Below are 56,798 nucleotides of genomic sequence, written 5' to 3' on the forward strand. Positions count from 1 at the left end.
CGCGGCCATGGAGACGCTCGCACTGGTGCTGGTCGCGAGCTTCGCCGCCCTCGTCGTCGGCATCCCGCTGGGCATCCTCAGCGCACGGGTGCCGTCGTTCGGGGCGGTGGTCCGGCCGGTGCTGGACTTCATGCAGACGATGCCGGCGTTCGTCTACCTGATCCCGGCGATCTCGTTCTTCGGGCTCGGGGAGGTGCCGGGCGTCGTCGCGACGATGATCTTCTCGATTCCGCCGGGCGCGCGCCTGACGGAGCTCGGCATCAAGCAGGTCGACAAGGAGATGGTCGAGGCGGCCGAGGCGTTCGGCACGCCGTCGTCGCGGATCCTCACGCGCGTGCAGCTGCCGCTGGCGCTGCCGACCATCATGACCGGCGTCAACCAGGTCATCATGCTGTCGCTGTCCATGGTCGTCATCGCGGGCATGGTCGGCGCAGAGGGCCTCGGCGCCAACGTCTTCGGCGCGATCACGCAGTACAACCTGGGGGCGGGCGCCGAGTCCGGCCTCGCGGTCGTGCTGCTGGCGATCATTCTGGACCGCATGACGGGCGCTCTCGGGCAGCGTCTGGAGCCGGCCGCGCGGCGGCGCGCCGAGCGGGCCGTGCACGGCGGCGTGTCGTCCGTGCTGCGGTACCGCCCGCGTCCGGCGCTGGCCCTGTCCGGCGTGGTGATCTTCGCGCTGCTCGCGGCCACGCTCGGCGTCGTCGGCTCCGGTGGGAGCGGCGGCAAGGGCAAGCCGATCACGATCGGCTACATCCCGTGGGACGAGGACATCGCCGTCACCCAGTTGTGGAAGGCGGAGCTGGAGAAGAAGGGCTACCAGGTCACCCTCAAGCAGGTCGACGCCGGTCCGTTGTTCGCCGGGCTCGGCCAGGGCGACATCGACCTGTTCCTGGACGCCTGGCTGCCCGCCACGCACGCCGACTACTACAACCGGTACAAGGACAAGATCACCGACATCGGGGTCTGGTACAAGAACGCCAGCATGCAGCTGGCCGTCCTGAAGGACGACCCGGCGAACTCCGTCGCCGACCTCAAGGGGCAGAGCTCCCGGTACAAGGGTCGTGTCGTCGGCATCGAGCCGGGCGCCGGCGAGATGAAGATCGTGAAGAACAAGGTGCTGCCCGGGTACGGCCTCGGCGACTACAAGCTCGTCGAGAGCAGCACCGCGGCGATGCTCGCGGAGCTGAACCGCTCGGTCCAGAGCAAGCAGCCGATCGTGGTGACGCTGTGGAAGCCGCACTGGGCGTACACCGGGTTCCCGATCAAGCCGCTGGCCGACCCGCAGAACGCCTTCGGCTCGGCGGAGAAGATCCACGCGCTCGGCCGTCAGGGCTTCGCGAAGGACTTCCCGCAGCTGAACGGCTGGCTGAAGAAGTTCACGATGTCCGACGCCGACCTGTTCCCGCTCGAGGACCTGGTCATGAACAAGTACAAGGACAAGCCCGCCCAGGGCGTCGCCGAGTGGGAGAAGCAGCACCCCGACCTCGTCAAGAAGCTGACGAGCTGATCCGGCCGCAGGGCCCCTTCCGAGGGGCCCTGCACCGGCCGTCTGGGCGGCGGCCACCCGAATGACATCGTGATTCTTTCCACAACGGGTGGCCAACCAGCAGCAAAGTCGATAGTTTCGGACGACGCGTTACCGACCAATCCGGTTTACGTCGATCCCAGTGGTCTTCGTCACATCGGGGTTGGTACGTCAGGGCGGTGTCATCTCAAATCCCCGCTCCCCCGAGATGGCACCGCCTTTATACGTGGCGAGGGCCCGTCACCGACCGGTGACGGGCCCTTCGCGTACGGTCCCTACTCGGCGGCCGCGGGGGCGGGCTCGACCGGCTCGCCCTTCACCGACTTGATCAGCAGCTGGGCGACGTCGACGACCTCGAGCGACTCCTTCGCGTCACCGCTGTTCTTCTTCTCGTTGATGGCGTCGCCGAGCATGACGAGGCAGAACGGGCAGGCCGTGGAGACGGTGTCCGGGTCCGTGCCCAGCGCCTCCTCGACGCGCTCGGTGTTGATGCGCTTACCGATGCGCTCCTCCATCCACATCCGCGCGCCACCGGCACCGCAGCAGAAGCCCCGCTCCTTACAGCGGTGCATCTCCTGGGTCTGGACGCCGGGCACCTGGGCCATGATGTCGCGCGGCTGGGCGTACACCTTGTTGTGCCGGCCGAGGAAGCACGGGTCGTGGTAGGTGATCTTCTCCTCGATCGGCGTGACCGGCGTCAGTTTGCCGGTCTCGACCAGGTGCGACAGCAGCTGCGTGTGGTGCACGACCTCGTACGTGCCGCCGAGCTGCGGGTACTCGTTGGCCAGCGTGTTGAAGCAGTGCGGGCAGGACGCCACGATCTTCTTGACGCCCGCCTCGTTGAGCGTCTCGACGTTCTGCTGGGCGAGCATCTGGAAGACGAACTCCATGCCCAGGCGGCGCGCCGGGTCACCGGAGCAGGCCTCCATCGGGCCGAGCACCGCGAACTTCACGCCCGCGATGTGCAGCAGCTCCGCGATGGCCTTGGTGGTCTTCTTGGCACGGTCTTCCAGCGCACCGGCGCAGCCGACCCAGAAGAGGTACTCGGTGTCCTCGGGCATCTTCTCCTCGACGACCGGGACCTCGAAGTCGAGCTCCCCCACCCAGTCGAGGCGCTTCATCTCGGACATGCCCCAGGGGTTGCCCTTGTTCTCGAGGTTCTTGAGCATCACGCCCGCCTCGGACGGGAAGCTCGACTCGATCATCACCTGGTAGCGGCGCATGTCGACGATGTGGTCGATGTGCTCGATGTCCACCGGGCACTGCTCGACGCAGGCACCGCAGTTGGTGCAGGACCACAGGACGTCCGGGTCGATCACGCCGTTCACGTCCGCCCCGCCGACGAGCGGCAGGCCGGCCTCCTTCAGGACGTCCTCGGGGAGGTTCGCCTGCTCCTCTTCGGAGGCGAAGATGTACGGCGCCTTGGCCAGCGCGTGGTCGCGCAGGTCCATGATGAGGGTCTTCGGCGACAGCGGCTTGCCGGTGTTCCAGGCGGGGCACTGCGACTGGCAGCGGCCGCACTCGGTGCAGGAGGCGAAGTCGAGGTAGCCCTTCCAGGTGAAGTCCTCGATCTTGCCGCGGCCGAAGGTGTCCTCGTCCGGGTCGGCCTCCTCGAAGTCGATCGGCTTGCCGTCGCTCATCATCGGCTGCACCGGCCCCAGGCCGTCCGGGCGGCGCTTGAACAGGACGTTGAGCGGCGCGAGGAAGATGTGCAGGTGCTTGGAGTTCAGCACGATCAGCAGGAAGACCAGCATCACGCCGATGTGCAGGAGCAGGCCGAGCGACTCCAGCACCTCATCGGCGTCGTGGCCCAGATGCTTGAGGCCGTTGCCGACCAGGTGCGACATGAACGCCGCGTTCCCGTACGGGAACTTGCCCGTGGCCACGCCCGCGCCCCGGAACAGGAACATCGTCCAGATCACGTTGAAGATCATGAACAGGACGAGCCAGGCGCCGCCGAGGTGCGAGCCCTTGAACCGGGACTTGCGGTCGAGCTTCTTCGGGGAGTTCTTCACTCGGATGATCGCGAACGCGATCAGGCCGAGCAGCGCGGCGACCGCGATGAAGTCCTGCAGGAAGCCGAGCACGCCCCACTTGCCGACCAGCGGGATGTGGAAGTCCAGCCCGAAGAACAGCGCGCCGTACGCCTCGAGGTAGACGGTGGCGAGGATGAAGAACGCCCACATGACGAAGAAGTGGGCGAGGCCGGGCACGGTCCACTTGAGCAGCTTGCGCTGCCCGAAGACCTCGACGGCCTGAAGCTTGACGTCCTCACCGACGCTCGCCTTGGCGAGCGCGATGCGGTCGGGGGCGGGCTGGCCGTTCGTCGCGAGCCTGTAGAGGAACAGGACCCGCCGAACGGCGAACACCAGCGCGACCACCGTTGCGGCAAGCCCGATGATCAACCTGAGAACCAATGTTCCGTCCTCCTGAGGTACGGCGTTGGCAATCAGCGTACGGCTCGCGACTGACAGCCATCGACATGGGACCCCAGGAGTCTACCGAGCAGTAGCTTTGCTGCCCATCACCGCACTGATCCCCGCGATCCGGACACCGAGCATACGAGCGTCCCGCGCCCTGACCAGGCACGGGACGCCGTACGCGACGGTTACTTGAACGGCAGAGCCGACGGCGGGGACGGCATGCGGTCCGTCCAGCCGGAACTCCGCGTCACCCAGTAATCGATCACGAAGCCGGGCTTGCGGTCCCGGTACTCGCCGCCGGAGGTCAGAAGAACGGTCTGCTCGCTGAGGAGCGCCCCCGTGCCCTTGTCGAAGATGAGCTGCTCCTGGTCGCGGTAGCCATAGTCCTTCCGGACGAAACCCCCGCCGGGCTTGCTGTCCCAGCCCCACGACGGCTGGTCGACGGCGAGGGCGACGCCCTGGCGGCCCAGCGGATCGGTCGCCGTCTCGATGGTGTGCACCCCGGGCTGTACGACCAGCGCGCGCATCAACCCGGCGCGTACCTTCGGCGGAAGCGGTGCGCTCTCGAGCAGTTCCGCCGCCCGGAGGAGCTTGTACGCGTTACTCACCGGAGCCGGTCCCTTCGGCGCCGCGCTCGCCCCCGGGAGCCGCTTCCGTCCGGGCAGGGTCAAGAACCGGTTCGCCAACGTCTGCGGGTCGGTGGGAAGCCGGAGCACCTCCTGCGTCGTCAGCTCCTGGCCGAAGCCCATGAGAAAGAAGCGACCGCCGGACCGCCGCCCTCCCTTGTCCTCTTCCCAGCGGCTCGCGCCGCGCGTGTACGTCATGGGGTGACCGTTCGACTGGACGCGGAAGCTCGTCGGCCTCCCCGCCCGGCGCCAGGCGGCCTCGTCCGCCGGGGTCGCCGGCCGCGCGGGCAGGTCCCGCCCGTACCAGCGGCCGCCGCGGCCCTTGGCGGCCGCGGTCCACTCGAAGCTCTCGCTGTGCGCGCCGATGATGGCGTACCCGTCTTTGAGCAGGTACGACTGCCCGTGGATCTGGTCGGAGTACCAGTAGTCACCCATCGGCTGGCTCTCGGCCTTCTCCGCCGCGGCCAGGAACACGGCCTTTCCGCCCAGCGGCATCGGCGGGGCGGACCGCTTCGGCGCGCCGCCGGTCGTACCCACGGCCAGCGCGACCGCGGTCGCCGCGGCGACCAGGCCGAGGCCGGGCAGGGTCCAGCGCAGTCGTGGCGTGCGGCGCCGACCGGCACCGGTCGCCCGCAGGCGGGCCCGGGCGACCACTCGGGCCTTCGGGGGCGGGGCCTCGGGGAACAGCTCCCGTACGGCCTGCAGTTCATCCATCGGTGGGTCCTTCCTGATCGATCATGGGATCGACTCCACCCAGCGCCCTGCGCAATTTCTTCCGAGCCCTGCTGAACCGCGAAGCGACCGTTCCGTACGGAACGTCCAGCGCCTGCGCCACCTCCTCGTAACCGAGGCCGGCCAGGACGACGAGCAGCAGCACATCACGCTGGTCGGCGGGCAGGTCGGCGACGACCTGCGCGAGGCGACCCTTCATGTGCTCGGCACTCACCCTGGTGACGACCCGGTCCTCGTGGCCGCCGACGGAGCGTTCGCCGCCCAGCCGCACCAGCGCGCGGAACCTCCGCGCCTCCGAGCGCCGGTGCTTGGCGATGAGATTCGTCGCGATGCCGTACAGCCAGGGCCGGGCGCTTCCCCGCGACAGGTCGAACTTCTTCCGCTGCCGGAACGCGGCGTGAAAGGTCTCGGCCGCGATGTCGTCGGCGGCGTCGCCGTTGAGGCGCCGGGCGACGTAACCGTGGATCTCCGCGAAGTACGCATCGAAGATCGCGCCGAACCGCTCCGGGTCATGCCAGGACCGCTCGATCTCCGAAGCGTCGGTCCGGGCGTCCGGCCCGACGTCGGGGGGAGCGGCCATGGGGGGGGCTCCTTCATCTGGTGCCTCATCTATTGGCGTGGATGACGGTCACCCCTTCTCCCCCGCAGCCCCGGATCCCCTTCCCCTCTTACGGATTTCAGCGCCGCGCTCAGCGACACCGTCTTCGGCCCTTCGCCGGAGACGGGCGGCACTCACACCCTGAGCGCGGCGGCGCCGACCCACACGCTCCAGCCGCGGGGCTTCTACCGCCCGGTCGTCAAAAAGCCGACGCGTCGGGGCCGGGGGACTCGTTGGTCCAGCCCACCGACGTGTACACCTTCTCGGCCACCACCGCTCCCGCCGGACGGCGGCCCGTGCCGGTGACGACCTCCTGGACGTCCAGCACGCGGCCCAGGCCGGGGTCGATCACCCAGCGCAGCTCGGTCTTGTCGAGGCCGAGTCCGCTGATCACGACGCCCTCCCCCGTGCGGTCCAGCGTGTCCATGACCTTGCCCGCCGCCCGTACGCCCGGCAGGCCGGCCATCATCCGCAGGACGGCCACGCGGACCTCCGGGTGGATCGGCAGGTCGGTCAGCAGTTGCGGCAGCACGATGTGCCCGTATACGGCCAGGCCGCCCTGGTGCGCGGTCGCGAGCTTCGCGTCGATCTGGCGGCGCAGCACGGCCGGGTCCGTCGACAGGTTGTCCAGCCAGATCGGCGAGACCGCGACGTCCGCGATGCGGTAGTCGGTGGCGGCGGCGAGGTGAGCGTCCTGCTCCGCCGGGCCGGACCCGCCCGCGCAGGTCCGCGCGCTGGTGGAGTACGCCGGCCACGCCCGAGACGGCAGGCCGCCCTGATCCGCCCGCTCCTGCGCGGTGAGGGGGCGGGCGCCGAGGCACTGCCGGTACGCGACGGTCTGCCCCCCGTCGGGTCCGGCGAGCCAGATGCCGTCGCGCACCCGCACCTCGATGGGGACTCCGCCGCCGTTCGTGGTGTTGAGCGTGTACCGGTCGGTCTCGACGACCCGCCAGTACCGCCCGGCGCTCAGGTCCTGATGGTGATCCAGGGCGGTGGCCGCCGCGAGGAGGATGTCCCGGCCGGTGGGCGGACCGTGCCGTCCGGGCTCCTGGGCCGACGATCCGACCGACAGCGCGACCGCGACCATCGCCCCGGTGACGGCCAGGCCGAGTGGGACTCCCACGCCCAGGCGCGACCGACCGCGCCGGTCGCGCGCGCGTTCGTCTCGCGAAGGGACGGAAGGGTCATCCTCGGTGTCACCGACGACCCGCGTCAGGTCCATCAAGCGTCAGGCTCCCTTCCTGCCGGCGCGGCGGCGCCGCTCCGGCCGTACCTCAGGGGAGAGGTCCACGCTACGGAGTCCGTCCGACACTCCGGGTCCGCTGCGGAACCGTCTCTTATTAGTCTCCCGATGGACGCCATCGAGTTCCGGCCACCGAGGGGCATTTCGCACCATCTGAAAAACCCCAGGATGCATGTCCCCGATAGGTACGGATGCGGCTGCCCGCGCGGTTCAACGGTCTTTCGGCGAGATCGAGACGACCACGTCTCGCTCACCACGTCGTCGACATGGAACGACCCGGGGGCGGTCTCCAGCCGCCTCCGGGTCGGTTCGTGTTCCGCTCAGCGCAGGTCCGCCCTGAGCTCAGATCTCAGGCGTGGTGCGGAGCGTCGTTCGTCCAGCCGATGTCGAGGACGACGTTGTACGAATGGACGGTCCCGGACCGCATACCGCGGTCGTGGCCGCCGGCCTTCACCACGATCTTCTGGTCACCGAGGATCTGGTACGTCTTCGGAGCGAGGATGAGCTGGTAGCCGACGAGCGTGCCGGAGCCGTCGCGCATGGGGATGGCCGGAGCGGACAGTCCGATGCCGGGGCGTCCGGTGGCGTCCTTCACCGCACCGAGCGATCGCACACCGGGCAGGTCGGCGAGCAGGCGGAAGGCCTTGGCCCGGTCGGCCGGCGAGACCGCGGTGCGGGTCAGGAAGTCGTACGCGGTCATGAGCTGGGCAGAGGCGCTGCCGCCACTCCGCGCGAGCCGCTGCCGGAACACCTCGAACCCGGACTCGAGCGAGCCGTTCTCGAAGATCTTCAGCTTCTCGCACACCTTGTCGGGCTTACCTGGAGGAGAAGCCGCACACTCCTTCCGCATCTCGGCCAGCGACCGGGCGTTCTCGGCCGGCGTCGTACGGTCGGCGGCCCATGACTCCCCCTTCCGGGTCAGGGTCAGCGGATCTCCGTTCGACGTGACGTTCCAGCGATCCGGTGAGCCGGCCTTCCGCCAGGCCGCCCGGTCCTGGGCGGTGAGCGGGCCGGACGGGAGTCGGCGACCGTAGGTCACATCGTCGTCCTTCTTCGGATCGCGGGGCGTCCACTGGTCGAACTCATCGGCGAGGTAGACCTGATAGCCCCCGGCGCCCTGGCCGCCGACGCGGTACCCCTGACCGCCGACGTCGGCCACGCGCCAGTAGCGGCCCGTCGGCTCCTTCGCTGCGGTCTCCGCGGCGGCGAGCAGGACCTGCCGGGCGGACAGGTCGGCCGGCCGAGCCTGCGGTGTGGACGGGGCACGGGTGCCGTGGCCGACGGTCGCCACGGCGACCGAAGCGGCGGTGCCGACGGCCACGACGCCGAGACCGATCGTGAGACGGCGCTTCGGGCGCGCCGTGCGCCGCTTCTCGAACGGGCTCGTCATGGCATTGTGCAGATCCCGGGCGCGTCGCTCAGCGTCGGGACCGGGATCGAGGTCGGCGGGTCGCGCCTCGCCGAGCATGGCCATCACGTCACGGGTCATCGTGAGGATTCCTTTCCGAGGGTGAGAACGGCCGGCCGGGCGGCCAGCGCGGGAGGGGAGGTCATCGCGCGCTCCAGGCGACGGCGCGCCCGGTGCAGCCGTACGGAGTAGGTCGCGGCCGAGCAGCCGACGACGCTGGCGGCCTCGCGAGGAGTGAGGCCGTGCCAGGCGATGAGGGTGAGGACCTCGCGGTCGTCGTCGGACAGCGCCGCGAGGGCGGCGAGGATCTGGGAGCGCTCGGCGACGTCGTCGGCGACGTCACCGGTCCGCAGGTCACCGGACCAGACCCGGAGTTCGGTGTCGACGGCTTTCCGGCGTACGTCCGCACGGTACTGCTCGCGCAGGATGTTGCGGGCCACGCCGAGCAGCCAGGCCGGCTACTCTTCGGGATCTCGGCGAGCCGGCGCCAGGCGACCAGGAAGGTCTCGCTGGTCACCTCTTCGGCGATCTCGCGTCCGGCCCTGCTGACGACGTAGGCGTAGACCCGGGGTTGGTACGTGTCGTACAGCGCGGTGAACCGTCGCTCCCTGTCGGGGTCGGTCATGTGTCCTCCTTCGACGGCCTGATGACCAAGGTGCTCTGCTCATCGGCTCCCTCGCTTCGGTCGGTCACGGTCGCCTCCTTCGCGTGCGGTGCGCGGTCACCAGGGGAGTGACGGGAACGGCCCGGTTCTTACCGAAGATCCAGAAATTCGCCCCCTGCCCGGGAACACCGCAGGCCCGGTGCCCGTTGTACAAGGCAGCAAAGTTGAGTCGCCCGGACTCAAGTCATTTGACAGTTGCGAAGCCGCTTGGCAGTCTTGCGTCTGCTGGACTCAGCTTCATCGACTTAGCAAGCTCACAGTCGGAGGAACCAACTCATGGCACGTGCGGTCGGTATCGACCTTGGAACGACCAACTCGGTCGTCGCGATCCTGGAGGGTGGCGAGCCCACCGTCATCGCCAACGCGGAGGGGTCGAGGACCACGCCGTCCGTCGTCGCCTTCGCCAAGAACGGCGAAGTCCTGGTCGGCGAGGTCGCCAAGCGCCAGGCGGTGACCAACGTCGATCGCACCATCCGGTCGGTCAAGCGCGAAATGGGCACCGACTGGAAGACCACGATCGACGGCAAGGAGTTCACGCCGCAGCAGATCAGCGCGTTCGTGCTGCAGAAGCTCAAGCGTGACGCGGAGGCCTACCTCGGCGAGAAGATCACCGACGCGGTGATCACCGTTCCGGCCTACTTCTCGGACCACCAGCGGCAGGCCACCAAGGAGGCCGGCCAGATCGCGGGCCTCAACGTCCTGCGGATCATCAACGAGCCGACGTCCGCGGCCCTGGCCTACCACCTGGAGAAGGAGGGCGAGGCCACGATCCTCGTCTTCGACCTCGGTGGCGGCACCTTCGACGTCTCCCTCCTCGAGGTCGGCGACGGCGTGGTCGAGGTCAAGGCGACGAACGGCGACAACCACCTCGGTGGCGACGACTGGGACAGCAAGGTCGTCGACTGGCTGGTCACCAAGTTCAAGAACGCCCACGGCGTCGACCTGTCCAAGGACAAGATGGCGCTGCAGCGGCTCCGTGAGGCCGCTGAGAAGGCCAAGATCGAGCTCTCCAGCTCCTCGGAGACCAGCATCAACCTGCCCTACATCACGGCCTCGGCCGAGGGCCCGCTGCACCTGGACGAGAAGCTCACCCGGGCCGAGTTCCAGAAGATGACGTCCGACCTGCTCGACCGCTGCAAGAACCCGTTCCAGCAGGTCATCAAGGACGCCGGCATCAGCGTGAGCGAGATCAACCACGTTGTTCTCGTCGGCGGCTCCACCCGCATGCCCGCCGTCGCCGAGCTCGTCAAGGAGCTGACCGGCGGCAAGGAGGCCAACAAGGGCGTCAACCCGGACGAGGTCGTCGCGGTCGGCGCGTCCCTGCAGGCCGGCGTGCTCAAGGGTGAGGTCAAGGACGTCCTGCTGCTGGACGTCACGCCGCTGAGCCTGGGCATCGAGACCAAGGGCGGCATCTTCACCAAGATCATCGAGCGGAACACCACCATCCCGACCAAGCGGTCCGAGGTGTTCACCACCGCCGACGACAACCAGCCGTCCGTGGAGATCCAGGTCTACCAGGGCGAGCGCGAGATCGCGTCGTACAACAAGAAGCTCGGCACCTTCCAGCTGACCGGCCTTCCGCCGGCGCCGCGCGGTGTCCCGCAGATCGAGGTCACGTTCGACATCGACGCCAACGGCATCGTGAACGTCGGCGCCAAGGACCTCGGCACCGGCAAGGAGCAGTCGATGACCATCACGGGCGGGTCGGCCCTGCCCAAGGACGACATCGACCGCATGATGCGCGAGGCCGAGCAGTACGCCGAGGACGACCGTCAGCGCCGCGAGGAGACCGAGACCCGCAACAACGCCGACACCCTCGCCTACTCCACGGAGAAGTTCCTCCGGGAGAACGACGAGAAGATCCCGGCCGAGGTCAAGACCGAGGTCCAGACGGCGCTGGACGAGGTCAAGAAGGCCCTCGAGGGCACGGACGTCGACGCGATCCGCAACAGCTCCGAGAAGCTGGCCCAGGTCAGCCAGAAGATGGGCGCCGCGATGTACGCCCAGAACCAGGCGAGCGCCGAGGGCCCGACGGCCGACGCCCAGAGCGGCGAGCAGCCGAAGGACGACGAGGTCGTCGACGCCGAGATCGTGGACGACGACAAGGACACCAAGGGCGGCGCGGCGTGACCGGGTTCGTCCCCCCACACCGTGACGAACTTGTACTCGAGGAGGAAGCGTGACGGAGCGTCGTGACGACGCCGAGGAGCGCCAGGGCCCGGTGATCCGCGACAAGCGGCGCATCGATCCCAAGACCGGTGAGGTGCGGGAGTCGGCGAAGTCGGCTCCCGCGTCCCCCACCGAGAAAGCGCCCTCCGGCGCGGACGGGGAAGAGGTGGCGAAGCTCAAGAAGGAGTTGGCCGAGCGCACGTCCGACCTTCAGCGGCTGCAGGCGGAGTACTCCAACTACCGCAAGCGGGTCGACCGGGACCGTGCGGCCGTGCGCGAGCAGGCCCTGGCATACGTCCTCGGCGAGCTGCTGCCGGTGCTCGACGACATCGGGCGGGCCCGGGAGCACGAAGAGCTGAGCGGGGGTTTCAAGCAGATCGCCGAGTCCCTCGAGGGCATCGTCGGCAAGCTCGGCCTGGAGTCGTTCGGCACGGCCGGCGAGCCGTTCGACCCGAACGTCCACGAGGCCCTGATGCACTCCTACTCCGATGAGGTCGAGGAGCCGACGGCCATTCAGATCCTTCAGTCGGGGTACCGCATCGGCGAGCGGACCCTCCGGCCCGCGCGGGTCGCCGTGGCCGAGCCGACCGAGGACCTCGGTCCGCAGGCCGAGCCGGACGCGGAGGCGAAGGCGGAGAGCACGGCCGACGGTGAGAAGCCGGAGGCCGAGTCCGGTGTCGACGGCGCCGGCGACGACTGAGACGAACACCTATCGGGAAGAGGTAAGGGACGCCGGTGAGCACCAAGGACTTTATCGAGAAGGACTACTACAAGGTCCTCGGTGTTCCGAAGACCGCAACCCAGGACGAGATCAAGAAGTCCTACCGCAAGCTGGCGCGGCAGTACCACCCGGACGCCAACCGCGGCGACGCCGAGTCCGAGGAGAAGTTCAAGGAGATCTCCGAGGCCTACGACGTGCTGTCCGACGAGAAGCGCCGTAAGGAGTACGACGAGGCCCGCAGCCTGTTCGGCGGGGCCCGTCGCCCCGGCGGCGGGGCGCAGGGCGGCTTCGGCTTCGACCTGGGTGACCTGTTCGGCGGCTCGACCGGCGGCACCACCGGCACCGGCGAGCGCATCGGCGACCTGTTCGGCGGGCTGTTCGGCGGTGGTCGCCGGACGACGACCACCCGGCGGCCCCGCCGGGGCGCGGACGTCGAGTCCGAGGTCACGCTGACCTTCAGCGAGGCCTTGGAGGGCAAGACGGTGCCGCTGCGGCTGACCAGCGAGGCGGCGTGTCCCACCTGCCGGGGCACCGGTGCCAAGACCGGCACGGTGCCCCGGGTGTGCCCCCGCTGTGAGGGCACGGGGCAGGAGAGCCGCAACGCCGGCGGGTTCGCCTTCTCCGAGCCCTGCCGCGAGTGCCACGGGCGGGGCCTCGTGGTCGACGACCCGTGCCTCACCTGCCACGGCAGCGGGCGGGCGCAGAGCACCCGGACGATCCAGGCGCGCATCCCGGCCGGGGTGGCCGACGGGCAGCGGATCCGGCTCAAGGCCAAGGGCGCTCCCGGCGAGAGCGGCGGCCCCAGCGGTGACCTCTACGTCGTCGTGCACGTCACGGGGCACAAGGTGTTCGGCCGGTCGGGCGACAACCTGACCGTGATGGTCCCGGTGACCTTCCCTGAGGCGACGCTCGGCGCGGAGATCAAGGCGCCGGTCCTCGGCGGCCAGCCGGTGACCCTGCGGATCCCGGCCGGGCACTCCCAACGGGCGCACCTTCCGGGTCCGCGGCAAGGGAGCGACCCGGCGCGACGGCACCAAGGGCGACCTGCTGGTGACCGTCGAGGTCCAGGTGCCGCAGAAGGTCGACGAGACCACGCGCGAGGCGCTGGAGAAGATCCGCGCGAGCAACAGCGGTGAAGACCTGCGCAGCGAGCTGCTGCGGATGGCGAAGGAGGAGTGATCGTCATGGATCCGTTCGGCGACGACAGTCCGGTCTACGTCATCTCGGTGGCGGCTCAGCTGTCCGGGCTGCACCCGCAGACGCTCCGCACGTACGACCGGCTGGGCCTGGTGTCCCCCGGTCGTACGGCCGGGCGCGGGCGCCGCTACTCCATGCGCGACATCGTCATGCTGCGCGAGATCCAGCGGCTGTCCCAGGAAGAGGGCATCAACCTCGCCGGCATCAAGCACATCCTCGACCGCGAGCGCGAGTCCGACGCACTGCGCACCGAGGTGGCACGCCTCCGCGCGCTGGTCGAGGAGCTGAGCAACGAGCTGGAGTCCACGCGCGCCGTGGCCGCCCGGCTGGCAAAACTGAAGAACGCCCACGGTTCCGACACTGGAGCCGATCTGGTGCCGATCCGGCAGACCAGCGTGGTGCTGTGGCGATCTAGGGGGGAGGAATAAGTGGATTACAAGCTGACCCAGAAGAGCCAAGAGGCCGTCTCGGTCGCGGTACGGCGTGCCGCGACGGAGGGACATCCCCAGGTCGAGCCGGCGCACCTGCTGGTCGCGCTGCTCGGCCAGGCTGACGGCATCGCCGCGCCTCTCCTGGAGGCCGTCGGCGCCGACCCGCAGGCCATCCGGCGCCGCGCCGAGGAGCAGATCGCGGCGCTGCCGAAGGCCGCCGGCTCGACCGTCAACGCGCCGGACACCTCCCGGCTGCTGCTGAAGGTGCTGAACACCGCCGCCAACCGGGCCAAGCAGCTCGAGGACGAGTACGTCTCCACCGAGCACCTGCTCGTCGGCCTGGCCACCGACGGCGGTCCCGTCGCCACCCTCCTCAAGGAGAACGGCGCGACCCCCGACGCGCTGCTCGAGGCGTTCGAGAAGGTCCGCGGCCACGCCCGCGTGACCAGCGAGAACCCCGAAGAGACCTACCAGGCGCTGGAGAAGTACGGCGTCGACCTGACCGCGCAGGCCCGCGACGGCAAGCTCGACCCGGTCATCGGCCGCGACACCGAGATCCGCCGCGTCGTGCAGGTGCTGTCGCGCCGTACGAAGAACAACCCGGTCCTCATCGGCGAGCCCGGCGTCGGCAAGACGGCGGTCGTCGAGGGCCTGGCCCAGCGGATCGTCGCCGGCGACGTGCCGGAGACGCTGAAGAACAAGCGCCTCGTCTCCCTCGACCTGGGCGCGATGGTCGCGGGCGCGAAGTTCCGCGGCGAGTTCGAGGAGCGCCTCAAGGCGGTCCTGAACGAGATCAAGCAGAGCGACGGCCAGGTCGTCACGTTCATCGACGAGCTGCACACCGTCGTCGGGGCGGGCGCGGCCGAGGGCGCCATGGACGCGGGCAACATGCTCAAGCCCATGCTGGCCCGCGGCGAGCTGCGGATGATCGGCGCGACGACGCTCGACGAGTACCGCGAGCGGATCGAGAAGGATCCGGCGCTGGAGCGGCGCTTCCAGCAGGTCCTCGTCGGCGAGCCGACGGTCGAGGACACCATCGCGATCCTGCGCGGCCTCAAGGGCCGGTACGAGGCGCACCACCAGGTGGCGATCTCCGACGCCGCCCTCGTCGCCGCCGCCGCGCTCTCCGACCGGTACATCACCGCCCGGTTCCTGCCCGACAAGGCCATCGACCTGGTCGACGAGGCCGCCTCCCGGCTCCGCATGGAGATCGACTCGCGGCCCGTCGAGATCGACGAGCTGCAGCGTTCCGTGGACCGGCTCAAGATGGAGGAGCTGGCCCTCGAGAAGGAGTCCGACGAGGCGTCCAAGCACCGCCTCGAACGCCTCCGCGCCGAGCTGGCCGACAAGCAGGAGCACCTCAACGCCCTCGTCGGCCGCTGGGAGCAGGAGAAGGCCGGCCTGAACAAGGTCGGTGAGCTCAAGAAGCGCATCGACGACCTGCGCGGCCAGGCCGAACGCGCCCAGCGCGACGGCGACCTGGAGACCTCCGCCCGTCTGATGTACGGCGAGATCCCGGTGCTGGACAAGCAGCTCGCCGAGGCGTCCGAGGCCGCCGAGACCCGCGAGACGATGGTCAAGGAGGAGGTCGGCGCCGACGACGTGGCCGAGGTCGTGTCCTCGTGGACCGGCGTCCCCGTCGGCAGGCTCCTCGAAGGCGAGACCACCAAGCTGCTCCGCATGGAGGACGAGCTCGGCCACCGCCTCATCGGCCAGGCCGACGCCGTACGCGCCGTCTCCGACGCCGTACGCCGGGCGCGGGCGGGCGTCTCCGACCCCGACCGGCCGACCGGGTCGTTCCTGTTCCTCGGCCCGACCGGCGTCGGCAAGACCGAGCTTGCCAAGGCGCTCGCCGACTTCCTGTTCGACGACGAGCGGGCCATGGTCCGCATCGACATGAGCGAGTACGCCGAGAAGCACTCGGTCGCCCGCCTCGTCGGCGCGCCTCCCGGCTACGTCGGGTACGAGGAGGGCGGCCAGCTCACCGAGGCGGTCCGCCGCCGCCCGTACTGCGTCGTCCTGCTGGACGAGGTCGAGAAGGCCCACCCTGAGGTCTTCGACGTCCTCCTACAGGTCCTCGACGACGGACGGCTCACCGACGGCCAGGGCCGTACGGTCGACTTCCGGAACGTCATCTTGATCATGACGTCGAACCTCGGCTCCCAGTTCCTGGTCGACCCGGCCCTGGACAACGGAGCCAAGCGTGATGCCGTCCTGAACACGGTACGGGCGAGCTTCAAGCCCGAGTTCCTCAACCGGCTCGACGACGTCATCATCTTCGACGCCCTGTCGACCGAGGAGCTCACGAAGATCGTCGACCTGCAGATCGACCGCCTGGCCCGCCGCCTCGCCGACCGCCGCCTGACCCTGACGGTCACCGACGCCGCGAGCGAGTGGCTGGCCATGACGGGCTACGACCCGGCGTACGGCGCCCGCCCGCTCCGCCGCCTCGTGCAGAGCGCGATCGGCGACCAGCTGGCGAAGGAACTCCTGGCCGGCGACATCCGCGACGGCGACGAGGTCATCGTCGACCTCGACCTCGGCTCCGACACGTTGACGGTCAAGCCGGCCGTCACCGTCAGCTGACCGCTTCACCTGATCGAGGGGCCCGCGCGCAAGGGGCCTATGGCCCCTGAGGGCGCGACTTTATTACAGGGTCGCGCCCTCGTTATTTCCGAAGACAATCGAGTCCGAGAAGTGGCGGGAACGGATCTGACACAGCGGCTCTCCGCCTGCGAAACCAACCTGGATGACCGCCCCGCAGGCTACGACCCGGCGTACGATGCTCGCCCACTCCGCATCAGCGGGATGCGAAGATCCCGGTGTGCTGGATGCGATCGATGCCGTGGATTGGGCCGCCACACGAGAATCGATACGTCTTCCGCGGCTGCGGTCCCGCTCTGTTGCGCCATAGCGGAACAGATCCACGTCCGGCGTGACATCCTCGCCGCCCAGGGTCATGAGCCCAGGTCACTGCTGGCCGGCGCAGCCGAGCACTGGCGGTTCGAGGTGCACGACGTCGCCGCTGAGCACGAGGACACAGTTGTCTTCGGCGTCCTCGCCGGCAAATTCCCGGACGGTGCTCATCCCGCAGAATTACACGATGCGGGCCGGATCACCCTGCTCCGCGCGGTGACCCTCGAATGCCCTCCGGACGACGGCTCAGACGAGGCATTCCTTCGCTTCGTCGGCGAGCCGGCGCACCACTTCCGCGCACGCACGGTGCTGTACCCCGCGCTCTGCGGTGAACGCGTGCACTGAGCAGCGCGGCGGGATCGTGAGAAACCGGCCTTGATCGGCTTCCGTTCCAAGGTATCGCCAGGTGATCCTGATGCACGACGATCGGAGACCATCATGACCACGCAGACCGATGCGGTGAACGACACGGTGTTCGCGCACCGCATCACGCCCCGCTTCTTTGAAATCGACAGCCAGGGCGTCATGTTTAACATGTGGTATCTGGCTCACGTCGACGAAGCGGTGGACGGCTTCTTCGAGGCCAGGGGCCTGCCGTACGCGGAGTGGCCGCAGATGGGTGTCGATGTGCACGTCGCACACGTCGACCTGGACTGGAAGGCCGCCATCCGCTACCACGACCGGCCGGAGGTCCTGGTCAGCACCGCCCGGGTCGGCGGCAAGAGCTTCACCCTCGACTTCGCCTTCCGGCGCGACGAAGAGACGACCGCGACCGGTTCCATCGTCTACGTAGCGGTCGCCACCGACGGGTCGGGAACCATGCCGCTGCCGCCCCGGCTGGTCGAGGCGCTGGGAGAACTCGCCCCGCTGACGGATCACTGAGACCTGTCGGCACCCGCGACGTCCGGCGCGGTTGACCTTCCACCGGCTGGAGTCCATACGTTGGCGGCGCATACCCGGCCGCCCCCAGACCTGGACGGTGCTCATGACACGCTGCGCCGAGTGCGGGGCACCCGCGCGACCCTACTCGTGCGACGAGCTCTTCAACATCGTCCTCGCGCTGGACCACTCCCGGCGGCCGCCCTGGGGTCCCCTGCACGGCGTCACTGTTTCCTGCTTCCTGCTCCAGCACCCCAGCCGCCTGCCCGCACCAGACCGGGCCCGCCCCTGGGCGATCCTGCACACCTACCTCAGCGAAGGACTCACCGCGGTCACGCCGCTGACCGAACGGTTGCGCCGCGCCAACTCCCACCAGAACCAGAATGCCGCGCTTCCCGACATCGTGACCGACGCGCCGGACCTTGGCCCGACGCCCACGGCCTTCAGCATCACCATCGATGACGTCGCCCAAGACGGCACGTTCCCCGCGGCCGGCTTTCCGGATCGCATCAAGGCATGGGCGATGGCCACCGTTGCCGCCTGGCGCTCTCCGTGAGGATCGTGCCCTCACTCCACGACCGAGATCATCTGGAAAGTGATCTTGTGAGACCGGTCGTCACCTTAGGCTCCTGAGCATGCCCACAGCCCGGTCCGTCATCGTCAGCTCGCCTCCCCGCGGCCAGATCCACGATTTCGACCTCGTCGTCCTCGGTGGTCGGCTGCTTTTCGTCGGCACCCATGACGTCAGCCGGCATGCCTGTACCTGGGATCCGGCAACCGGTCTGTGGACGGAGTACCCGCTCGACAACCCCTGGGGAGACGAGGAAGGGGACTACGACTACACCGAACTCACCGCGCTCGGCGCCGCGGTCGTGGACGGCCGGATCGTGATCGGCGGTGGCGGAGACCACCAGGGCTTCGCCATGTGGGACCTCCAGTCCGGCAAGGTGCGGCTGACCGCGCAGGAGGGCGGCGTGGACTCCACGGCCAGGGCCGACCTCGGGGGACGCTCAATGCTCGTCGTCGGAGGCTCGTCCTTCACGAACGTGCAACTGTGGGACCCGTCGGTCGCCGAACACGACGGCGATGAGGGGCTCGATCGGCCTTCGCCCTATGACCTCCAGATCGAGGTCGAGGAGTTGGCCGCGGGGTCAGGCGCCGGCAGCGCCGTCGCGGCGGGAACGCTGGGGGATCGGCCGGTCGTGGTGGCCGGCGGCCACGACGGTGGGGTGCTCGTGTGGGACATCGACGAGCAATGTGCCCTCGCGGAATTCGATGATCTCGACGAGACACTGACCGACTTCGCCCTGGCGGCCGTGGACGGCCGTACGCGTATCGTGGCGGCGGGCGGGCAGAGCCTGCTGCTGGGCGATCCTGAAACCGGTGAGTGGGACGAGCCGCTCACCCTCCCCGGTGGCGACGTCTCCTGCCTGGACACGGGCTCGGTGATGGGCCGTCCGGTCGCCGTCACCGGCGCCAAGAACGGCACGATCTGCGTCTGGGATCTGGCCGAGCGCCGACTGCTCGGCGAGCCGTTCCGCGAATACGACAGCGCGGCGTTCGGCGTCCGCCTGGCCGAACTCGACGGCCGCCCCGTGGTCATCGCCGCCGCCCACGTCGACTCCGTACGCGTCTGGGAACTCCCTCTCTGAACCGGCAAGACCGCCCACCGCCGCGTGCCCGTCCTGACGGAGGCTCCCGGCCGATACAGCAGCACTCGCGCTGTACAGAACTCCCCGAGATCCGGGAGCTCTTCGAAGCGTCGTAGCGGGTCAGGCGGGGGCGGGGCCGGCTGAGCGGGCGAGGGCGAGGCCGTCGAGGATGCGGTCGAGGCCGTAGGCGAACTCCTGTTCGCGGAGCCGTACGGGGTCCTCGTCCGCCTGTGCGGTGAAGAGCGCGCCGAGGCGCGGGTGTGAGCGGGTGAGACCCTCGAGGGCGGGCTTCAGGCGCTCGGCCCACTCATCCTCGGTCTGGCCGCTGCGGGCGAGCATGGTCAGCCACGCCGCCTCGCTGCTCGTCATCCCGATGACGTAGGCGAAGACGGCGCTCATCGCGCTGTTGGCCTCGGTCAGGGAGAATCCCGCGGCCTCCAGTGTGCCGAGCAGGTCCTCCGACAGGCGCATGAGGTTCGGCCCGTAGTTGGCCATCGCGCCAAGCATGGAGGCGATCCACGGGTGTCGCAGGATCACGGCGCGCAGGCCCTGGGCGCAGGCGGCGGTCGCCTCGCGCCAGCGCTCGGGGTCGCTCATGTCGGGGATCCGCAGCTCGCCGAAGACTTCGTCGACCGCGAGCTCGACCAGTTCGTCCTTGTTGGCGACGTGCCGGTAGAGCGAGGTCGCGCCCGCGCCGAGGCGGGTGCCGAGCTTGCGCATGCTGAGCGCCTCGACGCCTTCCGCGTCGAGCAGCCGTACGGCCTCGGCCACGATCTGCTGCCGGCTCAGCGCCGGCTGCTCGCGCTTCTCTCGGCCGGGACGTGCCCATACCGACGGGATCGGCCTGTCATCGGTGGTCACGGCATCTCCTCCTCGTCGTTGTCACGAGCCTAGCGCACACCGTATGCGTATGCGTACGTCGTTCACCGCTTGCGCACAACGTTCCGCCATGCGTACAGTGTTCGCCAGTTGGCACACACTGTACGCATCGTTCGAAGGGAAGCGCGATGACTCGCCATCCACGCCGCTGGCTCATCCTGGTCGTCCTCTGCCTCAGCACGCTGGTGCTGGTCATCGACAACATGGCCCTCAACGTGGCGATCCCCTCGCTCACCGAGGACCTCGGCGCGAGTGCCCAGGACATCCAGTGGATCCTGGACTCCTACATCCTCGTGTTCGCCGGTCTGCTGCTCACGGCGGGAAGCCTGTCGGACCGGTTCGGCCGACGGCGGATGATGATCATCGGGTTGGCCCTCTTCGGCGGGGCCTCGCTGGCGGCGACGTTCGCCACCGGGCCCGGACTGCTGATCGCGGCTCGGGTGCTCATGGGTGTGGGCGGCGCGCTGGTGATGCCCAGCATGCTGTCCATCCTCATCACCGTGTTCGACGAGGCGGAGCGGCCGAAGGCGATGGCCGCGTGGAGCGCCGTCGCCATGCTCGGCCTCGTGGGCGGCCCGGTCGTCGGCGGCCTGCTCGTCGCCCGGTTCGGCTGGAGCGCGGTCTTCCTGATCAACATTCCGATCGCCGCGCTGGCGATCGTCGCGGCGGTCATCCTCATGCCCGAGTCCAAAGGTCCCTGGCGCAAGCCCGACCCGCTCGGCGCGGTCCTGTCGGTCGTCGGCATGACGGCACTCGTCTGGACGATCATCGAGCTGCCGAGGAACGGATTCGGCCCCGCCACCATCACCGGGACCGCCATCGCCGTCGCCGCGCTCACCGGCTTCGTGATCTGGGAGACCCGCACCTCATCCCCGATGGTCCCGCTCGGCCTCTTCCGCGACCGGAACTTCACCGGCGGCAGCCTCTCCCTCACCCTCGCGGAGATCGCCAACGGCGGCCTGCTGCTCGCGGCCACCCAGTACCTGCAGTTCGTCCTCGGCTACTCGCCCATGAAGACCGGGCTGGCGTTCATCCCGCTGGCGGTCGCCGCGCTCGTGTTCAACACCATTGGCGCGAGCCTGGGTCAGAAGCTCGGGAACCGTGTCATGGCCGCCACCGGGCTGGTCATCACGGCGGCCGGGTTCGGCGTGCTGGCGACGGTCGCACCGGGCGACGGGTTCACGGTGCTGGGCGTCGCGCTCGGCCTGATGGGCATGGGCGGCGGGCTCGCGGTGCCGGCGGCGATCACGGCCCTGATGGGGGCCGTCCCGGCCGAGCACGCCGGGGTCGGCTCCGCGCTGAACGACACGATCCAGCAGGCGGGCGCCGCGCTCGGCGTCGCGATCCTCGGCAGCGTCCTGTCCAGCACCTTCACCGGCGCCATGCCCAAGACGGCCCCCGAGCAGGCCCGGCACTCGATCGGCGAGGCGCTCGCCGTCGCCGCCCGGACCGGGAACACCGGCCTCGCCCACACCGCCCGCGACGCCTTCGCGACCGCGATGTCCACCACGTTCACGGTCGGCGCGGCCGGCGTCCTCGCCGCAGCGGTGCTCGCCCTCCTGGTGCTCCGCGGCCGCAAGCCTGCTCCGGCTCGGCCGGAGCAGGCGGAGGCGGCGCTGACCGCCGCCTGAGACCCTGCCTCCGGTCGGACCCCGCACGTCGCGTGCGGGGTCCGACCGCTATCCGCCGGTGGCGCGGAGGGCGCGGGCCCCGAGTGACCGCAGGTACGCGACGAGTTCGGGGGGCTCGTGCACGGTGAACTCGCAGCCCAGCATCGTGAGCCGCTGGGCCAGCCATTCGAGGGTGTCCGCGTGGGTGCGCAGGCGGCAGCCGTACGCGTCGATCGGCTCGACCTCGCCGAGCCGGGCGGCCGGGACCTCGCCGGCCGGCATCTGGAGGGTGACCAGGGCACGGTACGTCGGGACCAGCGAGTAGAGCCTGCGCGTGACGTAGGCGGCGGCGTCCTCGTCGGGGGGCCGGCGGGGCGTGTTCGGAACGCCGGTCGGGCGTGGTCGCCGGACGCGGTCCATCCGGAAGATCCGCCAGTCGTCCCGGTCGAGGTCGTAGGCGACGAGGTACCAGCGGCGTCCGGCGGCGACCAGACGGTACGGCTCGACCAGGCGGTCGTCCTCGCCCTCATCCCGCGAGTAGGCGAAACGCAGTCCCCGGCTGCTCGCGGCGGCGACGGCGACGGTCGTGAGGTCGTCCGGGTCGATGCTCGGGCCGGCCTCGCCGAGCAGTGCCACCGTGGCGGCGTTCAGCGCGCCCACCCGCTGGCGCAGCCGTGACGGCAAGACCTGCTCCAGCTTCGCCAGGGCCCGCAGGGACGCCTCCTCGATGCCGCCGACCGGATGTCCGGCCGCCGTACGCAGGGCGACCGCGATGGCCACCGCCTCTTCGTCGTCGACGAGCAGCGGCGGCATGGCCGTACCGGCGACCAGGCGGTAGCCGCCCGCCGGGCCCATCGTGGCCTCGACCGGATAGCCGAGGTCGCGCAGCCGCTCGACGTCGCGGCGGACCGTACGGGGGCTGACGTCCAGGCGTTCGGCGAGCTCGCTGCCCGGCCACTCGCGTGGGGTCTGCAGCAGGGAGAGCAGCGTCAGCAGGCGGGCCGAGGTCACAGGCGCGGAGTCTAGGCCAGGATCCGACCTACATGCGGCATAGCGTCGATCACGTCGCCGACACGAACCGGTTTCGGCGACGGACAGGCCGTACGGCCTCCGAGACGTAGGGGACACGATGAGTGAAGAGATCCGGCCGTTCCGCATCGACGTTCCGCAGGCCGAGCTGGACGACCTGCGCGACCGGCTGGCCCGTACCCGCTGGTCCGCGCAACTGCCGGGCGAGGGCTGGAGCCGGGGAGTGCCGGTCGCCTACCTGACGGACCTGGCCGAGTACTGGCGCGACGGCTACGACTGGCGCGCCCACGAGGCGCGGCTGAACGGCTTCCCTCAGTTCACGACCACGATCGACGGTCAGGACGTGCACTTCCTGCACGTACGCTCGCCGCACCCGGACGCGCTCCCGCTGATCCTCACCCACGGCTGGCCGAACTCCTTCGTCGAGTTCGTCGACCTGATCGGCCCGCTGACCGATCCGGGCGCGTACGGCGGTGACCCGGCGCAGGCGTTCCACGTGGTGGTGCCGTCGGTTCCCGGCTTCGGGTTCTCGTCGGCGCCGCGGGAGACGGGCTGCGACGTGACGTGGGTGGCCCGGCTCTGGGCGGAGCTGATGGACCGCCTCGGCTACCAGCGGTACGGCACACAGGGCGGCGACCTCGGCGCGTACGTCGCACCGGCGCTGGCCACGATCGCCCCCGACCGCGTCGTCGGGGTGCACATCGACAGCGGCCTCGGGATCCCCACCGAGGACGACCTTCCGGAGATGACCGAGGACGAGCAGGCCGTCTTCCGGCAGATGGGGGATTGGGCCCGAGGCGTCGACCATCACGCGCTGCTGCGCGCCGCGCCGCAGACCTTCGCCTACGGCTGGAATGACTCACCGGTCGCCCTGCTGGCCTGGATGACGCAGAAGTTCATGGAGTTCGGCTACGGGGTGACCGTGCCCGAGGACGCCATCGACCGGGACCTGCTCCTGACCAATGTGAGCCTGTACTGGTTCACCGGGACCTCGGGGTCCTCCTCCTGGCCGATGTACAACAGCGATCGGTTCGCCTGGCCGAAGGGGCAGTCCGCGGTGCCGACCGGCCTCTACAGCGGCCCGCCCGGCATCCGCCGCCTCGCCGAACGCCAGAACGACATCGTCCACTGGGGCGAGAACCGCCCCGGCAGCCACCACTTCATCGCCATGGAGCTCCCCGAGGTCTTCGCCGAGGACATCCGGGAGTTCTTCGGCAAGCTCCGCTGACGATCCCCGGACGAGGTGGACGCGGTCCGCCTTGGCGCGGTAGTCCGTTACGTCATGACACGACTCATCCTCGGGCCGCTGCTGCGCCACGTCGGTGCGCGTACGGCGACGGTCTGGGTGGAGACCGATCGGCCGTGCGAGGTCCGCGTCCTGGACGCCGCGAGCCGTACGTTCACGGTCCACGGGCACCACTACGCGCTCGTGGACGTCGACGGCCTGGAGCCCGGCTCCGACACCCCGTACGACGTGCTGCTCGACGGTGTGCGGGCGTGGCCGGAGGCCGGGGCGCCGCCCGGCCGCATTCGCACCCGCGCGCCCGGCGGGGCGCGGCGGTTCGCCGTCGGGTCCTGCCGGGTCGCGCCGGCCCCGGAGGCGACGCACGGCGTCGACGCGCTGGCGGTGTGCGCGCGGCGGCTCATGGCGGGCGGCGATCCGCCGGACGAGCTGCTGCTGATCGGCGACCAGGTGTACGCCGACGAGACGACGCCGGAGATGCGGGAGTTCATCGCGGCGCGGCGTGACATCGGCGCGCCGCCGTACGCCGAGATCGCCGACTTCGAGGAGTACGCCCACCTCTACCGGCTGGCCTGGGGGACGGATCCGGCGGTGCGGTGGCTGCTGGCCAGCGTGCCGAGCTCGATGGTCTTCGACGACCACGACATCCGCGACGACTGGAACACCTCCGAGGCGTGGCGGCGGGAGATGCGGGCCCATCCCTGGTGGGAACGGCGGATCACCGCCGGGCTCGGCACGTACTGGGTCTACCAGCACCTCGGGAACCTGTCACCGGCGGAACGCGCCGCCGACCCGGTCTACCAGGCGATGCTCGCGGCCGGCGGGGACGCCGGGAAGGTCGTGGATGAGTTCGCCGAGCGGGCGGACCGGGAACCCGGCGGCTTCCGGTGGAGCTACGTGCATGATCACGGGCGGACGCGGATCGTCGTCGTGGACAGCCGGTGCGGGCGCGTGCTGGAGGAGGGCCGGCGGGCGATGCTCGACGACGCGGAGCTCGCGTGGTTCGGCGAACAGTGCCGCGCCGACGTCGACCATCTCATCGTCGCGACGTCCCTGCCGTTCCTGCTGCCCGCCGCGATCCACCACATGGAGGCGTGGAACGAGGCCGTCACGGGCGGCGCATGGGGACGGCGGGCGGCCGGGTTCGGCGAACGGCTCCGGCAGACCCTCGACCTGGAGCACTGGGCGGCGTTCGACGCGTCGTTCCGGGCGGTCGCGGACATCCTGCTCGAGGTCGCGAACGGGCCGCGCCCGCCGGCGAGCATCACGCTGCTCTCCGGCGACGTTCACTACTCCTACCTCGCGCGAGTGCGCGGGACCCGCACGCCGATCTCCCAGGTCGTCTGCTCGCCGCTGCGCAACCCGCTGACGGGACCCTTCAAGACGGCCAACCAGGTCGCCTGCCGACGGGCCGGTGACCTGCCCGCGCGGGCGCTGGCCCGGCTCGCCGGCGTACGGAGACCGCCGTTCGGGTGGCGGGTCACCGACGGGCCCTGGTTCGACAACGCGCTCGCGACCGTACACGTCGACGGGCGGACGGCGTCGGTACGTTGGGACGCCGCCGCCGAGGACGGGTTCCGCGAGCTCGGCCGTGCGCCACTCTCGTAAATCCCCCGCAAAGACGCGCTAGTGGAACTGCTGGTCCGGGGCGTCGTCGGTCTTCTTCAGCAGATCGTCGAGGAGCGCGTCGTACTCGTCCTCGGGGCGGCCGAGGTCGAGGCGGCAGCGGTAGCGGATCCGCAGCAGGCCCTCGAGAGCGTCCGGATCGGTCGACCGGGCGAGGTCGGCGCCTTCGGTCGACCAGTCGTGCGCGCCGACCAGGTCGCCCTGCTCATGCAGCAGCTCGGCGACGGCACGGAAGATCTCGGGGTCCTTCGGCGCGTCGGCGCGCACCTGGTCGATCAGGGCCCGTGCCTCATCGGCACGGTCCAATTCGAACAGGGCGCCGGCGAGGTAGATGCGCGGGTCGCCGTACGTCTCTCCGCCGTCGTCCAGGGCACCGCGGTATGCCTCGGCCGCCCTGTCATGCTCTCCCGCGTGCTGCCACTGTTCACCGGCACGTAGCAACAGGCTGGCGCGGGAGACGCCGCCTGAGACGGTATCGGCCAACTCGACGAACCGTGTCGCCGCGGCGGCGTGATCACCGGTGCGGAGAGTCTCGAACTCGAGGTCATCGAGGTCGTCTTCGGTCACATGCGTCACCTTCTAGACGCTACCCGGCCTACCTGCTGCGAATCTGGTCATTTCGGATGATCGCCCGGCCAGAAGCCGACCCGGAGACCGACCAGAAGCCGACCGGAGCGCACCGGCCGGTAGAGACGTTACCGCGATCAGCTGCGCCGCGAGCGTTCGAGCGCATCCCAGAATCCGCGTCGCAGTGCGTGTCGTACCTCGTCGTGGAGCAGGAAGTCGATCGGCAGGGACGAACCCTGGAGCAGCCGTGCCTCCAGGTCCGACGGCATCCGCGGCTTGCGCGCCAGCACGGCCTCCAGCCAGAGGGCGGGGGCGTCCCGGGCGACCGACTCGCCGAAGTCCTGCCCTTCCTTGTGCGCCGCCTTCACGGCGTCGGCCAGCGTCGGGGTCGACTGCTGGACCGGGCTCGGCGTGATCTGCTGGGGGCCGGTGTACGGGCCGACGGGCTGCTGAGGGTACTGCGGGCCGGTGGGGTTGCTGCCCGCCTGCGGCCCGGTCGACGACGGAGCCGGCGGCGTCGGCGCCGCGTGCGTCGGCGCCGAACGCAGCGGCGGGGTCGGCGTGCTCGGCTGTCCGCTGCCGGAGGAGCCGACGAGGCCGGACAAGGTGGTGTTCGTCGAGGAGCCGAGCTGCGACGGCGTCACGGTGATCGGCGTGCTCGGCGGTGCGGCGCCGTGCTGGGGCGTCGGCCGCAACGGGGCCAGGGCGCCGCCCGAGCCGTTGGACGCGCCGTTGGCCAGCGGCGCGGCCGAGGTGTCGCCCCCGGCCAGCAGATTGACGTACGGCCGGAGGTGCCCGGAGCCGATCTCGATGAGGTCGTCGCACTCCTGCCGGAGCACCCGGGAGATCGTCCAGTTGCCGTCGACGGCCACGTGCACGACCGTGACGCGGACGCCGAGGTCCTGCGCGTCGGCGATGACCTGGGCGAGATCCTCGTCGCCGCTCACGATGACGGCGTCGGCGACCCCGTCGTTGCGGGCCAGCGTCATGAGATCACGGTGGATCTCGGTGTCGACGCCCTCACGGCGGCCCGGGCGGAGTCGGGAGAGCCGGAGCTTGATGCCCGGCAGGTCGGCCAGCGCGTCGTGCTCCGGCGTGCGGCGGCCCTCGACCGTCGCCTCGAACCAGTAGCAGCGCAGCAGCGGCAGGCCGGTGCGCTCCCGGGCGAGGTTGCCGAGGAGCTGGAGGATGCCTCCGAAGTCCCACGACACCGATTCGCGACGGCGGGTACCGTGCACCGCCATCGCGCCGTCGGCCAGCAGATAGCCGGCATCTACGAACAGCGCACAGCGATCCACGACGACACCGCCCCTTTCTCGGCACGAGACCCTTATCAGTGACCCACGGGTGAGCTTTCGAGCCGGCGAGCGACCTCGGGAACCACAGCGTAGTGAAGTCCGTCGTCGGCGTGGGCCGATCCAGTGATTGGCTGCTCCACGAGATTATGAGGGAAATGCGGCTTTCCGCACCCTGGCGAGATCCCTCCTCCCGCGTGTCACCGTTGACTCGGTCGCTCGCCACTGTATGACGGGGCGCGCCGCGACATGGCTGACTTGGCAAGACGGTCGAGACCGGATGCCCGATGGGCGACGGTACCACCCGCTTCTTACACGAGGAACATCTCGCGCGCCTCCCCCAACGGACACAGTGATCACCCCTCCGGGACAGGCGACCCGGACCCTGCCCCTCCCGACCGACCTCCCGGCTTCCTGGCGTGTCGCGCGGTCAGAGGGCGGCGATCAGGTCGGTAAGGGCGCGCGCCGTCGCGGGCGGGTCGGCGACGGCGGCGAAGTGGCCGGCGTCGACGGCGGTGACGGTCCAGCCGCGCAGGCGCGCCTGCGCGGCAAGCCCGTCGTACGCCGGAGACGTGCGGAGGTAGCCGCAGGGGGCGTCAGGCCAGTCCTGCGGCATCGGCAGCGTCTCGGTGAAGAAGTCCTCCTCGCGCGGCCGGGACGGCACGCCCGCGGGCGGCTCCTCGTCCGGGAACCGGCCCCCGTTCTTCAGCGCCTCGGCGAACTCCGGGCCGAACGCCGTCGCCTGGTCCAGCCGGCTCGAACCCGCCGGCGGCGGAAGCTCGGCGTCCACGAAGACGTAGCCGCCGACGAGGCGGTGCGCGGCGCGCTGGGCCGCGCCGATCGGCGGCAGCAGCGGACCCGCCCCACCGTGGCCGACCAGGACGACGGGCGGCCGCACGCCCGCCTTGGTGATCTCCAGCGCGGCCCGCGCGACATAGCGACCGGCGTACGGCGGCCGGTCGTCGTCGGTGATCTCCGGCACCACGACCTCGTACGCGCCGAGCGCCTCGGGGAGGGATCCCCAGGCGGACGCGGTGGTCAGCGGGCTGTGCAGCAGGACGAGGGTGCCGGGTGTCATGGATAGAGTTTCGCTTATGACGGATCGCGACGATCTCCTGGCCGAGATCAAGGGCAAAGCGGTGGTGCACGGCAGGGTCGTCCTGTCGTCCGGCCAGGAGGCCGACTTCTACGTCGACCTTCGTCGCGTGACCCTCGACGGGCATGCGGCGCCGCTCGTCGGGCGGGTCCTGCTCGATCTCACCGCGGACCTCGACTACGAGGCCGTGGGCGGGCTGACGCTCGGCGCCGATCCGGTCGCCACCGCGATGCTGCACGCCGCCGCCGCGCGCGGCCGGCACCTCGACGCCTTCGTCGTCCGCAAGGCGGGCAAGGCGCACGGGCTGCAGCGGCGGGTCGAAGGGCCCGACGTCACCGGGCGGCGCGTGCTGGCCGTGGAGGACACCTCCACGACCGGCGGCTCCGTGCTGACCGCCGTGGAGGCGCTGCGTGAGGCGGGCGCCGAGGTCGTCGGCGTGGCCACCATCGTCGAGCGCGGAGCGGCGCCCCGCATCGCCGAGACGGGGCTGGACTACCGCTCGGCGTTCACCCTGGCCGACCTCGGGCTCGACTGAGGTCGCCCGGCCGATCCCCGGCCGGCGTCACTGCTTGGCCGGGGCCTTGTAGGTGCGCGGCTGCCCGCGGTGTCCCTTGGGCTGCCGCTGGCCGTTGACGGTGACGCTGACCGTGCTCGCGTCGTCGACCTGCAGGATGACCCGTGTTCCGGTGTATTGGTGGGTCTCGCCCTTGACGAGCGAGCCCTGCCAGATGACGTCGGTGGCTCCGGGGCCCGCGACGAAGATCGGGCACTGGGCCGCGAGGCACTGGACGTCGATCTCGTTGCCGGACTGCACCCTGGGCTCTGAGCTGGTGTGCTTGCCGGACGCCGTCGACGTGGCCGGTCCGCTGGACGACGGCTCGGGCGTGGAGGACGCGGTCTTGGACGCGTCCTTGGTGAGTGCTCCATAGAGCGACACGCCACCGACGATCACGAGACCCAATGCCAACGTGACGGCGAGTACCGCGATGGCGATGCGTGCGAGACCCATAGGGTCTGATCGGTGACGTCCCACAGGGGGAGGTTAGCGATAACCGGGACCGTCAGCGACGGTGACGGCCAGATGGCATCGCCGGCTTCTTGCGTTCATCCGTGTCTCCCGACTTCTTGGGGCCTTTCAGGATCTCCCGGATCACCGGAATCACCGAGATCAGCACGGCGATGGCGACGACGGGGAGGATGTACTTGTCGATCCCCTTGACCCGGTCGCCGAGAAAACGGCCGAGCAGGATGATCGTCTCCGTCCACACCACGCCGCCGATGATGTTGAAGACGAGGAACCGGCCCGCGGACATCTCCAGCATCCCGGCGAGCGGGTTGAGGAAGGTGCGCACGACCGGGGCGAAGCGGGCCAGCACCACGGCCTTGGCCGGGCCGAACTTGTTGAAGTAGTGCTCGGCCTTCTCCACGTGGTCCTGCCGGAACAACCTCGAGTCGGGCCGGTCGAAGAGTTTTCGCCCGTACTTGGCCCCGAGGAAGTGCCCCACCTGGGCCCCCGCGACGGCGCACAGCGGCGCGCCGATCATGAGTGCCGGGAGCGGCAGCGGCGAGATGTGGCTTGCGGAAGCGGCGGTCGTCGTGGTGAAGACGCCCGCGGTGACCAGCAGGGTGTCGCCGGGCAGGAAGAACCCGACGAGCAGGCCGGTCTCAGCGAAGATGACGGCGAGGATCCCGATCAGTCCGAACGTCGCGATGAGGGACTTGGGATCCATGATGTTCACGGCGAGGGCCACGGGCCGAGCGTACCGGTAGGCGTGCCATGGTCCGGGCCGCCGATGTCTTTCGAGATACTGGTGTCGAGACCGCCGGGAGCCACGCCCAAGGAAGGAAGAGCCATGCCGATCGCGACCCCAGAGGTATACGCGGAGATGCTCGATCGGGCAAAGCGTCAGGGCTTCGCCTACCCCGCGATCAACGTCACCTCGAGCCAGACGCTGAACGCCGCGCTGCGCGGGTTCGCCGAGGCCGAGAGCGACGGGATCGTTCAGGTCTCCACCGGCGGCGCGGAGTTCCTCTCCGGCGCCACGGTGAAGGACATGGTGACAGGCGCCGCAGCGCTCGCGGAGTACGCGCGCGTGGTCGCCGAGAAGTACCCGGTGCAGATCGCGCTGCACACCGACCACTGCCCCAAGGACAAGCTCGACGGCTTCATGAAGCCGCTGATCAAGATCTCGCAGGAGCGGGTGGCGCGCGGCGAGGAGCCGCTGTTCCAGTCCCACATGTGGGACGGCTCGGCCGTGCCGCTCGATGAGAACCTCCAGATCGCCGCGGAGCTCATCGAGGAGTGCGCCAAGGCCCGCGTCATCATGGAGATGGAGATCGGCGTCGTCGGCGGCGAAGAGGACGGCGTCGTCGGCGAGATCAACGAGAAGCTCTACACGACGCCCGGCGACGCCCTGGCCACGGTCGACGCCGTGGGCCTCGGCGAGAAGGGCCGCTACCTCCTCGCCGCGACGTTCGGCAACGTGCACGGCGTGTACAAGCCGGGCCACGTGAAGCTGCGGCCGGAGGTCCTCAAGGAGATCCAGGACGTCGTGGGCGAGCGCTACAACAAGGACAAGCCCTTCGAGCTCGTCTTCCACGGCGGCTCCGGCTCCACGCTGGAGGAGATCCGCGAGGCGGTGTCGTACGGCGTCGTGAAGATGAACATCGACACCGACACGCAGTACGCCTTCACGCGGCCGGTCGCCGACCACATGTTCAAGAACTACGACGGCGTTCTGAAGATCGACGGCGAGGTCGGCAACAAGAAGGCCTACGACCCGCGCGCGTACGGCAAGGCCGCCGAGGCGGGCATGGCCGCGCGCATCGTCGAGGCCTGCGAGCACCTGCTCTCGCAGGGCACCAAGATCAAGTAAGGCCCCGACGCAGGACGCGGGGACGGCCGGAGGATGCGGCCGTCCCCGCGTTGCTTGACGCAACCCGGCGACTTACGCTGAACACGTGCTCAACCGCACGTACGACGCCCAGAACTGCTCGATCGCCCGCGCCCTCGAGATCGTCGGCGACCGCTGGACCCTGCTGGTGATCCGGGACGCCTTCGAGGGCGTCCGCAGGTTCGACGACTTCCAGGCGAGCCTGGGCGTGGCGCGCAACGTGCTCACCGACCGGCTGAACCGCCTGTGCGACGAGGGCATCCTCCGCCGGCACCTCTACCAGGAGCGGCCGGAGCGTTACGAGTACCGCCTGACCCGCAAGGGCGTGGGCCTGTGGCCGGTGATCATGTCTCTGCTGATGTGGGGCGATGACCACTACGCCGAGAACGGCGCGCCCATGGTCCTCGTCCACCGCGGCTGCACCGGGCAGCTGACGCCGGCCCTGACCTGTTCGGAGTGCGGGGCGTCGCTGGGCCCGACCGACATCGCCCCCCGGCCCGGCCCCGGCGCCCTGCCGACGGACCGGGTCGCCCAACAGCAGGCCGGCCCGCACCTTGATCATTTTTATTGATCATTTTCCGGCCGAACCGCGAACGATCTTGCTAGCGTCGGCGTCCCAGTAAGTGAACCGACCAATCGCCGGGCGTACTGCGCCCGCCCAATACCCTCCCGGGAAGTTCACCATGCGAGACAAGACTCTTCGCCGTATGCGGACCGCGATCGTCACTGGCGCCGTCGCCGCCGGCTCGCTCGCCGCCGCCGCGCCCGCCATGGCCGCCACCACGGCCGCCACCCCCGCCTGCAAGGGCGCGAACCTCAAGGTCACCCTCGGCCACGTCGACCCGGGCGCGGGCCAGCGGTACGCCAAGCTCAACTTCACGACCAAGAAGACCTGCGTCCTGCGCATCGTCCTGAACAAGAAGTTCACCTCCTTCACCTACGTGATCCCCGGCAAGAAGGGGAAGACGCGCAACGTTCCCGTCCACGCCTACGGGGACAAGAACCTCGGCTACTCCCCCAAGCAGACGGTCGTCCTGAAGCCCGGCAAGGTGGGCCACCTCGTCATTCACTGGAACGTCGTGTCGGCGCGGCAGGCCACCCCGGCGAAGCTCAAGATCGCCATCCCGACCCACAAGGACAGCGCCGCCACCGTGAAGTGGAATCAGCTGGTCGGCGGGGACTTCCGCCTCGGCCTCGGACGCCTGTCCGCCTGACCGAACCGGCAAAGGGGCCGGAGGGGACGTCTCCGTCCGGCCCCTTTTCGTTCACGCCAAGGGTTGCTTCACGCAACTCTCGGATGCTGCAATGGGTTTCGTGACGAAACTGATGGCCCGGGTGGCATCCGGCGTGCCGACGGTCGGCGTACGGCCCTACGACGACGGCGACCGGGACGGTGTCCTGCGGATGCGGCTGTCGCGGCGGAGCCTCTACCACCGGTTCTTCGCCGGCACGCCGCGCATCCCGGCCTTCTACGCCGACACCCTCGACCGCGTCGACCACGAGAACCGCGACGCGGTGATCGCGGTGGCGGGACCCGAGGTCGTGGGGATCGCCGAGTACACGCGAGACACGGCCCTGCCGTGGGTCGCGGACATCGCGGTCGTGGTCGCGGACCCCTGGCAGCGGCAGGGCGTCGCCACGCGGCTGATCGCGGACCTGGCCGGATCGGCCCGGCGGCACGGCGTCACCGAGCTGCGCGCCGACGTGCTCGCGGGCAACCACGGCGCGCGCGCCGCGATCCACAACCTGTGGCCGCGTGCCCTCGCCGCCCGGGGCGACGAGGGCACGGTGATCTACCGACTGCCGATCTAGAGCTAGGAGAGCGCGGCGAACTGCTCGTCGGTCAGGGTGAGGTTCGCGCCGCCCATGTTCTCCTCCAGGTGCGCCACCGAGCCGGTGCCGGGGATCGGCAGGATGACCGGCGAGCGCCGGAGCAGCCACGCCAGCGCGACCTGCGACGGCGTCGCGTCCAGTTCCTTGGCGATCCCGTCGAGGTGGCTGCCGGGCTTCGCGAGGTCTCCCACGGCCAGCGGGAACCACGGGATGAAGCCGATGTTCTCCCGTTCGCAGTAGTCGAGGACGTCCTCGGACTGCCGGTTCGTCAGGTTGTAGAGGTTCTGGACCGTGACGATCGGAACGATCTCCCGGGCCTTCTCGATCTCCTCGACGCTCACCTCGGACAGCCCGATGTGCCGGATCTTCCCCTCGTCCCGCAGGTCGCGCAGCTCCCCGAGCTGGTCGGCGAGCGGCACCTCCGGGTCGATGCGGTGCAGCTGGAACAGGTCGATCCGCTCCAGGCCGAGCCGGCGCAGGCTCATCATCACCTCCTGGCGGAGGTATTTCGGCCGGCCGACCGGATGCCATTCGTTCGGCCCTGTTCGGACCAGCCCGGCCTTCGTGGCGATCGTGACGCCGTCGTACGGGTGCAGCGCCTCGTGGATCAGCTCCTCCGACACGAACGGCCCGTACGAGTCGGCGGTGTCGATGAAGTCCACCCCGAGCTCGACGGCGCGGCGCAGCACGCGGAGGGCCTCGTCGCGGTCGGCCGGCGGGCCCCAGATGCCGGGGCCGGTGATCCGCATGGCGCCGAACCCGAGGCGATTTACGGTCAGGTCCCCACCGATGGTGAACGTGATTTCGGTCATGCGGGCCACGCTACGCGCGGTGAAAACGACGAACTTTCCCGCCCTCCGCAATAGGAGATCGCCGCCGAATTGGGCAGGATGACCCCATGGAGCCACAGAACCTTCTCGGCGGGCCGGCCCCGACCGAGCTGCCGGACAACGAAGAGGCCCGACAGTCCCTGGAAGCCGGCGTCGACCCGTTCGAGGTCGCCGCGCGCTTCCCGGCGTTCCCGGCCGCCTGGGCCGAGCTCGCCGACCGCGCGTTCGGGAAGGGCGATGTGATCGAGAGTTACGCCTACGCCCGTACGGGCTACCACCGTGGCCTCGATATGCTCCGCCGCGCGGGGTGGAAGGGCCACGGCCCGATCCCGTGGGAGCACGCGCCGAACCGCGGATTCCTGCGCGCCCTGCACGCCCTCGGCCGCGCGGCCGCCGCGATCGGCGAGGACGAGGAGGCCGAGCGCTGCCGGACTTTCCTGCGGGACTCCAGCCCAACGGCCGCCGAGGTCCTGGCCACTTGACCGGCTCCTGCCGTTTTCCTCGCGGTCATCCGGCGGGTACTCTCTGATCGCAAGAGCCCCTGTCGCTGCTGCTTGCGCCAGGGGCTTCGTCGATGCCAGGGGAGAGAGCTCCTATGCCGGCCATCGTGCTCGTCGGCGCCCAGTGGGGTGACGAAGGCAAGGGCAAAGCCACCGATATTCTCGGTGGCGACGTCGACTATGTCGTCCGGTACCAGGGCGGCAACAACGCGGGACACACGGTCGTCATCGGCGACCAGTCCTATGCTCTGCATCTGCTTCCGTCAGGGGTGCTCTCCCCGGACGTCGTACCCGTGATCGGCAACGGCGTGGTCATCGACCCCGGCGTGCTGCTGGAGGAGATCGACGGCCTGCGGGCGCGGGGGGTGAGCTGCGACCGGCTGCTGATCTCGGCCAACGCGCACCTGATCATGCCCCACCACAAGGCCCTGGACAAGGTGAGCGAGCGGTACCTCGGCAAGGCGCGGATCGGCACCACCGGCCGCGGCATCGGCCCGGCGTACGGCGACAAGATCGCGCGCATGGGCATCCGCGTGCAGGACCTGCTCGACCCCGGCATCCTGCGGCAGAAGCTCGACCTCGCGCTGCGCGACAAGAACCAGATCCTGGCCAAGGTCTACAACCGGCGCGCCATCGAGATCGACCCGATCATCGACGAGTACATCGCGTACGGCGAGCGGCTGCGCCCGCACATCGCCGACACCGCCCTCGTGATCAACAAGGCGCTCGAGGAGGACAAGCTGGTCCTGCTCGAGGGCGCCCAGGGCACGCTGCTGGACGTCGACCACGGCACGTACCCCTTCGTCACGTCCTCCAGCCCGACCTCCGGCGGGGCGTGCGCGGGCTCCGGCGTCGGCCCGACCCGGATCACCCGGGTGATCGGCATCCTGAAGGCCTACACGACGCGCGTGGGCTCCGGGCCGTTCCCGACCGAGCTGCTCGACGAGACGGGCGACTGGCTGCGCACCACCGGTCACGAGTACGGCGTCACGACGGGCCGCAACCGCCGCTGCGGCTGGTTCGACGCGGTGATCGCCCGGTACGCCACGCGGGTGAACGGCGTCACCGACTACTTCCTGACCAAGCTCGACGTGCTGTCCGGCCTCGAGAAGGTTCCGGTCTGCGTGGCGTACGAGGTCGACGGCGAGCGCTGTGACGAGCTGCCGATGACGCAGACCGGGTTCCACCACGCCAAGCCGATCTACGAGGAGCTCGACGGCTGGCAGGAGGACATCTCCGAGTGCAAGACGTTCGAGGATCTCCCGAAGAAGGCGCAGGACTACGTCCGGGCGCTGGAGGAGATGTCGGGCGCCCAGATCAGCGCGATCGGAGTCGGCCCGGGCCGCGACCAGACGCTCCAGCTGCGCTCCCTGGTCTGATCCATCGAATCGGCGGCCCCGGCATCCCGGGGCCGCCGACTCGTCTGTGACCGAGTGTTCACCTGCATGGTCTTTTTTCGTATCGCGCTGGCACAAGAAGATCACGGGCTGTAGCTTTGCGCTCTACATGAGTTCTGTCCCGTAATGCGGCATTCTCGCCCGAGGTTCAGATGGAGCGATACATGACGGCGGTCGCGTTCGTGTGCCTGACAGCCGGGCTCCTGGTCGCCGTGGTCCTGCTGATCCGGCAGCAGCAGATCACGGCCCGGTTTCGCCGGCGCGCCAACACGCTCGAGGAGACGGCGCGCGTCCGCGACGAGGAGCTGCGCCACCTCGTCACGGTTCGCGTCCCGGCCCTGGTGGAGTCCCTGTACGGCAAGCCGGTCGAGGTGCCCGGCCCACGCAATCCCGGCTTCGCCGGGACGAGCGCCGAACAGGGCATCCGGGCGCTCCTGGGAATCTTCACCGAGCACGCCGAGCGCGCGAAGGACCGCGCCGACCAGTCGGCGAAGGCGACGTTGAAGGCGATGATGCGCGCGGTGCAGAGCCTCGGCAACGAACAGCAGCTGGCCATCTCCGGCATGCAGGACCGGCACGACGACCCGGACGTGCTCGAGGGCCTCATGAAGATCGACCACATGAACGCCCAGCTCGGGCGGCGCGCCCAGGCCACCGCGGTGCTCTGCGGGTCCTGGCCGGGCCAGCAGCGGTCCGCCGCCTCGCTGGTCGACGTCGTCCGCGGGGCGACCTCCCGCATCCGCGACTACCTCCGCGTCCAGATCCCGCCGCAGGTCAACCTGGCCGTCGCCAGCCGCGCCGTCGAGCCGGTCGTCCTGGCCATCGCCGAGCTCCTGGACAACGCCGCCCGGCACTCCCAGCCGAACACCACGGTGGAGGTCAACTTCCGGCAGGCGCACAACGGCGTCGCCATCGTGATCGACGACGCCGGCGTCGCCATGGACGCGGAGGAGCTGCAGCGGGCCGAGCGGCTCCTGTCCGGCCGCGAGTCCGTGGACATCAACCGGCTCGGCGACCCGCCCCAGGTCGGGTTCGCCGTGATCGGCGTGCTCGCGGCGCGGTACGGCTTCCGGGTCGCGGTCGACAGCCGCTCCCCGTACGGCGGGGTGCGCGCCGTACTCTTCCTCCCGAGCGAACTGCTCACCCAGGTCGACACCGGCCCCGCACCCGTACGCGCCGAGCCGCGGCCCGAGCCGATCGAGGCGCCCGCCGCCCGGCAGATTCCGGTGTCGCCACCCGCGCGAGAGGAGCAGACGACGACAGCCCACGGCCTCCCGAAACGCCGCCGCGTCACCGCCGGCGGGAACACCGGTGAACAGCCGCTTCCCTCCGCCGGGGCGCCCGGAGCGCCGGCCTCCTCCACCCGGCCCTCGCGCGATATCGCCGCCGGGATGGGCGCGTGGCAGCGAGGGACCCGCGCCGGCCGTTCCATCGTTTCTCCCGACTCCGAAGGGAACGTCGCCGAATGACCAAGGATCCGAACAACAAGCTCGGCTGGATGCTCGACGATGCCCTGAAGATGCCGGAGACCCGGCACGCGATCCTGCTGTCCGCCGACGGCCTCCTGATGGCCTACTCCGACCGCATCGGCCGCGACGACGCCGAACGCCACGCCGCCGGGATGTCCGGGCTGCAGTCACTGGCCCGCAGCTCGGCGGAGTTCTGCGGCGACCCGCGCACCACCTGGCGTCAGACCGTCAGCGAGTTCGACGGCGGATACGTCTTCCTCGTCGCCGCGGGCCCCGGCGCGTACCTCGCGGTGTCCACGACGGAGCGCGTCGACATGGAGGCGATCTCGTTCCGCCTCCAGGAACTCGTCCAGCGCCTGGGCAAGGAGTTGTCCGCCCCGCCGAGGCAGACCCCGGGCGCGTCCCTATGAGCGCGCCCCGCCGTGAACGCGCGCTGGTCCGGCCGCACGTGGTGACCGGCGGGCGCGCCCGTCCGACCCGCAACATCTTCGACCTGGTCACGCTGGTGATGGCGGCGCGCTCCGAGGTCGCCGGCCTCAGCCCCGAGAAGCGACGGGTCATGGAGCTGTGCCGGGGCGGGGCCCTCTCGGTGGCGGAGGTCGCCGGCCACCTCTCCCTGCCCGTCAGCGTCACCAAGGTCCTGCTGTCGGACCTGGTCGACAGCGGCCACATCGTGACCCGGGCCGCCGCCGGCCCGGACACCGGCCAACCCCCGACCCGAGTCCTTCAGGAGGTGCTCGATGGACTCCGCGCTCGTCTCTGACGGCACCTATGTGCGCGACACCGTACGGACCTCGGTCAAGCTGCTGATCGTCGGCCACTTCGCCGTCGGCAAGACCACGTACGTCGGCACGCTCTCGGAGATCCGGCCGCTGCGCACCGAGGAGCGGATGACGCAGGCCGGCGCACTGATCGACGACCTTGCCGGGGTGCCGGACAAGGAGACGACCACCGTCGCCATGGACTTCGGCCGCCTGACGCTGAGCGACGACCTCGTGCTCTACCTGTTCGGGACGCCGGGACAGCACCGGTTCACGCAGCTGTGGCACGACCTGTCGCGCGGAGCCCTCGGCGCGCTCGTGCTGGCCGACACCCGGCGGCTCGAGCAGTCCTTCGACATCATGGGGTTCCTCGAGGAGCAGAAGCTCCGGTACGCCGTCGCGATCAACCAGTTCGACGGCGCCCCGACCTTCCCGGAGGAAGAGCTCCGCGAAGCCCTCGACCTGCTGCCCTCCACACCGCTCATCACCTGCGACGCGCGCGATCAGGCGTCCTCCACGCGCGCGCTGATCTCCCTCGTCGAGTACCTCATCGACGTCGAGAAAACGACCGATGACCTCTGACGCCGGGGCGCCGGGCTGCCCCGCGCACACCGGCCGGACGCCGCTGTACGGGCCGGAGTTCGCGGCGAATCCGGCGCGCGTGTACGACGCCCTGCGCCGCCACGGCCCGGTCGCCCCGGTCGAGCTGGCCCCGGGCATCCCGGCGTCCCTGGTCATCTCCTACGACGCCGCCCTCGCGGTGCTGCGCGACCCCGAGAGGTTCCCCAAGGACGCCCGCCGATGGGAGCGGACCGTCCCGCCGGACTCGCCGGTCGTGCCGTTCATGAAGTACCGGCCGGCCTGCAACAAGACCGACGGCGCCGAGCACGCCCGGCTGCGCGCGGCGGTGTCCGACAGCCTCTCCCGCATCGACCTGAACACCCTTCGCGCGTCCGTCGAACGCCACGCCGAGACGCTCATCCGGCGATTCGCCGGACGCGGCGCGGCCGACCTGCGCGCCGAGTACGCGCTGGTCCTGCCCCTGCTGGTGTTCAACGAGGTGCTGGGCTGCCCTCCGGAGATCGGCGACCGCATCGTCGTCGCGATGCAGGGTTTCGTCGAGAACGTCGACACGGCGAAGAGCAACCGGATCCTGCTGGAGGCCATCGGTGAGCTGGTCGCGCTCAAGCGCGCGCGGCCCGCCGACGACCTGACCACCTGGATACTCGGCCACCCGGCCCGGCTGACCGACGAAGAGGTGACCGAGCAGTTCATCCCGCTGATCGGGCTCGCCACCGAGCCGGAGCAGAACCTCATCGCCAACGGCCTGCGGCTGCTGCTGTCCGACCGTCGGTTCGCCGGTGACCTGTCCGGCGGCAGCCTCCCCGTGGCGGACGCCCTCGACGAGGTGCTGTGGACCGATCCGCCCATCGCCAACTGGGCGATCAGCTATCCCGTGGAGGACGTCGAGTTCCGGGGCGTACGGCTGCCGGCCGACCAGCCCGTCGTCATCGGGTTCGCCGCCGCCAACACCGACCCGTCGACCGCCTCCGCGCACCGGACGGGCAACCGCGCCCACCTGGCCTGGGGCGCCGGGCCGCACACCTGCCCGGTCCAGGGCCAGGCACGCCTGATCGCCTCGGTCGCGATGGAGAAACTGCTCGACGCGCTACCGGACATGGAGCTCGCCGTCCCCGCCCGCCAACTGGAGTGGCGGCCCGGGTTCGCACAGCGGGCGCTGAAGGCCCTGCCCGTACGTTTCCCGCCCGTCCAGGCGCCGCCGCCCCCGCCGTCTCCTGCGGCCGTCTGGGAGGACGGTCCCGCCGAGCGGCGGAGCGGCACGCCGGGAGCGAACGGCCACGTTCCGGCTCCACGTCCCGTGGGGGTCCCGGAGCGCCGACGCGGTGCCCTGGTCCGCTGGTGGCACGGCGAATGAGCGGACGGCAGTCCAGGTGAGGAGGATCCTTGACGTCTGAAAACCTCACGCCCGAGATCACGGGCTCCTCGACACCGGGTCCGGGGTGTCCCGCACACGGCGCCCGGGCACCGCTGTACGGCCCCGAGTTCGCGGCGCGTCCCGCCCGGATGTACGAGGCCTTGCGCCGGTACGGGCCGGTCGCGCCCGTCGAGCTGGCCCCAGGCGTCCCGGCATCTCTGGTCATCTCGTACGACGCCGCCCTGGAGGTGCTGCGCGACCCCGGCACCTTCCCCAAGGACGCCCGCCGCTGGCAGCAGACCGCTCCGCCGGACTCGCCGGTCGTACCGTTCATGATGTACCGGCCGGCCTGCAATCTGTCCGATGGCGCCGCCCACGCCCGGTTGCGCGCGGCGATCTCCGACAGCATGTCGCGGATCGACCCGAACATGCTGCGCACGTCCGTCGAACGCCACGCCGAGCTGCTGATCCAGCGATTCGCGACGAAGGGTTCGGCCGATCTGCGCGCCGAGTACGCGCTGGTCCTGCCGCTCCTGGTGTTCAACGAGGTGCTGGGCTGCCCTCCGGAGATCGGCGAGCGCGTCGCCGTCGGCATGCAGGGGCTCGTCGAGAACGTCGAGACGGCCAAGAGCAACCAGATGCTGATGGAGGCCGTCGGCGAGCTCGTCGCGCTCAAGCGCGCGCGGCCCGCCGAGGACCTGGCCACGTGGCTGGTCGAGCACCCGGCCCGGCTGTCCGACGAGGAACTGGTCGAACAGATCGCGCTGCTCGTCGGCCTGGCCACCGAGCCGGAGCAGAACCTCATCGCCAACGGCCTGCGGCTGCTGCTGTCCGACGACCGGTTCGCCGGCGACCTGTCCGGCGGCAGCCTCCCGGTCGCGGACGCCCTCGACGAGGTGCTGTGGACCGATCCGCCGATCGCCAACTGGGCGATCAGCTACCCGGTCCAGGACCTCGACTTCCATGGAGTGCGGCTGCCGGCGGACCAGCCGGTCGTCATCGGGTTCGCCGCCGCCAACACCGATCCGTCGACCGCGTCCGCGAACCGGGCGGGCAACCGCGCCCACCTGGCCTGGGGCGCGGGGCCGCACACGTGCCCGGTCCAGGGCCAGGCACGCCTGATCGCCTCGGTCGCGATGGAGAAACTGCTCGACGCACTGCCGGACATGGAACTCGCCGACCAGTTGGAGTGGCGGCCCGGCTTCGCACAGCGGGCATTGAAGGCCCTGCCCGTACGTTTCCCGCCCGTCCAGGCGCCGCCGCCCCCGCCGGATGCCGCCGCCTGGGAGGGTGCTCCCGCACCTGCCCGGGGCGCGCAGGCGCCCGCCGCACCGGTACGCCGGCGCAACCCGCTGAGCCGCTGGTGGCGCGGCGAATGACCCGCCTGACGCGGCGCCGCATCACCTGAGCGACGGGAGCCGGACCGTCACCGCCAGGCCGCCGCCCGTTCTGGGGGCGGCGGTCACGGCGCCACGGTGGGCGGTCGCGATGGCCCGGACGATCGACAGGCCCAGTCCGGTACCCCGGTCGGAGCGCACCCGGTCGCTCCGGAGGCGCCGGAACGGCTCGAACAGCGTCTCCACCTCGTACGCGGGGATCACCGGGCCGGTGTTCGCGACGACCAGTTCGGCGCCGCCCTCGCGTCGGCGGGTGGCCAGCCGCACCTCGCCGCCGTCGACGTTGTACCGGATCGCGTTCTCGACCAGGTTCTGGACGAGGCGTTCCACCAGGACCGGGTCGCCTTCGGTCGGCGCGCGGCCGAGGTCGCGGTGCATGGTCAGGCCCCGGCCCTCCAGCTCGGGCTTGGCCTGGTCCAGGACGTGCCCGGCCACGTCGGCGAGGTCGAGCGGTGCGGTGTCGACGACGGTGTTCTCGCTGCCGGCGAGGGTGAGCAGCCCTTCGATGAGCCGCTCGTGCCGGTCGCCGACGACGAGCAGCGACTCGCCCAGCCGCTTCACGTCCTCGCTCGCGTCGGGGCGGCGTACGGCGACGTCGATGAGGGTCCGGTTGATGGCCAGGGGCGTGCGCAGCTCGTGAGAGGCGTTGTCGACGAACCGCCGCTGCCCGTCGAAGGCACGGGCGAGCCGCTCCAGCATGGTGTCGAACGTGTCGGCCAGTTCCTTCACGTCGTCACGCGGCCCGGCGTAGGCGATCCGCTCGGTGAGATCACGACTACGTGCCACCCGCCGGGCGGTCTCGGTGATCTTGTGGATGGGGCGCAGCGCCCGGCCGGCGAAGATCCAGCCGAGCCCGAGCGCGGCGGCCCCCACGACGGCGAGCGCGATGCCGCCCTGGGTCAGCAGCGAGTTGAGCGTCTGCTGCGCCGACGCCTCCTTCGCCCGCACGACCAGGCCCTGGGTCTGGCTGGCCGTGTACGTCCCGTCGGGTGGCGGCGCGCCCAGGAACGTCGTGGCGCCGGACGGCTTCGTCGGAGCCGTCTGGGTGAGGTCGGAGGCGGCCCCGCCGAGCCGGACGGTGGCGATGTCGGCCGCCCGGTGCTGGATGCTGTTCTTGACGAGGAAGTAGGTCAGCGTCAGCAGCACGAGGCCACCGACCAGGAACAGGCCGCCGTACAGCAGGGTGAGCCGGACGCGGATGGTGGGCTCTGGTCTCCGGGCGATCGTCGTCACGTGATTCGGTACCCCACTCCCGGGACGGTCTCGATGACGGGTGGATCGCCGAGCTTGCGGCGGAGCTTCATGAGCGTCACCCGTACGGTGTTGGTGAACGGGTCGGTGTGCTCGTCCCACACCTTCTCCAGGAGCCGTTCCGCCGAGACGACCGTGCCGTCCGCGCGCAGCAGCTCGGCCAGCAGGCCGAACTCCTTGCGCGCCAGGTGCACGTAGCGGCCGTTCCGGTAGACCTCCCGGCGGGCGGGGTCGAGCCGGATCCCGGCGCGCTCCAGGGTCGGCGGGTCGGCCGGCCGCGCCCGCCGGCCCAGCGCGTGGATCCGGGCCACCAGTTCCTCGAACGCGAACGGCTTGATCAGGTAGTCATCGGCGCCGATCCCGAGTCCCTCGACCCGCGCTCGTACGGTGGCGGCGGCGGTGAGCATCAGCACCCGGACGGCCGCGCCGGACTCCACGACCGCGCGGCAGACGTCGTCGCCGTGCACGACCGGCAGGTCGCGGTCGAGCACGAGCACGTCGTAGTCGTTGACGCCGAGGAGTTCGAGCGCGGCGTCCCCGTCATAGGCCACGTCGACGGCCAGGGCCTCCGCCCGCAGGCCCTCGGCGATCGAATCGGCGAGCATCCGCTCGTCCTCGGCGATGAGTACGCGCACCGTTCCCGTCCATGCCTCGTTCGGCGACCGTTCCGGCACAGCGTGCTGCAACGGGCATAACGCCGGCGTAACCAGAACCGGTTACGCCCGGGTTATCGGCCGGTGACTTGACTCCTCGCAGTTCGCCGGGATCCACCTGGCGGAGCCGACGAGGAGACGATCGATGCGACGAAAGGCTGCGGCGCTCATCCTGGCGCCCGCGCTCGCCCTCGGGCTGTCGGCCTGCGGGGCCGGTCACAAGAAGGCCGGCGCCAACGCGAGTGCGGCGAGCGACGTGCAGAAGATGCGCGCCTACGCCAAGTGCATGCGGGCCAACGGCGTGAACATGGCCGACCCGGAGACCGACGGAAACGGTGGCATCCGGATTCGCGCCCAAGGCCCTGCGAATGGCGGCGGCTCCAAGCACGTGTTCGACGACAAGGCGATGAAGGCCGCCCAGGCCAAATGCGGCCACCTGATGCCGAACGGCGGCAAACCGATCAAACCCAAGCCGGAGGAACTGGCGAAGATGCGCGCCTACGCGAAGTGCATGCGCCAGCACGGCGTCAACATGCCCGACCCGAACCCCGACGGCGGCATCACGGTCAAGAGCGGCAGCGGGAAGAGCGACAACGTCGGCGCCGGTGACGTGAACCCGGACGGCCAGGCGTTCAAGGACGCCGACAAGGCCTGCGCGAACTATCGGCCCGGCGGTAGCCGGGCCCTCACCCGGAGGATGAATTGAGCAGGGCCCGCGCCGCGATCCTGAGCGGCGTCGGCGTGGTCCTGGTCGGCGTCGCGGGCCTCGCGGCGGCCGGCCTGGGCGGCGGGAGCGGCACGCCCACCGGGCGCAGCACCCTGCCGCCCGCGACCGCGCGGATCGAACGGACCACCTTGGTGGAGACCCAGAAGGTGGACGGCACACTCGGCTACGGCACGACGGGCACGGTGACCGGCGCGGGCGGTCGCGGCGTCCTGACGTGGGTGGCCGCACCCGGCACGGTGGTGTCCCGGGGCCGCCCCGCCTACCGGGTGGACGACCACCCGGTGCCGCTGCTGTACGGGTCGCTGCCGATCTACCGGACCCTCACCGACGGGACCAAGGGCAGGGACGTCCTGCAGTTCGAGCGGAACCTCCAGGCCCTGGGCTACACCGGCTTCACCGTCGACAAGACCTACACCGCCGCCACCGCCGCCACGGTGAAACGCTGGCAGAAGGACCTCGACCTCGAGCAGACGGGCCGGATCACCCCCGGATCCGTACTGGTCGCACCCGGGGAGATCCGGGTCGACGAGCGGAAGGCGCAGGTCGGTGACCGGCCGAGCGGGCCGGTGCTCACCTACACCGGCACCACCCGGGAGGTGAGCATCGCCCTCGATGTGCAGTACCAGCGGCTCGCCAAGAAGGGCGCCAAGGTTTCGCTCGAACTGCCCGGCGGCGGCACCGCCAAGGGCCGGATCACCAAGGTCGGCAAGGTCGCCACGGCGGGGCACGGCGACAACCCCACCACCGTCGCGGTGACCGTCACCGTCGACGACCCGGGGGCGCTGGGCTCCTTCGACAAGGCGCCGGTGGAGGTCTACCTGACCAGCGAACGGCACGCGAACGTCCTCGCCGTGCCGATCGAGGCGCTGCTCGCCCAGCCCGACGGCGGCTACGGCGTGCAGGTCGTCGAAGGCGGGCACGTCCGTACCGTCCCCGTGGAGACCGGCGCGTTCACCCAGGGCAAGGTCGAGATCTCCGGTCCCGGCGTGGCCGAGGGCATGAACGTGGGGGTGCCGAAGTGAGCGGGCCGGTCGTGGAGCTCCAGGAGGTCCGCAAGGAGTACCCGGGCGACGTCACGGCGCTGGACGGGGTGACGCTGACGGTCGAGGCCGGTGAACTCGCCGCGATCGTCGGGCCGTCCGGCTCCGGCAAGTCGACGTTGCTGCACCTCATCGGCACGCTGGACCGGCCCAGCGACGGCACGGTCCGCATCGAGGGCCGCGACGTGTCGTCCCTGCCCGATCGGCGGCTCTCGGCGCTGCGCGCCCGGCGGATCGGCTTCGTCTTCCAGCAGTTCCACCTCGCCGCCGGGGTCAGCGCGCTGGACAACGTCGCCGACGGCCTGCTGTACGCCGGCGTTCCCCTGGCGGAACGCCGCCGCCGTGCGCGCCTGGCCCTCGAGCGGGTCGGCCTAGCCCACCGGCTCGGCCACCGGCCGCACCAGCTGTCCGGCGGCGAGAAGCAGCGCGTGGCGATCGCCCGCGCGGTGATCGGCGAACCCGCGATGCTGCTGGCCGACGAGCCGACCGGCGCACTGGACACCGCCACCGGCGCCGGGGTGATCGACCTGCTCCGGGAGCTGGCCGACGGCGGCACCACGGTCATCGTGATCACGCATGACCGCGACATCGCCGCGACGCTGCCCCGTCAGATCCGGATGCTCGACGGCCGGGTCGTCCAGGACGACGCACGAGCGGAGGCCGCACGATGAGGCGCAGACGAGACGACCCGCCGCCGCCCGGCACGTACGACGACGGCCCGGCGACAGCGAACGGCGGCCGACCCGCGGGGGCGGACGGCGGCCAGGCGAGCCCGTACGGCGACGGCGAACGGCAGGCCGATCCATCCGCGGAGACGGGCGGCAGCCCATCCGCCACGGCGCACGACGGTCGTCCTGCGGGGGCGGACGGCGGCCGGCCGGTGGGCGGCGATCAGCCGGCCAGGCTGGGGCCCCGGGACGTGGTGCGGGTCGGCGCGGCCGGGCTGCGCGCCCGCCCGATGCGGGTGTTCCTGTCCGCCCTGGGCATCGCGATCGGCATCGCCGCGATGATCGGTGTGGTCGGCATCTCGGCCTCCAGCCGGGCCCAGCTGCAGGCCACGCTGGACCGGCTGGGCACCAACATGCTGACCGTGGCGCCCGGCAAGGACCTGTTCGGCTCCGACGCGGAACTCCCCAAGGAGTCGGTCGCGATGATCGGCCGGATGGCCGACGTGATCTCCGCCTCGGCGACAGGCAAGATCTCCAACACGAACGTCTACCGCAACGATCACATCGACGCGGGGGAGACCGGCGGCATCGCCGTCCTGGCGGCCCGCCTCGACCTGCCCCGTACGGCCGGTCTGCGGATGGCTGCCGGAACCTGGCTCAACGCGGCCACGAGCCGGTACCCGGCCGTCGTGCTGGGCTCGGACGCGGCGGACGCGCTCGGCGTCGCACAGCCGGGCGTCCAGGTCTGGCTCGGCTCGCAGTGGTTCACCGTCGTCGGCATCCTGGAGCCGGCGCAGCTCACGCCAGAGCTGAACTCCGCCGCCCTGGTCGGCTGGGACGCGGCGGTCTCCCGGCTCGGTTTCGACGGCCACCCCACCACCGTCTACACGCGGGCGAAGAAGGAATCGGTGCAGCGCGTACGGGACCTGCTCGCCGCGACGGCCAACCCGGCCGCGCCGACCGAGGTGGAGGTCAGCCGCCCGTCGGACGCGCTCGCCGCCCAGAACGCCAGCGACAAGGCGTTCACCGGACTCCTGCTGGGGCTGGGCGCGGTGGCTCTTCTGGTCGGCGGTGTCGGGGTGGCGAACACGATGGTGATCTCGGTCCTGGAGCGCCGTGCCGAGATCGGCCTGCGGCGTTCCCTGGGCGCGACGCGCGGTCAGATCAGGGTGCAGTTCCTCACCGAGTCGCAGCTGCTGGCCGCACTCGGCGGCGTGGGCGGCGTGACGCTCGGCATCCTCGTCACCGCGGCCTTCGCGGTGTCGCAGGGCTGGCCGACGGTGGTACCACCGTGGGCGATGGCCGGCGGGGTCGGCGCCACGCTGGTCATCGGCGGGATCGCCGGCCTGTACCCGGCGATCCGCGCGGCCCGGCTCTCCCCCACCGAGGCCCTCGCCGCCCCATGACCCTCACCCGCGACCGGGGATCCGGGACCGTACGGAACGCTCGGTGAATGCGACCGCAGATCGTCTCCCGGTTCGCGCGTTCACCGAGCCTTCTCCAACCGAGGTGCCAAGGCGCCGGCACGGCCTCGTACGCTGTGGCGAGTGGAGATCCAGGGACACCGCGGGGCGCGGGGACTGTGGCCGGAGAACACCCTTCCGGGGTTCGCGAGAACGCTCGAGCTGGGCGTCGACGTGCTGGAGCTGGACGTCGCGCTCACCGCGGACGGCGTCCCGGTGCTCCATCACGACCAGTCGCTGAACAGCGGGGTCGTACGGGACCGGGGGCCGTACCGGCCGCGCGACCCGATGTTCCCGTACGTCGGCCGGCCGATCGGGGAGCTGACGCTCGCGCAGATCAAGACGCTCGACGCGGGGATCCAGAACAAGCGGTTCGCGGCGACGCAGACGCCGATCCCCGGCGCCGAGGTGCCGACGCTGGCGGAGGTGTGCGAGCTGGTCGCCCCGCACGACGTACGGCTGGCGGTGGAGATCAAGACCGATCCGTCCTGGCCGGACGTCGAGACCATCACCGTCGCGGCGGTGAAGGTGCTGGAGTCGTACGGGCTGACGGAGCGGTCGCGGCTGCTGGCGTTCGACTGGCGGGTACTGGCGGTGGCGGGGGAGCTGCTGCCCGGCGGGCAGCGGGTGGCGCTGGTCGAGCCGGACACGCTCGACGCGTCGTGGCTGGCCGGGCGGGATCCGGCGGGCGGCCTGGCCGCCGCCGCGGCCGACGCCGGGGCGACCATGATCTCCCCGAAGCGGGTCATGGTCACCCCGGAGCTGGTCACGGCGGCGCACGCCTGGGACCTGCGCGTCGTTCCGTGGACGGTCAACGACCCGGTCGAGATGGCGCGGCACATCGCGTTCGGCGTGGACGCGATCGTGACCGACTACCCCGACCGGCTCCGTACGGTGCTGGGGCGGTCAACCACTCAGCCCTGACGGCCGCGTCGGATCCTCCTGCAGCGCCTTGAGCGACAGCGTCACGCGTTCGCGCACCATGTCGACGTCGAGGATCTGCGCGGTGATCTCCTGGTCAACGGTGAGGATCTCGGAAGGATGAGCAAAGGGCCGCCAGGACAGTTCGGGACTGTTGATCATTGCGGTGCAGCCGCCGATGTCGACGAACGTCACCCCGGAGCCGGCGATCTCGCTGACGGTGCCGTTACAGATCTGGCCTTGGCGAAGGGTCTTCAAGAAGGCCCATTCGTGGTCGCTCGGGGTCGGTTCGGTTCTCCACCGGGCCCGCAGGATGCCGTCGCTGTCGGGTAGGACGGCGGTGAACAGGGGGTGGCGTTCGCCGACGTACAGAGAAAGCACGGTAGCGGCACGTGCGCTGGTGATCAGCGGGGCCAGTTCGGTGAACTGGCTCTCGTCGGCGATGGTGCTGGTGATCTGTCCGTCTTCGTGCTCCCAGACGAGTTCGACCCCGTCCATGTAAGGGAGAACGGCCAGAATCTCGTCGACGTCGGTGGACAGGTCTGGCCAGACGGTGAGTTGAGCACGAGGGGTGAGCCGGGCGCGTACCGCGTCGACGGTGTCGCCGGTGAGGCGGTGCCAGCGGGACGCGTTGTGGAGGTAGCCCTCTTCCAGGATGACGGCTTGGTGCGTGGCGATACACCAGCGCAGCCGAGCCCAGAAGGTGTCGTCGGCGGGTCGCTGTTCGCCGGGCTCGTCATCGAAATCCGCGTCGTAGGGGGAGGCGTCGATCCGTTCGGGGAACAGCCCCAATGCCCGGGTCCGGTCCAACGCCTCTTCACAAGGCTCGCCGCTGCCGACGTAGACGTACTGGTCCCACCCGACATGCACGGCGAACGCGTTCTCCACCTCGAGGCGGCACCAGACACCACTCTCGCGGAGCATCGCCCGGACCAGCTCGAGGCCGACGGACACCGGCACGTGCGTGCCGTCGTGGAGACCGGTGAGGTCGGGCGGGAAGAGCCCGGCCAGGCCGTGGCCTTCGACGGCCGGCTCCCGGCCGAAGTGGGCGAAGGCGGTGACCTGCGGCTCTCGTATGGCCAGCTCATGGACGCCGGTGTCCTCGGCGAAGGCGGCCACCGCCTCCAGGTAGGCGGCTTCGACCGGTCCATGGTCGCTGACCGCTTCCTCCGCGCCGGTATATCCGCCGTGCTCATCGCGGTCGGCGGGGTCGTACTTGGTGACCCGGTAGACGTAGGGCAGCACGTCACTGCCCTTGGCGTTTCAGGACCCGGCAGAGGCCCGGCTGACCGAAAAGAGGTCGGCGAGGGTGTGCTCGCTGAGCCTCAGAGCCAGCCATTGCGGCGAAAGCCCCGGTAGAGGATGAAACAGGAGCCGACGATGACGCTGAGGGCGAGCAGGTAGCCGTACTTCCAGTGCAGCTCCGGCATGAACTTGAAGTTCATGCCGTACACGCCGGTGATCGCCGTCGGCATCGCGAGGATCGCCGCCCAGGCGGAGATCTTGCGCATGTCGTGGTTGTCGGTGACGGTCACCTGGGTGAGGTGCGCCTGGAGGATCGGCGTGAGCAGCTCGTCGCAGGACTCGACCTGCTCGCGTACGCGGGCGAGGTGGTCGTCGACGTCGCGGAAGTACTCCCGTATCTCGGTCGGCACGAAGCGGCGGGCGGCCAGGTTGCGTACCGGGCCGGCGAGGGGGCCGACGGCCCGCTTGAGCTGGATGACCTCGCGCTTCAACCGGTAGATGCGCTCGGCCTGGTTGGTGGCGTCGGCGGAGAAGACGTTCTCCTCGACCTCGTCGATGTCCTGCTGGACGGCGTCGCCGACGGAGATGTAGTCGTCCACGACCCGGTCGATGATCGCGTGCAGGACCGCGGCCGGACCGAGCGCGAGGCGCTCCGGTGTCTTCTCGAGCCGCCGGCGGACGGGCGCGAGCTCGCCGTGCGCACCGTGCCGCACGGTGACGATGAAGTCGGGCCCGCAGAAGATCATTATCTCGCCGGTGTGCACGGTCTCCGTGCCACCGCGCTCGACGTACCCGATGGTCTTCATGACGACGAACTGCACGTCGTCGTAGCGCTCCAGCTTGGGCCGCTGGTGGGCGTGGACGGCGTCCTCGACGGCGAGGGGGTGCAGGCCGAACACCTCCGCCAGCCGCTCCAGCTCCTCCGCGTCGGGCTCGTGCAGCCCCACCCAGACGAAGCCGTTGCCCGGCTCGGCGCCTTCGTCCTCGGGGGCGCGCACGAGCTCGACGGCGTCGGCGAGGCTTTCGCTGTCGACGCGCTTCCCGTCGACGTACGCGGCCCAGTCGATGAGCGCGGACCGCTGGTTGATCGACTCACCGGCCGCGATACGGCCCGGACGGGCGAGCGGCTTGAACAGGACGCGGGTGGCGCGCCCGGGGCGAACCCTGGTCATGGCCATGGGGGAACTCCATTCCCCGACTCCCGGCCCCACGCGCGGCAGCGCGCGTCAACCCGGGATCAGAGCGGGGAGCGCGCGCCGGAGGTGGCCGGACGCCGAGTAGAGATGGTCGGACTGTGAGGAGGCTCGGCGTTACTGCAAGGATCGCCAGGGCTCATTCCAACCACCTCCTTAGGTCCGTCGGCGGCTCAGAGCTCGGAGCTCTGAAGGCTACACCGGGTATTAAGGACGCCTGAGCATGGCAGGCGGTTCACACGTTTCCCGGAATCTTTCAGAAGTCACCGCGATCACCGTTTGATCAGGTCAACGCCGGACGGCCGTCCGTGCTTCCCTCACCAGCATGAAAACCGCAGATCTGGATAGGCTCTGCGGCGTGCGAGTCCTCGTTCTCGGCTCGGGCGGGCGCGAACACGCGCTGGTCCGCTCCCTTTCCCGCGACCCTGACGTCACCGCGCTGCACTGCGCGCCCGGCAACGCCGGCACCGCCGCGCTCGCCGACAACCATGTCCTGGACCCGACCGATCCGGTCGCCGTGGTCGAGCTCGCGCAACGCCTCATGGCACAGCTCGTCGTGATCGGGCCGGAGGCGCCGCTGGTCGAGGGCGTCGGCGACGCCCTGCGCCGGGCCGGGTTCCTGTGCTTCGGCCCGGACGCCGCGGCCGCGCGGATCGAGGGTTCCAAGGCGTTCGCCAAGGAGATCATGCAGGCGGCCGGCGTCCCGACCGCCGAGGCCCTCGTCTGCGTGAGCACCGACGGGATCAACGAGGCGCTGGACAGGTTCGGCCCGCCGTACGTGGTGAAGGACGACGGACTGGCCGCCGGCAAGGGCGTCGTCGTCACCGAGGACCGCGCGGTGGCCGAGCGGCACGCCGCCGAGTGCGAGCGCGTCGTCATCGAGGAGTACCTCGATGGACCCGAGGTCTCGCTGTTCGCGCTGACCGACGGCACCACGGTCGTGCCGCTGCTGCCGGCCCAGGATTTCAAGCGCGCCCACGACGGTGACAAGGGGCCGAACACCGGCGGCATGGGGGCCTACACTCCGCTGCCCTGGGCCCCCGCGGGCCTGGTCGACGAGGTCGTGCGCACGGTCGTCCAGCCGACGGTGGACGAGCTGCGCCGCCGCGAGACGCCGTACTCCGGTGTCCTGTACGCCGGGCTCGCGCTGACGTCGAAGGGCGTCCGGGTGATCGAGTTCAACGCCCGGTTCGGCGACCCGGAGACGCAGGTCGTGCTCGACCGGCTGGCCACTCCGCTGTCCGGGCTGCTGCAGGCCTGCGCCGTCGGGACGCTGGGCTCCGCGCCGGCGCTGGAGTGGCGGCCGGGCGCGGCGGTCACCGTGGTGGTCGCGGCGGAGAACTACCCCGGCAAGCCCGTCACCGGCGACCCCATCGCCGGCGTCGAGGAGGCCGAGGCGGTCGAGGGCGCGTACGTCCTGCACGCCGGCACCAAGCTGCACGAGGGGCTGCCGGTCTCGGCCGGCGGGCGGGTGCTGAACGTCGTCGGCAGCGGTCCCGACATCGCCGCCGCCCGCGCTGCGGCGTACACCGCCGCGGAGCGGATCCGACTGCGCGGCGCGCACTACCGCACGGACATCGCGGCGAAGGTCTGACCGGCCGCAATGGCGGTTCAAGATCCGGCCTCGGCGCAGGAGGAGTCCGAGGACGGCTACCGGGTCACCACCCTGGAGCTCTTCTTCGACCTGGTCTTCGTCTTCACGATCACGCAGCTCACCTCGGTCCTGGTGCACGAGCTGTCGCCGCTCGGGCTGCTGCGCGTCGTGGCGCTGTTCGGCGTGCTGTGGTGGATCTACTCCGGGTACGCCTGGCTGACGAACACCGTGGCGCCCACCACGACGGGCCGGCGGCTGCTGCTGCTCGTGGGCATGGCCGGGTTCCTGATCATGGCGCTCGCCACGCCGCGGGCATTCGACGGCGGCGGTGTGGCGTGGGGGCTGGGTTACCTCATCGTCGTCATCGTGCACGGCAGTCTGTACGTCCAGGTCAACCGCAATTTCTGGCGAGTGCTGCCCGCCAACGTCGTGGCGGCGGCCCTGGTGATCGGCGCCGGGCTGCTGTCCGGCGTCTGGACGTACGCGCTGTGGATCGCGGCGGTGCTCGTGCCGATCGTCATGCCGTACATCGTGCGGCCGGGCGGCCGGTTCATGCTGCGGGCCGCGCACATCGTCGAGCGGCACGGCCTGCTGGTCCTGATCACGCTCGGCGAGTCGGTCGTGGCGATCGGGATCGGCCTGCCGGACGAGCCGCTCACCGTGGGCACGGCGCTCGCGGCGGTGCTCGGCCTGGCCCTCGTCGCCGCGCTGTGGTGGACGTACTTCGCCGAGGACGACGTCCGGGCCGAGCACGCGCTGGCGGCGATGGACGACGCGCGCCGCACGGGCGCGATCATCAACGGGTACTTCTACGCCCACATACCCGTGATGATCGGTGTGGTCGCCGCCGCGGCGGGCGTGAAGAAGGCGATGGGTCATGCCGCGGAGCCGCTGCACACGGGTCCGGCGATCGCCCTCGGGGCGGGCGTCGCGGCCTACCTCGTGGGCGACGCCGCGTTCCGCCGAATGCTGCGGATCGGCTCACCGGCACCCCGGATCGGCGCGGCGGCGCTGTGCCTGGTGGCGATCGCCCTCGGCGTCGGTGTCGCCGCCGAGGCCGAGCTGACCGCCCTGGTCCTCGTCATCGTCGCGGCGCTCATCGTCGAACGACGGCTCTCGCCGACCCCCGCCGGGCCATCGGTCTGACGGTGTCCCGCCCGCGAACGCCATCAGAACAATCAAGATCGCTCTTCCGGACCGGAGAAGTTGATCTAGGATCCAAACGATCTTGGTCATCCGGAAGGGAAGATGGTCATGCGCCGATCAGTCGGACTCGCTCTCGCCACACTCCTCATGACGGCCGGTGCCGCCGGGACGGCTCAGGCCGCCGCCCCGGCCCGCGGACCGGCCGCCCGCACCGCCGCCGCGACGGCCCAGGCCGCCGCGCTGACCCGGCTGCACGCCACGTCCAGCAACGCGTTCGTCGACTCCTCCGGCACCGTGCACAAGCTGATCAGCACGAACATCCAGCCGCTCTGGGACGCGAACAGCACCGACACCTGGGGCCAGTCGACCTACGACTCGATCAAGGCCAAGGGCTTCACCGCGGTCCGCATGGTCCTGTTCTGGGACATGTTCCAGCCGACCGAGGCGAACTGGAACGAGACCGCGTTCACCACCCTCGCGACGGCCGTCGAGCGGGCGAAGGCCGCCGGCCTGTACGTCGTTCTCGACTGCATCCACATGTCCGGCAGCCCCGACGGCCAGGAGCACGTGCCGGACTGGGCGCGGGTGACGCCGACGGACGACGGCTCGGTGGAGGGCCTGGACTCCGTCGTCGAGAACGGCCTGGGCTTCCTGCAGACCATCGCCAACCGGTACCAGGACGAGCCGGCGATCGCGGCGTACGACCCGGTCAACGAGCCGTTCCGCTCGTCCACGAAGTCCGCGAGGCTGCTGTCCGACTACACCCAGATCGTGAACGCGATCCGCGCCAAGGACAGCACCACCAGCATCATGATGGAGCCGTCGTACGGCGACTCGAAGGTGCCCACCTCGTCGTTCTCGTCGTTCACTCCGACCAGCCGCAGCAACCTCATCTGGTCGGTCCACGACTACTACAACGGCGACCCGAAGAGCGGCTACACGAACGGCTACGACTCCACCGGGCTGGGCCAGAACCCGAACCCCTCCGACGGTACCACCGGCTACAACTCGACCAACAAGGCCGCGCTCGCCTCGCACCTGCAGGTCCAGCTCGACATGGCCAAGGCGGAGAGCCTGCCGGTGTGGATCGGGGAGTTCGGCATCGGCTCGGGTGCCACCGGCCACGACCAGTACATCAAGGACAAGGTCGCGCTCTACAAGTCCAAGGGCCTCGACTACGCCTGGTGGGAGTACTCCTCCGACAACGGGAACGGGCCGTTCAGCATGGTCGACGCGAACGAGAACTGGCGGTCCTGGGTGAGCTACCTGTTCTGACGCCTGGGAGACTGGGGGGGTGATCGAGCGCTACACCCTTCCGGAGATGGGCCGCGTCTGGAGCGACGCGCACAAGTACGAGCTGTGGTGCCGGGTCGAGACCCTGGTGCTCGAGGCGCACGCGAAGGCGGGCACCGTCCCGGCGGACGTCGTCGAGCCGGTGCGCGCCGCTCCTCCGCCGACGCCCGAGCGCGTCGCCGAGATCGAGGCGACGACGCAGCATGACGTGATCGCGTTCCTGTCCGCGTGGGCCGACAACACCACGCCGCGTGAGGCCGCGGCGTACGTGCACTTCGGCATGACGTCCTCGGACCTGCTCGACACGGCTCTCGCCGTCCAGCTCGTCGAGGCCACCGACATCCTGCTCGCCAAGGCCGACGCGCTGGTCGCGGCGCTGCGCGACCACGGTCTCGCGCACCGCGACACCCTTCGCGTCGGCCGGACGCACGGCATCCACGGCGAGCCGGACGTCTGGGGGCACCGGGTCGCCGACTTCGCGTTCGCGATGGCCCGTTCGCGCGACCGCCTCCGGCGGGCGCGGGCGGCCGTCGGCGTCTGCGCCATCTCCGGCGCCGTCGGCACCTACTCCAACATCGACCCCGAGGTCGAGCGGTACGTCGCCGCCGAGCTGGGCCTGACCTCGGCCGACGTCTCCACCCAGGTGGTGATCCGCGACGGCATCAGCGAGTGGGTCTCCACGCTGGCGATCATGTCCACGGTGTGCGAGGCGATCGCGCTGGAGGTCCGGCACGGCCAGCGCACCGAGGTACGGGAGCTGTGGGAGCCGTTCGGGAAGGGCCAGAAGGGCTCCTCCGCGATGCCGCACAAGAAGAACCCGATCATCTCCGAGCGGCTCGCCGGCCTCGCCCGGATCGTCCGCGCCCAGGTGACCCCGGTGATGGAGGGCATCCCGTTGTGGCACGAGCGGGACATCTCCCACTCCTCCACCGAGCGCATCGCCCTGCCCGACGCCTCGATCGCGCTCGACTACATGCTCAACCTCACGAACCGCCTCGTCACCGGCCTCGTCGTCGACAAGGACCGGATGCTCGCCAACCTGGAGTCCACCGGCGGGCTGATCTACACCAGCACCGTCCTGCTCGAGCTGGTGAACGCCGGGATGTCCCGCGACGACGAGGCGTACCCGCTCGTGCAGAAGGCCGCGATGGAGACCTGGGAGACCGGGACGCCGTTCCGCGAGACGCTGCGCCGGCGCGCGGCCGAGGCCGGGCTGACGCTCGACGAGGCACGCCTCGACGAGGTCTGCCGGCCCGAGCGCTACGTCGAGCGCCTCGACGGGGTCTTCGAGCGCCTCGCCGCCCTCAGCTGATCCACGGACGGCGGTGGGATCATGGAGGCGAGAGAAGGGAGTCTTCATGACGGTCGTCGTCCGTGAGCTGAACGTCTACCCGTTGAAGAGCGGCGGCGGCACGCCGCTGAGCAGCGCCGAGCTGCTGTCGGAGGGCTTCCGGTACGACCGGGAGTTCATGCTGGTCCGCCCGGACATGCGGCACCTGTCGCAGCGGGAGATCCCGCGCATGGCGCTGCTGCGCCCGTCGTACGACGGCGTGAAGCTGACCGTCGAGCTCGCGGGTGACGTCGCGCCGTCCGCCGGTGACGTCACGTCCCTGGCGCACGTCGCGCACTCCGACGGCCCGGTGGTCGACGTCACGGTGCACGGCAAGCCGTGCCAGGGCGTCGACCAGGGCGACGAGGCGGCCGAGTGGTTCACCGACGTGCTGGGGCGGGAGTGCCGCCTCATGCGCTTCGCCGCCGCGCCCGACGAGCGTCGGCGGCGGCACCGTCGCGTACGCCGACGGCTATCCGCTGCTCGTGACCTCGGTGGAGTCCCTCGAGGAGCTGAACTCCCGCCTCGACGAGCCGCTGCCGATGAACCGTTTCCGGCCCAGCGTCGTGCTGGAGGGCCTCGGCGCGTGGGGCGAGGACTCCGTGCGCCTCCTCCGCGTGGGCGGCGTCGAGCTGGAGCTGGTCAAGCCCTGCACCCGCTGCGTCATCACCACGACCGACCAGGAGACGGCGGTCAAGGCCCGCGAGCCGTTGCGCACCCTGGCGACC

53 protein-coding genes and 2 pseudogenes (2 of these 55 only partly in view) are annotated in these 56,798 nt (G+C 70.5%); 37 read left to right on the forward strand and 18 right to left on the reverse strand.

Annotated elements, in window-relative coordinates; translation table 11 throughout:
* Window positions 1-1,507 carry the 3' portion of an ABC transporter permease/substrate binding protein gene (locus tag ACYVF7_RS57960; RefSeq protein WP_460357068.1) on the forward strand. Its footprint begins 254 nt before the window's first position, so the window shows 1,507 of its 1,761 coding nt (coding positions 255-1,761); the start codon falls outside the window, past its left edge; its stop codon occupies window positions 1,505-1,507.
* A gap of 293 nt (window positions 1,508-1,800) precedes the next feature.
* On the opposite strand, the gene ACYVF7_RS57965 is transcribed toward ACYVF7_RS57960, so the two are convergent.
* The 6 genes from ACYVF7_RS57965 to ACYVF7_RS57990 form a co-directional block, all read right to left on the reverse strand.
* Window positions 1,801-3,942: a (Fe-S)-binding protein gene (locus ACYVF7_RS57965; protein ID WP_460357070.1), complete on the reverse strand. Its 2,142-nt coding sequence runs from the start codon at window positions 3,940-3,942 to the stop codon at window positions 1,801-1,803.
* Window positions 3,943-4,133: 191 nt separating this feature from the next.
* Entirely contained in the window at window positions 4,134-5,288 is a 1,155-nt protein-coding gene (locus tag ACYVF7_RS57970; RefSeq protein WP_460357072.1) for a CU044_5270 family protein, read from the reverse strand.
* Window positions 5,281-5,886 carry an RNA polymerase sigma factor gene (locus tag ACYVF7_RS57975; protein ID WP_460357074.1) on the reverse strand — a complete coding sequence of 202 codons (606 nt, stop codon included), beginning with the start codon at window positions 5,884-5,886 and terminating at the stop codon, window positions 5,281-5,283. Before ACYVF7_RS57975 ends, ACYVF7_RS57970 begins: the two co-directional genes overlap by 8 nt.
* A gap of 217 nt (window positions 5,887-6,103) precedes the next feature.
* Window positions 6,104-7,027: a hypothetical protein gene (locus ACYVF7_RS57980; protein ID WP_460357075.1), complete on the reverse strand. Its 924-nt coding sequence runs from the start codon at window positions 7,025-7,027 to the stop codon at window positions 6,104-6,106.
* Between the two features lie 469 nt (window positions 7,028-7,496).
* On the reverse strand, window positions 7,497-8,636 hold the full coding sequence (locus ACYVF7_RS57985) for a CU044_5270 family protein (protein ID WP_460357077.1): 1,140 nt from the start codon (window positions 8,634-8,636) through the stop codon (window positions 7,497-7,499).
* Complete coding sequence (locus tag ACYVF7_RS57990) at window positions 8,633-8,995, reverse strand: RNA polymerase sigma factor (RefSeq protein WP_460357079.1); 363 nt, start codon at window positions 8,993-8,995, stop codon at window positions 8,633-8,635. The genes ACYVF7_RS57985 and ACYVF7_RS57990 overlap by 4 nt, the downstream gene beginning before the upstream one ends.
* Window positions 8,996-9,495: 500 nt before the next feature.
* On the opposite strand from ACYVF7_RS57990, the gene dnaK reads away from it, so the two are divergent.
* From dnaK to ACYVF7_RS58035, 9 genes and pseudogenes are all read left to right on the forward strand, one after another.
* Window positions 9,496-11,349, forward strand: a complete 1,854-nt coding sequence (dnaK, locus tag ACYVF7_RS57995) for a molecular chaperone DnaK (protein ID WP_460357082.1) — start codon at window positions 9,496-9,498, stop codon at window positions 11,347-11,349.
* Window positions 11,350-11,398: 49 nt separating this feature from the next.
* Window positions 11,399-12,088: a nucleotide exchange factor GrpE gene (gene grpE, locus ACYVF7_RS58000; protein ID WP_460357084.1), complete on the forward strand. Its 690-nt coding sequence runs from the start codon at window positions 11,399-11,401 to the stop codon at window positions 12,086-12,088.
* A gap of 35 nt (window positions 12,089-12,123) precedes the next feature.
* A pseudogene (gene dnaJ / locus ACYVF7_RS58005) lies at window positions 12,124-13,288 on the forward strand (molecular chaperone DnaJ).
* Between the two features lie 5 nt (window positions 13,289-13,293).
* Window positions 13,294-13,734 carry a heat shock protein transcriptional repressor HspR gene (locus ACYVF7_RS58010; RefSeq protein WP_460357087.1) on the forward strand — a complete coding sequence of 147 codons (441 nt, stop codon included), beginning with the start codon at window positions 13,294-13,296 and terminating at the stop codon, window positions 13,732-13,734.
* Complete coding sequence (gene clpB, locus ACYVF7_RS58015; RefSeq protein WP_460357091.1) at window positions 13,735-16,323, forward strand: ATP-dependent chaperone ClpB; 2,589 nt, start codon at window positions 13,735-13,737, stop codon at window positions 16,321-16,323.
* Window positions 16,324-16,746: 423 nt separating this feature from the next.
* Window positions 16,747-16,998, forward strand: coding sequence for a hypothetical protein (locus ACYVF7_RS58020; RefSeq protein ID WP_460357094.1), 252 nt, complete (start codon window positions 16,747-16,749; stop codon window positions 16,996-16,998).
* 30 nt (window positions 16,999-17,028) lie between these two features.
* Complete coding sequence (locus ACYVF7_RS58025) at window positions 17,029-17,535, forward strand: acyl-CoA thioesterase (protein WP_460357097.1); 507 nt, start codon at window positions 17,029-17,031, stop codon at window positions 17,533-17,535.
* 103 nt (window positions 17,536-17,638) lie between these two features.
* Window positions 17,639-18,088, forward strand: a complete 450-nt coding sequence (locus ACYVF7_RS58030) for a DUF5946 family protein (protein WP_460357099.1) — start codon at window positions 17,639-17,641, stop codon at window positions 18,086-18,088.
* A 79-nt stretch (window positions 18,089-18,167) separates the two neighbouring features.
* Entirely contained in the window at window positions 18,168-19,184 is a 1,017-nt protein-coding gene (locus ACYVF7_RS58035) for a WD40 repeat domain-containing protein (protein ID WP_460357101.1), read from the forward strand.
* Window positions 19,185-19,304: 120 nt separating this feature from the next.
* Here the strand turns inward: ACYVF7_RS58035 and ACYVF7_RS58040 are convergent, their stop codons facing one another.
* Complete coding sequence (locus ACYVF7_RS58040; protein WP_460357104.1) at window positions 19,305-20,045, reverse strand: TetR/AcrR family transcriptional regulator; 741 nt, start codon at window positions 20,043-20,045, stop codon at window positions 19,305-19,307.
* 146 nt (window positions 20,046-20,191) lie between these two features.
* On the opposite strand from ACYVF7_RS58040, the gene ACYVF7_RS58045 reads away from it, so the two are divergent.
* A complete protein-coding gene (locus tag ACYVF7_RS58045; protein WP_460357106.1) occupies window positions 20,192-21,694 on the forward strand; it encodes an MFS transporter in 1,503 nt (500 codons plus the stop codon).
* Window positions 21,695-21,742: 48 nt separating this feature from the next.
* Here ACYVF7_RS58045 and ACYVF7_RS58050 read toward each other — a convergent pair whose 3' ends face one another.
* The gene (locus ACYVF7_RS58050) at window positions 21,743-22,684 is read right to left on the reverse strand and encodes a helix-turn-helix transcriptional regulator (RefSeq protein ID WP_460357108.1); all 942 of its coding nucleotides are present in this window, start codon (window positions 22,682-22,684) and stop codon (window positions 21,743-21,745) included.
* Between the two features lie 118 nt (window positions 22,685-22,802).
* On the opposite strand from ACYVF7_RS58050, the gene ACYVF7_RS58055 reads away from it, so the two are divergent.
* Together ACYVF7_RS58055 and ACYVF7_RS58060 are read left to right on the forward strand one after the other, a co-directional pair.
* Complete coding sequence (locus ACYVF7_RS58055) at window positions 22,803-23,930, forward strand: epoxide hydrolase family protein (protein ID WP_460357111.1); 1,128 nt, start codon at window positions 22,803-22,805, stop codon at window positions 23,928-23,930.
* A gap of 54 nt (window positions 23,931-23,984) precedes the next feature.
* Entirely contained in the window at window positions 23,985-25,553 is a 1,569-nt protein-coding gene (locus ACYVF7_RS58060) for an alkaline phosphatase D family protein (protein ID WP_460357114.1), read from the forward strand.
* Window positions 25,554-25,571: 18 nt separating this feature from the next.
* Here ACYVF7_RS58060 and ACYVF7_RS58065 read toward each other — a convergent pair whose 3' ends face one another.
* From ACYVF7_RS58065 to ACYVF7_RS58075, 3 genes are all read right to left on the reverse strand, one after another.
* Window positions 25,572-26,138: a tetratricopeptide repeat protein gene (locus ACYVF7_RS58065; RefSeq protein WP_460357116.1), complete on the reverse strand. Its 567-nt coding sequence runs from the start codon at window positions 26,136-26,138 to the stop codon at window positions 25,572-25,574.
* A 137-nt stretch (window positions 26,139-26,275) separates the two neighbouring features.
* Entirely contained in the window at window positions 26,276-27,436 is a 1,161-nt protein-coding gene (locus ACYVF7_RS58070) for an NYN domain-containing protein (RefSeq protein WP_460357119.1), read from the reverse strand.
* Between the two features lie 427 nt (window positions 27,437-27,863).
* On the reverse strand, window positions 27,864-28,511 hold the full coding sequence (locus tag ACYVF7_RS58075; RefSeq protein ID WP_460357122.1) for an alpha/beta fold hydrolase: 648 nt from the start codon (window positions 28,509-28,511) through the stop codon (window positions 27,864-27,866).
* Window positions 28,512-28,527: 16 nt separating this feature from the next.
* Here ACYVF7_RS58075 and pyrE point away from each other — a divergent pair, with 16 nt between their 5' ends.
* The gene (gene pyrE, locus ACYVF7_RS58080; RefSeq protein WP_460357124.1) at window positions 28,528-29,064 is read left to right on the forward strand and encodes an orotate phosphoribosyltransferase; all 537 of its coding nucleotides are present in this window, start codon (window positions 28,528-28,530) and stop codon (window positions 29,062-29,064) included.
* Window positions 29,065-29,091: 27 nt separating this feature from the next.
* On the opposite strand, the gene ACYVF7_RS58085 is transcribed toward pyrE, so the two are convergent.
* Together ACYVF7_RS58085 and ACYVF7_RS58090 are read right to left on the reverse strand one after the other, a co-directional pair.
* Entirely contained in the window at window positions 29,092-29,538 is a 447-nt protein-coding gene (locus tag ACYVF7_RS58085) for a hypothetical protein (protein WP_460357127.1), read from the reverse strand.
* A 52-nt stretch (window positions 29,539-29,590) separates the two neighbouring features.
* Window positions 29,591-30,280, reverse strand: coding sequence for a DedA family protein (locus ACYVF7_RS58090; protein WP_460357130.1), 690 nt, complete (start codon window positions 30,278-30,280; stop codon window positions 29,591-29,593).
* Between the two features lie 102 nt (window positions 30,281-30,382).
* Between ACYVF7_RS58090 and fbaA the strand changes: the two genes are divergently transcribed.
* From fbaA to ACYVF7_RS58110, 4 genes are all read left to right on the forward strand, one after another.
* Window positions 30,383-31,405, forward strand: coding sequence for a class II fructose-bisphosphate aldolase (gene fbaA / locus ACYVF7_RS58095; protein ID WP_460357132.1), 1,023 nt, complete (start codon window positions 30,383-30,385; stop codon window positions 31,403-31,405).
* 85 nt (window positions 31,406-31,490) lie between these two features.
* Window positions 31,491-31,994, forward strand: a complete 504-nt coding sequence (locus ACYVF7_RS58100; protein WP_460357135.1) for a winged helix-turn-helix transcriptional regulator — start codon at window positions 31,491-31,493, stop codon at window positions 31,992-31,994.
* Between the two features lie 136 nt (window positions 31,995-32,130).
* Entirely contained in the window at window positions 32,131-32,637 is a 507-nt protein-coding gene (locus tag ACYVF7_RS58105; RefSeq protein WP_460357137.1) for a DUF4232 domain-containing protein, read from the forward strand.
* 100 nt (window positions 32,638-32,737) lie between these two features.
* The gene (locus tag ACYVF7_RS58110; RefSeq protein ID WP_460357139.1) at window positions 32,738-33,235 is read left to right on the forward strand and encodes a GNAT family N-acetyltransferase; all 498 of its coding nucleotides are present in this window, start codon (window positions 32,738-32,740) and stop codon (window positions 33,233-33,235) included.
* A 2-nt stretch (window positions 33,236-33,237) separates the two neighbouring features.
* On the opposite strand, the gene ACYVF7_RS58115 is transcribed toward ACYVF7_RS58110, so the two are convergent.
* The gene (locus ACYVF7_RS58115) at window positions 33,238-34,068 is read right to left on the reverse strand and encodes an aldo/keto reductase (protein WP_460357141.1); all 831 of its coding nucleotides are present in this window, start codon (window positions 34,066-34,068) and stop codon (window positions 33,238-33,240) included.
* A gap of 86 nt (window positions 34,069-34,154) precedes the next feature.
* Between ACYVF7_RS58115 and ACYVF7_RS58120 the strand changes: the two genes are divergently transcribed.
* The 8 genes from ACYVF7_RS58120 (at window position 34,155) to ACYVF7_RS58155 (ending at window position 41,528) form a co-directional block, all read left to right on the forward strand.
* Window positions 34,155-34,568, forward strand: coding sequence for a DUF3151 domain-containing protein (locus ACYVF7_RS58120; protein ID WP_460357144.1), 414 nt, complete (start codon window positions 34,155-34,157; stop codon window positions 34,566-34,568).
* 113 nt (window positions 34,569-34,681) lie between these two features.
* On the forward strand, window positions 34,682-35,965 hold the full coding sequence (locus ACYVF7_RS58125) for an adenylosuccinate synthase (RefSeq protein ID WP_460357146.1): 1,284 nt from the start codon (window positions 34,682-34,684) through the stop codon (window positions 35,963-35,965).
* Between the two features lie 182 nt (window positions 35,966-36,147).
* The gene (locus ACYVF7_RS58130) at window positions 36,148-37,452 is read left to right on the forward strand and encodes an ATP-binding protein (RefSeq protein WP_460357149.1); all 1,305 of its coding nucleotides are present in this window, start codon (window positions 36,148-36,150) and stop codon (window positions 37,450-37,452) included.
* The gene (locus ACYVF7_RS58135; RefSeq protein WP_460357152.1) at window positions 37,449-37,862 is read left to right on the forward strand and encodes a roadblock/LC7 domain-containing protein; all 414 of its coding nucleotides are present in this window, start codon (window positions 37,449-37,451) and stop codon (window positions 37,860-37,862) included. The genes ACYVF7_RS58130 and ACYVF7_RS58135 overlap by 4 nt, the downstream gene beginning before the upstream one ends.
* Window positions 37,859-38,215, forward strand: a complete 357-nt coding sequence (locus ACYVF7_RS58140; protein ID WP_460357155.1) for a DUF742 domain-containing protein — start codon at window positions 37,859-37,861, stop codon at window positions 38,213-38,215. The genes ACYVF7_RS58135 and ACYVF7_RS58140 overlap by 4 nt, the downstream gene beginning before the upstream one ends.
* Complete coding sequence (locus tag ACYVF7_RS58145; protein ID WP_460357157.1) at window positions 38,193-38,795, forward strand: GTP-binding protein; 603 nt, start codon at window positions 38,193-38,195, stop codon at window positions 38,793-38,795. The genes ACYVF7_RS58140 and ACYVF7_RS58145 overlap by 23 nt, the downstream gene beginning before the upstream one ends.
* Window positions 38,785-40,149, forward strand: coding sequence for a cytochrome P450 family protein (locus tag ACYVF7_RS58150; protein ID WP_460357160.1), 1,365 nt, complete (start codon window positions 38,785-38,787; stop codon window positions 40,147-40,149). The genes ACYVF7_RS58145 and ACYVF7_RS58150 overlap by 11 nt, the downstream gene beginning before the upstream one ends.
* Window positions 40,150-40,178: 29 nt before the next feature.
* On the forward strand, window positions 40,179-41,528 hold the full coding sequence (locus ACYVF7_RS58155; RefSeq protein ID WP_460357164.1) for a cytochrome P450 family protein: 1,350 nt from the start codon (window positions 40,179-40,181) through the stop codon (window positions 41,526-41,528).
* 21 nt (window positions 41,529-41,549) lie between these two features.
* Here ACYVF7_RS58155 and ACYVF7_RS58160 read toward each other — a convergent pair whose 3' ends face one another.
* On the reverse strand, window positions 41,550-42,779 hold the full coding sequence (locus tag ACYVF7_RS58160; RefSeq protein WP_460357167.1) for a sensor histidine kinase: 1,230 nt from the start codon (window positions 42,777-42,779) through the stop codon (window positions 41,550-41,552).
* On the reverse strand, window positions 42,776-43,432 hold the full coding sequence (locus tag ACYVF7_RS58165; protein WP_460357170.1) for a response regulator transcription factor: 657 nt from the start codon (window positions 43,430-43,432) through the stop codon (window positions 42,776-42,778). The genes ACYVF7_RS58160 and ACYVF7_RS58165 overlap by 4 nt, the downstream gene beginning before the upstream one ends.
* A gap of 163 nt (window positions 43,433-43,595) precedes the next feature.
* Between ACYVF7_RS58165 and ACYVF7_RS58170 the strand changes: the two genes are divergently transcribed.
* From ACYVF7_RS58170 to ACYVF7_RS58190, 5 genes are all read left to right on the forward strand, one after another.
* Window positions 43,596-44,156, forward strand: a complete 561-nt coding sequence (locus tag ACYVF7_RS58170; protein ID WP_460357173.1) for a hypothetical protein — start codon at window positions 43,596-43,598, stop codon at window positions 44,154-44,156.
* Entirely contained in the window at window positions 44,153-45,199 is a 1,047-nt protein-coding gene (locus ACYVF7_RS58175) for a peptidoglycan-binding protein (RefSeq protein ID WP_460357176.1), read from the forward strand. The genes ACYVF7_RS58170 and ACYVF7_RS58175 overlap by 4 nt, the downstream gene beginning before the upstream one ends.
* Complete coding sequence (locus ACYVF7_RS58180; RefSeq protein WP_460357178.1) at window positions 45,196-45,888, forward strand: ABC transporter ATP-binding protein; 693 nt, start codon at window positions 45,196-45,198, stop codon at window positions 45,886-45,888. The genes ACYVF7_RS58175 and ACYVF7_RS58180 overlap by 4 nt, the downstream gene beginning before the upstream one ends.
* The gene (locus ACYVF7_RS58185) at window positions 45,885-47,291 is read left to right on the forward strand and encodes an ABC transporter permease (RefSeq protein WP_460357181.1); all 1,407 of its coding nucleotides are present in this window, start codon (window positions 45,885-45,887) and stop codon (window positions 47,289-47,291) included. Before ACYVF7_RS58180 ends, ACYVF7_RS58185 begins: the two co-directional genes overlap by 4 nt.
* A 141-nt stretch (window positions 47,292-47,432) precedes the next feature.
* Window positions 47,433-48,272: a glycerophosphodiester phosphodiesterase family protein gene (locus ACYVF7_RS58190; protein WP_460357183.1), complete on the forward strand. Its 840-nt coding sequence runs from the start codon at window positions 47,433-47,435 to the stop codon at window positions 48,270-48,272.
* Here the strand turns inward: ACYVF7_RS58190 and ACYVF7_RS58195 are convergent.
* Window positions 48,255-49,514 (reverse strand): S1 RNA-binding domain-containing protein, encoded by a 1,260-nt coding sequence (locus ACYVF7_RS58195; RefSeq protein WP_460357186.1) that lies wholly within the window; start codon window positions 49,512-49,514, stop codon window positions 48,255-48,257. The genes ACYVF7_RS58190 and ACYVF7_RS58195 overlap by 18 nt on opposite strands.
* 80 nt (window positions 49,515-49,594) lie before the next feature.
* On the reverse strand, window positions 49,595-50,692 hold the full coding sequence (corA, locus tag ACYVF7_RS58200; RefSeq protein WP_460357189.1) for a magnesium/cobalt transporter CorA: 1,098 nt from the start codon (window positions 50,690-50,692) through the stop codon (window positions 49,595-49,597).
* Window positions 50,693-51,065: 373 nt separating this feature from the next.
* Here corA and purD point away from each other — a divergent pair, with 373 nt between their 5' ends.
* The 6 genes and pseudogenes from purD to ACYVF7_RS58230 form a co-directional block, all read left to right on the forward strand.
* Complete coding sequence (gene purD, locus ACYVF7_RS58205) at window positions 51,066-52,301, forward strand: phosphoribosylamine--glycine ligase (RefSeq protein WP_460357192.1); 1,236 nt, start codon at window positions 51,066-51,068, stop codon at window positions 52,299-52,301.
* Between the two features lie 9 nt (window positions 52,302-52,310).
* Window positions 52,311-53,447, forward strand: a complete 1,137-nt coding sequence (locus tag ACYVF7_RS58210; RefSeq protein ID WP_460357194.1) for a low temperature requirement protein A — start codon at window positions 52,311-52,313, stop codon at window positions 53,445-53,447.
* A 108-nt stretch (window positions 53,448-53,555) separates the two neighbouring features.
* On the forward strand, window positions 53,556-54,722 hold the full coding sequence (locus ACYVF7_RS58215; RefSeq protein WP_460357197.1) for a glycoside hydrolase family 5 protein: 1,167 nt from the start codon (window positions 53,556-53,558) through the stop codon (window positions 54,720-54,722).
* A gap of 19 nt (window positions 54,723-54,741) precedes the next feature.
* Window positions 54,742-56,052: an adenylosuccinate lyase gene (gene purB / locus ACYVF7_RS58220; RefSeq protein ID WP_460357200.1), complete on the forward strand. Its 1,311-nt coding sequence runs from the start codon at window positions 54,742-54,744 to the stop codon at window positions 56,050-56,052.
* 46 nt (window positions 56,053-56,098) lie between these two features.
* Window positions 56,099-56,410 (forward strand): annotated as a pseudogene (locus ACYVF7_RS58225) (MOSC N-terminal beta barrel domain-containing protein); the annotation flags it as partial.
* 145 nt (window positions 56,411-56,555) lie between these two features.
* A protein-coding gene (locus ACYVF7_RS58230; RefSeq protein WP_460357203.1) for an MOSC domain-containing protein crosses the window boundary here: on the forward strand, window positions 56,556-56,798 show its 5' portion. It continues 114 nt past the right edge of the window; 243 of the gene's 357 nt are visible here — the first part of the coding sequence; it begins with the start codon at window positions 56,556-56,558; its stop codon lies off the right edge, out of view.

This window comes from Actinoallomurus acanthiterrae (assembly GCF_054775715.1).

What these genes read in the sequence shown, in the direction of transcription:
- ACYVF7_RS58150 (WP_460357160.1), top strand. Translation starts at nt 38,785, where the DNA reads ATGACCTCTGACGCCGGGGCGCCGGGCTGCCCCGCGCACACCGGCCGG.
- fbaA (WP_460357132.1), top strand. Translation starts at nt 30,383, where the DNA reads ATGCCGATCGCGACCCCAGAGGTATACGCGGAGATGCTCGATCGGGCA.
- ACYVF7_RS58215 (WP_460357197.1), top strand. Translation starts at nt 53,556, where the DNA reads ATGCGCCGATCAGTCGGACTCGCTCTCGCCACACTCCTCATGACGGCC.
- ACYVF7_RS58210 (WP_460357194.1), top strand. Translation starts at nt 52,311, where the DNA reads ATGGCGGTTCAAGATCCGGCCTCGGCGCAGGAGGAGTCCGAGGACGGC.
- ACYVF7_RS58125 (WP_460357146.1), top strand. Translation starts at nt 34,682, where the DNA reads ATGCCGGCCATCGTGCTCGTCGGCGCCCAGTGGGGTGACGAAGGCAAG.
- ACYVF7_RS58010 (WP_460357087.1), top strand. Translation starts at nt 13,294, where the DNA reads ATGGATCCGTTCGGCGACGACAGTCCGGTCTACGTCATCTCGGTGGCG.
- ACYVF7_RS58045 (WP_460357106.1), top strand. Translation starts at nt 20,192, where the DNA reads ATGACTCGCCATCCACGCCGCTGGCTCATCCTGGTCGTCCTCTGCCTC.
- ACYVF7_RS58060 (WP_460357114.1), top strand. Translation starts at nt 23,985, where the DNA reads ATGACACGACTCATCCTCGGGCCGCTGCTGCGCCACGTCGGTGCGCGT.
- ACYVF7_RS58185 (WP_460357181.1), top strand. Translation starts at nt 45,885, where the DNA reads ATGAGGCGCAGACGAGACGACCCGCCGCCGCCCGGCACGTACGACGAC.
- ACYVF7_RS58145 (WP_460357157.1), top strand. Translation starts at nt 38,193, where the DNA reads ATGGACTCCGCGCTCGTCTCTGACGGCACCTATGTGCGCGACACCGTA.
- ACYVF7_RS58130 (WP_460357149.1), top strand. Translation starts at nt 36,148, where the DNA reads ATGACGGCGGTCGCGTTCGTGTGCCTGACAGCCGGGCTCCTGGTCGCC.
- ACYVF7_RS58085 (WP_460357127.1), bottom strand. Translation starts at nt 29,538, where the DNA reads ATGGGTCTCGCACGCATCGCCATCGCGGTACTCGCCGTCACGTTGGCA.
- ACYVF7_RS58120 (WP_460357144.1), top strand. Translation starts at nt 34,155, where the DNA reads ATGGAGCCACAGAACCTTCTCGGCGGGCCGGCCCCGACCGAGCTGCCG.
- dnaK (WP_460357082.1), top strand. Translation starts at nt 9,496, where the DNA reads ATGGCACGTGCGGTCGGTATCGACCTTGGAACGACCAACTCGGTCGTC.
- ACYVF7_RS58170 (WP_460357173.1), top strand. Translation starts at nt 43,596, where the DNA reads ATGCGACGAAAGGCTGCGGCGCTCATCCTGGCGCCCGCGCTCGCCCTC.
- ACYVF7_RS58075 (WP_460357122.1), bottom strand. Translation starts at nt 28,511, where the DNA reads ATGACACCCGGCACCCTCGTCCTGCTGCACAGCCCGCTGACCACCGCG.
- ACYVF7_RS57970 (WP_460357072.1), bottom strand. Translation starts at nt 5,288, where the DNA reads ATGGATGAACTGCAGGCCGTACGGGAGCTGTTCCCCGAGGCCCCGCCC.
- ACYVF7_RS58105 (WP_460357137.1), top strand. Translation starts at nt 32,131, where the DNA reads ATGCGGACCGCGATCGTCACTGGCGCCGTCGCCGCCGGCTCGCTCGCC.
- ACYVF7_RS57975 (WP_460357074.1), bottom strand. Translation starts at nt 5,886, where the DNA reads ATGGCCGCTCCCCCCGACGTCGGGCCGGACGCCCGGACCGACGCTTCG.
- ACYVF7_RS58115 (WP_460357141.1), bottom strand. Translation starts at nt 34,068, where the DNA reads ATGACCGAAATCACGTTCACCATCGGTGGGGACCTGACCGTAAATCGC.
- ACYVF7_RS58135 (WP_460357152.1), top strand. Translation starts at nt 37,449, where the DNA reads ATGACCAAGGATCCGAACAACAAGCTCGGCTGGATGCTCGACGATGCC.
- corA (WP_460357189.1), bottom strand. Translation starts at nt 50,692, where the DNA reads ATGGCCATGACCAGGGTTCGCCCCGGGCGCGCCACCCGCGTCCTGTTC.
- pyrE (WP_460357124.1), top strand. Translation starts at nt 28,528, where the DNA reads ATGACGGATCGCGACGATCTCCTGGCCGAGATCAAGGGCAAAGCGGTG.
- ACYVF7_RS58035 (WP_460357101.1), top strand. Translation starts at nt 18,168, where the DNA reads ATGCCCACAGCCCGGTCCGTCATCGTCAGCTCGCCTCCCCGCGGCCAG.
- ACYVF7_RS57985 (WP_460357077.1), bottom strand. Translation starts at nt 8,636, where the DNA reads ATGACCCGTGACGTGATGGCCATGCTCGGCGAGGCGCGACCCGCCGAC.
- ACYVF7_RS58030 (WP_460357099.1), top strand. Translation starts at nt 17,639, where the DNA reads ATGACACGCTGCGCCGAGTGCGGGGCACCCGCGCGACCCTACTCGTGC.
- ACYVF7_RS58140 (WP_460357155.1), top strand. Translation starts at nt 37,859, where the DNA reads ATGAGCGCGCCCCGCCGTGAACGCGCGCTGGTCCGGCCGCACGTGGTG.
- ACYVF7_RS58055 (WP_460357111.1), top strand. Translation starts at nt 22,803, where the DNA reads ATGAGTGAAGAGATCCGGCCGTTCCGCATCGACGTTCCGCAGGCCGAG.